Below are 57,671 nucleotides of genomic sequence, written 5' to 3' on the forward strand. Positions count from 1 at the left end.
CATCCAAACTACCGCGAGCCACGAAAAACGATAAGATAAACAGGGAGCATCCAATGACAACCCCAAGTAACCGTATAGGCAAGTAGTTCTGCAGTTTAATCAATCGGTAAAACTCCCACTGAGCGAGTAAGGAGATGGTGAGGAACACGATGAAGTAGCTCCATTCTCCCACAATGAGAGAGGAGATGATAATGGCTGCACCTGCCGCTGCAGAGATAATACGCTGGTATAGTTCGGAGAATTTATTCAAATTGGATTTCGTCGTTTATTAGTTTAATGGCTTTGATCACATGATCAGGGGCTACAAGTATTTCAAAATGTCCTAGTTGATAAGCAGAGTCTTTTTTGTTCAGCAATACGGGGTTCATGTCATGGTCGTCGAGGACTGCTTTGACTATCTCCGCCCGGTATTCAAACTGATCGCGATACACACTCTGCCAATCACGCATCTTTGGTCTTGCTAAAGTAATTTCTGAATAAATATAGCAATACAGATCCCCCGACAAAAAATATTAATATCACATAGGTGGGAGGAGATGTCTCAGCGTCAGTTGGATCAAAGTCCAAAATGGCCAACTGAGAAAGGTACAGCAAGATCAGTGTCAACCCATTGTTGATAAAATGCCCGAGAATAGCCAATGAAAGTGAGCCAGACCAATAGTAGAGGTAGCCAAACAGAGCCCCGAGAAGTATCCTTGGTACTACTCCGTAAAACTGCAAGTGAAAAGCCCCAAAGATGATGGCTGACAACCAGATCCCAACATGATAATTCTTAAAAGCTTTAGCAAACAGGTTCTGAATGAGGCCTCTGAAGAGCAATTCTTCTCCCACAGCCGGGATAATGCCAATGACCAATATGGCAATCAGAAATTGATCGATACTCACAAATGAAGTGAGGTATTCGGTCAGCTCCTCCAGACGTAGCTCTTTTTCCTGCGCCCAGTTTTCAAACCAGGACAGAAACTCCGGCATTTGGATGGACTGGTTCCACTCGATGACAATGCTATTGGAAATAATGAAACAGAACATGATCAGAATGGTCATGAAAATGGGTCTCATCGGTTCTGCTGGTCCAGAGATAAAGTCGGATAACTTCAGCTTGAGATTGGTATAGATAAAGAATATCGGAGCGACTATGAATGCGCCAATTGATGAGATTCCCTGGATAAGCATAATAGGTGCTCTGCCATCTTCAAACGCTGCAGGATTTAACAAAAGGCTCGAAATTTCATTCACACCATAGCCATAAAGTGCGCCGACCATTAATTGAGCTAGAATGGTAAAGGCAAATAAAGAAGCAACAACGTATCCGATTAGTATCAGGAGCAACAACCAGGGAGCTAAACTGCTTTGCCCTCCCGTGGCATTTTTAAGGATATTCAGCATAATTGGCCTAAATTTACGGCAAATTTAAAGATTAGGCTGTGGTCAAAATAGGAAACTTGGAAATTGCGGAATTCCCGCTACTGTTGGCTCCGATGGAGGATGTGAGTGACCCTCCGTTTCGTGCGGTGTGCAAGGAGAATGGTGCTGATTTGATGTATACTGAATTCATTTCTTCAGAAGGTCTCATACGTGATGCCGCCAAAAGTGTGGAGAAATTGGATATCTACGATTACGAGCGTCCAATTGGTATTCAAATTTTTGGAGATAAGATTGAATCCATGCGGCAGGCAGCAGCAATTGCTGAGGAGGCAAATCCAGAGATCATCGATATCAACTATGGCTGCCCGGTGAAGAAAGTGGCCTGTAAAGGTGCTGGGGCTGGAATTCTTCTGGACATCCCCAAGATGCAAGAGATGACGGGAGAAATTGTGAAGGCGGTAAATAAGCCTGTGACTGTAAAAACTCGCTTGGGCTGGGATGATAGCACCATCCGCATTGTGGAAGTAGCGAAACGGTTACAGGATGTTGGTATCCAGGCATTGACCATTCACGGCCGTACGCGTAAGCAGATGTACAAGGGAGTGGCCGACTGGACCAGGATTGCTGAGGTTAAAAATCATCCTGACATCCACATCCCGATCTTTGGGAATGGAGACATAGATAGTCCCGAGAAGGCCCTTGAGTACAAAGAAAAATATGGAGTGGATGGGATCATGATCGGTAGAGCAGCCATTGGCTATCCCTGGATCTTCAACGAGATCAAACACTATATGGCGACAGGTGAGCACCTTCCTAAACCCTTACTGGAAGAGCGAGTGAAAGTGGCGAAGCAGCACCTTGATTTTTCTGTGGAATGGAAAGGTGAGCTGAAAGGCATTTTTGAAATGCGCAGACACTATACCAACTACTTCCGTGGAATACCCAACTTCAAACCGTTCAGGACTCGTCTGGTGGAATCCGAATCTTACGAGGAGCTGAAAACAATTTTGGATGAAATCGCTTCTGTTTTCTCGGAAGTAGAATTTGTAGCATAACATACCTGAATGACCCAAAAAACACCCTTGAAGGCATGGGGCCTTCTGATTACCCTGTCGCTCATTTGGGGTAGTTCATTTATCCTGATCAAAAAAGGATTGCTAGGTCTGGAGCCAATGGAAGTTGGATCTATACGCATATTGTCAGCTTCCTTGTTCTTACTGCCTTTTGCACTCCGCAAGTATCGAAAGATTCGAAGGGAGCACATCAAGTATTTGATTTCTGTTGGGCTTGTGGGGAGTTTCATCCCGGCCTTTTTATTTGCAATAGCCCAAACCAGACTGGAGAGTTCGATTACCGGTGTGCTCAATGCGCTTACCCCTATTTTCACCATTTTGGTAGGGTTGATCTTTTACCATCAAAAGCAACGACCACAGGTATTTGTGGGAGTAGTGGTGGGATTTATCGGTACCACCGTATTGGTACTCGCGGGTTCAGGGGGTGATATGAATAACTTTAACTTTTACGCATTGTTTGTGGTGGCCGCTACTGTGATGTATGCGCTCAATACGAACATCATAAAATACCATTTGTCAGACCTCAAAGCGCTGACAATAACCAGCGTTTCCTTGTCTTTTGTAGGACCTCTAGCTGCTATTCAGTTATTGCTGTTTACGGATTACCCCACAAAACTCATGCATGTGGAAGGTACCCTGTTGGCTACCTCCTTTATTTTGATTTTGGGAGTAGTGGGTACGGCTATAGCACTACTGATCTTCAATCGACTTGTAAGCCTCACAGATCCTGTATTCACCTCCTCAGTGACGTACATCATTCCGGTAGTAGCTATATGTTGGGGGCTTTTCGATGGAGAAGTATTGCTTCTTTCACATGTTTTGGGTATTGGGGGGATTTTGATCGGCGTATACATCGCCAATACCTCCAGGCGCAAATAAGAAACGCCATACGGTAAGGCATGGCGTTTCTTGTATTTTTGCATTTTGCGCTACATTTCTTCTTTGAGCTTGTCGAAATCAAACTCTTTCAGGAAATTTTGAGCTTGTTTCAAATTCTGGAATTCGAAGAGCTTTTTCTCTCCATTGGTACCCTGAATCTCTATCTTGATTAGGTCCAAACGATTGTCATGAGAAAGCGGATCGGCGATAAGCTTTCCTGTACTCAAATCTCTTTCTTTATCCACGTTGGTAGACAGGTTTTGAGTTTTACGCTTGATACGTCCACAGTAGGAGCACTTGTACTCTTTTAGGATTTCGCCATCCTGTGTATTGGTTGGCTGCCTCAAGATCTCCTCTCGTTGCAGTTTCAACGTTTGGAATCCACAACGATCGCATTCGAGGGCGTTGAGATGTCCTTTGTACTTTTCAATTTTGGTCTCACCAGTGGCCTCATCGATCCACACATCGTAATCCACCGAGAAGGCATCCTCTTCTGCTTGCATACCTTCATCCAGGTAGGCATCCTCCTCATCCTCGCTCAGGAGCTTCATGGTATTGCCATTGGAAGGGTTGATTCGGGGTGTGTAACGTAGCCTTTTGAGCTTTTTGTCTAGTGGGCCAGGATAGTAATACTTGAAAATCAAGTAAGCTATGTATCCATGCAGTGTACCAAAACAGAGTCCTATAAACACTCTGATGAATACCCACATTGGACTAAGTGAAATCACATCCTGATAGGTAGTGTTCACTATAAATACGATGCCTGCAGCGATTACGTAATTAGCATTAAGGTATGTCTTCGTCTCACTTCGGCTGGCTAAATCAAATTTAGCCTTTAAGGAACCTGCAGAGGCGTAGCGTATCCAATAGGATAGAACCAAAATTACTGTAAGGGCGGCAGCACCGAGAAATAGGTACCACATGGCCTGGTGCCATATGTCTAGAAAAGCTAAATATGCACTGTTCTCTTCCATAAGGGTTTTTCAATAAGCTGAATAATAATTATTTCTCGTATTCCGCTAAAATAACCTTATTTACGCAACATCAAAGTATTTCTGTTGCTCAAAATCCATATCAATTGATACAATTATTAATGGTCGGAGGAATCAGTAGAAAGGTTAGACGATTCTTGAGCCATGAAATTGGATGAGAAGTGAGCGGATACAGTAGTGGAGTCTGGGGACAAATGAAGGACACTTAAAGATGATTCTTTTAGCGAGGAGAAGTATGGTTTGATATTCTTCTCTGCTTCCATCAGAAAAGCGAAAAAACTCATCAGTAGTATCAACGATATGATTCGATTTTTTCTCATGATCACTTATTAGATGCATGCATTTACTGGATTGTTGCATCCTCATCAAAAAAAATACTTTGGTCAATGCAGATAGTTACTCGATCTCATGAAATACTTGATTGCTATCCTTAAAAAACCCAGAATAATTGTTTTTCTTTATTAACAAAGAGAATTACGATTTTATGGCCAAATCATCAACTACCAAGCGTTTGACCAAAACTCAAACGTCCAATGCATTATTAGTGGAAATCGCCTGGGAGGTACTCAACCAGGTGGGAGGTATCTACACTGTGATCCGCTCTAAGGTGCCCACCGTGGTGCCCAAGTGGGGCAGTCATTACTGCTTATTGGGGCCGTACATGCCAGGAAATGTAGCTGCTGAATTTGAGCCAATAGACGTTTCTTCATCCGATCCCTATGGACGTGCGGTCAAAAAAATGCGTGATGCTGGCTATGTAGTTCATTATGGAGTATGGCTGGTTTCGGGTAGACCAAAAGCGGTTCTTTTTGATCTGGGCAGCGTGATGCACCGCCTGGGAGACATAAAATACTTGCTATGGGAGCACCATGGTATTTCTACACCGAGTGATGATCACCTACTCAACGATGTGTTGGCATTTGGTGAAATGGTAAAAATCTTCCTGTCAGAGCTGGCAGAGGTGAATGCAGGTAATAAGGAAATAATCGCTCATTTTCATGAGTGGATGGCCGCAACAGGTCTACCAGGTCTCAGAAGAGACAAGGTGCCGGTAAAGACGGTATTTACTACTCATGCCACACTGTTGGGAAGGTATTTGGCGATGAATGATCCGCAGTTTTATGACCATCTGCCGTTTATGGACTGGCAGAAAGAAGCCAGGCATTTCAATATTGAGTCCAATGTGATGATCGAGCGTGCGGCGGCTCATGGAGCACATATTTTCAGCACGGTCAGTGAGGTGACGGCTGCCGAATGTAGGCAGCTCCTGGGAAGAAATCCTGATATCATTTTGCCTAATGGTATCAATAATCAGCGATTCGAGGCATTGCATGAGTTTCAAAACCTGCATCTGGAGAATAAGAATAAGATTCACTCATTTACCATGTCTCATTTCTTTTCGAATTATACATTTGATCTGGATAAGACTCTTTACTTCTTTACATCGGGTAGGTATGAGTATCTGAATAAAGGATATGACTTGACGCTGGAAGCTTTAGCCAGGCTTAACCACCGACTACAGACGGAGAAGTCTGATATCACGGTGGTCATGTTTTTCATTACCAAGAGACCTTATTACAGCATTAACCCGGAGATCCTTCAGAGTAGGGCGCTGCTCGAAGAGTTTCGGCATACCATTGGTGCCATTCAAAAGCAGGTTAGTGAACGTCTGCTTTTCGATGCAGTCAATCACAAGGATACCAAGCTGCCAGAGCTCAACAAGTTTGTAGATGACTACTGGAAGCTGCGATTCCGTAGGACGCTCCAGAGCTGGAAAAGTGACAGCCTACCACCAATCATCACACACAATCTGCAGGATGACTCTACAGATGAAATCCTGAATTTCCTAAGATCCAGTAACCTGGTCAATAACAAGCATGACAGAGTGAAGGTGGTTTACCATCCGGATTTCATCAACTACACCAACCCATTATTCTCCATGGAGTATGGCCAGTTTGTGAGAGGCTGTCATCTCGGAGTATTCCCAAGTTATTACGAGCCGTGGGGCTACACGCCGCTGGAGTGTATTGCCTCCGGTGTACCGACTGTCACCAGTGATCTGGCTGGTTTTGGAGATTACGTACAGGAAAACGTGCCAGATCACGACAGAAGAGGAATCTATCTCGTCAAAAGAAATCAGAAATCATTCGATGAGGCTGCTGGCCAGTTGGCCAACAGGATGTACAACTATGTCCGTCTGAGCAGACGTGATCGTATTGATTTGAGAAACCGTACCGAGAGTTCTTCCACACTTTTTGACTGGAGCAACCTGGTCAAGTACTACGAGCAAGCTTACAAGCTGACAATAGATATGAAAGACTAGTTAGGCTTATACGCCTCCCACCATTGACCTTTGGGTAAGTCCTCTTGCTGTAAGCTGAATCCCTTGCCAATTTTAGGCGTGATCAACTCGATAGACTTAGCAGCTGCGGCTTTAGCCACACGATCTGCAGGGTCATACCACTCATGTGGAGCAAGAGAGAAGCCACCCCAGTGAATCGGCATCATTTTTTTGGCCTTGAGGTCAAGAGCAGCCTGCACTGTTTGCTCGGGCATCATGTGGATGTTGGCCCACTTGTCATTATACTGGCCGCACTCCATAAAGGCAAAATCAAATGGCCCCATCCGCTTCCCGATTTCTTGGAAGTGAGGACCGTATCCACTATCTCCGGAGAAATAGATTTTATTCGAATGTCCCTCAATGACCCAGGAAGCCCACTGGGTTTTGTTGCGGTCTCCTGTGCCTCTTCCCGAGAAATGCCTGGCCGGAGTAGCCGTAAACGTAAAGTGACCAAACTGAGCGGAATCCCACCAGTCTAGTTCGGTGATCTTAGAAGCCGGTACTCCCCAGGCCTGGAGGTGAGAACCCAAACCCAACGGCGTATAAAAGTGGCCAACCTGTTCTTTGATTCGCTTAATGGTGTAGTAATCCAGGTGATCGTAATGATCGTGTGAAAAGATCACCGCATCCAGTTGCCCCAATTTATCCAGATCAAATGGAGGCTTGTTTTTGAATCGCTTACCAAAGAAAGAAACAGGGGAGGAGTGCGGCCCCAGCATAGGATCCAGGAAGATGCGTTTGCCTTCTATTTCTAATAAGATGGCGGAATGACCATACCACGTTACGACTACATTGGAGTCACTTGGAGTGGGCTTTTCTGTGCCAAAATAGGTTTCAAAAGCTTCCTTCGGTGAGGTGTTTTTAGCTGAAATGGATTCTTTGAGAGCAGCCCACATATTGGAGAAGCTCATGTCCTGAATAGTCTCGATCTGATTGACAAATTGGTCTTCACCGTAGTTGGGGGAGGAGGAAATTTGCTGAAGGTGTTCACCACTTGGCTTAGCGCCAAACTGCGGTGCGAAATTGATAAATGCCATAACGCCGATGATGAAAAGGAAAATGATCGATAATACAATGGCCAGTATTTTAACTGGCCTGCTTTTTAGTAAGGTCATTTGATTTGTTGGAATGCTTTCAATCAGAAACGGATGAAGGAACAAAATGATTTGTACATGCACCAGTTGTCATTCTCGTAGGACGAATGAAGACGATGGATATTTTTAACATTCCAGGAAATTAGTGAATCACTGTAGAAGTTGGAAAAAAGTGATGACGTATCCACTTGTCGTTTTCCGGTTAGATGAAGAGAGACATCACTGGCAATTGATTCCTTTCTGCAAAAAGAATACTCCCAACCCAAACGGAAATTGAGCGTATGTTTTACTTATGGTTGAAATTGGGTTCTTAGGAGTGTTCGCTGGGATAGCAGTAGCTATTGCCTGCTTTTTGGCTTACTACCTGGTGACCCAGCTGCAGTCTAAAAACCCCGCGCTACTCTGGTTGGGACTCGCTATTCTGGCTGTAGGTCTTAGGGTGGCCAAGTCCATCGTCTTCTTCATTTTCTTTGGGATCTCACCCATTGGGCTCGCCCTCGGCTTCTTCGCACTGGCTAGTATTGGTCCTCTTTTTCTGACTTACGTCAAAATGGTCACGGACAAAGCATTTCGACTCACAAGCTCTTGGTATTTACATTTTTTAGTGCCGGTACTTGGTGCTGTCACATGCTTTGTCATCACGCCAAACCACTTAGAAACGACCCTGTATCAATCCGCTACTGCCTTGCTTTCTGGTTATCTGATCTGGAGTTTGGCAATTCATCTTAGAAAACACTACACTACTACTGAAGAGAGACAGTGGATGACTCAAGCCAGCATTCTCATGTGGGGTGCGTGGGCATCATTCGTACTGCAGCATGCCGCGGGCACAATTGTTTATTATGCTTATGGCTCCATCGTGACGGCCGGGTTTATCTTCTATTTCTTCACTCGCGTGCTGAAGCAGCCACCTGTTTTTGCCAAAGCTAAAAAGCAAGGGGTGACGAAGGAGGTGCTGGAAAAAGTAAGAGCCAGTTTTGAGGAGGAGCATGTCTACCATGAGAATGGTATGTCTGTGAATGTGCTGGCAAGCGAGATCAGCGTGCCGGCTTACCAGGTCACTCGAGCCGTACGAGAGCTGTATGACAAGACCTTCCCTGAGGCGTTGATCCATTTTAGAGTGAAGGCCTTTCAGGAGTTGATTACCAATCCGGATAATGCCAACCTCACTATCGAGTACCTGGCCGAAGTTGCTGGATTTAAGACCACTTCTTCTTTCTACAGCGCTTTCAAAAAGGAAACAGGTATGACCCCAACGGCATACCTGCATTCTGTTCGGTTGAAAACGGCCTGAAATGGCTGTCTCTCCAACTAAGCACCCGGGATTTTGTAGGTGCCGTCTTTGATCTCATTTTCGATTTCTTGCATTCGCTGCGCGAAGAACTCCGGTGCTTTCACCTCGCTGAAGAGTTTTAGTGCCGTTTTCTTTTTACCTAAAAAGTAATACCCAATGCTCTTGTTGAGTTGGAGATACCAGGTATCCGGGTAAGTACTTAAGGTTTTATCCAGTAGAGTTACCGCTTCTTGATACTTCTCAGATTTCAATAGAAAAATGCTGAAGTAGTTAGTTTGATCCGGGTTCATATCCATAACGATGGCTTCAGCGATCGTTTGGTCCAGTGCCGCTTGCCTGTTCAGTTTTTGCAACAGCTCTGCTTTGGTCTGCAGGTTGGAGGCGTTCTTGTTGGCGGCAAACCCATGATATCCACCGTTGATAGATCGCTCGGCCCAGGCAAGTGCTTCTTCTAAATTCGTGTCATGGTTTAAACACCATCTTGCTGCATCGTTCCATGCTTCCCAGCGGTAGGTGTTGATGCCTCGCAGCTCACTTCTGAGGCTGGTCACCACGGTTTCATTCAGGTCCACTGAGACCGTAAACGGAATTCGCCGATTGCCCCATTCCAGTCCGACTTTGACAGCATCTTCTTGCCAATCCAGAAATTCATAATCTAGCTTTTCCGAATATGGAATGGAATCTGCTGTGACGGACACTTTCAACGTTACGTCCTTATCCACATCCAAATAATAGCTGCCCCATTGCTGTGATGCATGCGCAAACAATAGCTGATAGGTGTCTCCTCTCGGGATGATGTGAAAACCATAGGTTCCTGATGCCAGTGGCTGCCCTTCAATTTGAACATCGGTAGAGAAGGTGATGGTGGTGTTCATGTTGGCACCTGCCCGCCAGGCGATCGGGTCACCATTCTGTGGGATGATGTTCGGGTTGTTCCAGATGTCTCTACCGCGGGTAGCAGGACTGTGGTAGGTGAGTGTAATGTCGGTCACTCCCAGCGTTTGTGTTTCGCTCACATAATTGCTCGCTTTAGGAATCTTCAGGGTGTGAAACTGTGCTTGCAAAGTAAGCTGACCACATAGCACAAGTGCAGTGATCAACAAGAGGTGTTTGAGTCTTTGATTCATAATTATAGTTTTGGTTTTTGATTACTGTTTAGAAAGCATAAAAGACGTTGACTTTCGTGTCAATGCCATTGTTGGTGTCCGGTAGTGCATCCATACTCGTACCGATCTGGAAGCGCGTGGACCACTGGTTACCAAAGCGGTTTTCATAGCCTAGCCCGACCCGACCGAAGTTTTCAAAATCGGTCTGCTTGAACTGGCTGCCATCCGGCATGGTGATGTCGATGTGAAAGCGGGTCTGGTTGAAGGCGAAGTAGCCCAGCAGCAGATGTTTATTTTCCTCACCAAGTGCTTTCCCCAATTGAAACTGCAAGCCAGACTGAGGCTTGATCAGGTAGTTGACAATGGCTTTGGCAGGATCGGTGGTGTTTTGGAAAGAGCCAAAGGGTTGGTTAAGCTGGGCCTCTATACCAAAAACCAGGTCATTGGCAAAGTGCCAGCGGTAGCCTCCGGTCACACCGAGTGCAGCACGCAGCCCGTCACCGATGGTTTCTTGTCCTTCTACTTGTGCCCCACCAAATAGGTAGTGGTAGTTAATGTCCAGTCCAATAAAGAATCCCTGAAATTCCTTTTGGGCTTGGGCTGCTATTCCTGCCAGAATGAGTAGCCCAATTAGTCCGTACTTCATAGGTCATGCGAGTGTTGATCTTCTCTGCAAGCTTACGGGCTATCTGTATGCAGGATGGGCTGGATTTGTCCAGATTTGGGGAATTCGGAGAAGGTTGAGGGACTGCCTGATCAGTTTATAGAATAGCATAAGTGCTATTGAGCGATCAGGCATAACATCATAGAAGTGACTCAGCTGATTCAAGCAAGTGACTCAATTGACTTACTCGAGTGACTCAGCTGATCTACTGGAGTGACTCAGCCGTGTCACTTTGCACTCTTGAATGGAGCTTGAAACACACGTGATTGAAGGCCAAACATGTGTTTGGTTTGGTCTCCATTGATGATCTCATTTTAAGGAGGAAATCGGCCTACTCCGTCCAGCTCATGGGATATTTCTCATCCACGTAGTTGAGGCCTTCTTCGGTCACATATATCGGTCCGAAGGTGTCCAACATGACGGCTATTTCCTCAGTTTCTTTGGCGCCGATGCTTTTCTCTACGGTGCCAGGATGTGGTCCATGTGGCAAGCCGCCAGGATGCAGTGTGAATGATCCTCTGTCGATTCCCTTTCTGCTCATGAAGTTTCCTTCCACATAGTAGAGCACCTCATCACTATCGATGTTGGAGTGATTGTAGGGAGCTGGAATCGCTTTTGGATGGTAATCAAACAGCCTTGGTACGAAAGAACAAATCACATAACCATGTGACTGAAAAGTTTGATGCACGGGTGGCGGCTGGTGGATGCGACCGGTAATCGGCTCGAAATCATGAATGGACAAGGCATATGGATACAGGTAACCATCCCATCCCACGATATCAAATGGGGACTGATCGTACTCGTACTGGTGGAGCATGTCGCCTTTTTTGATCTGCATCAGGTAATGGCCTTTCTCAGATTCTGTCACTAGCTCTGATGGTGGACGGATATCGCGTTCGCAGTATGGCGAGTGTTCTAGTAGCTGCCCCAATTCATTGCGGTAACGCTTCACCGTCTCAACCGGTGCTGCTGACTCAATGATCAATAATCTTAACGGACCTTCATCCCACTCAAACTTGTAAATGGTCGTTCGTGGGATGACCACATAATCGCCTGGCTTCACGCGCAGTTTTCCAAACTGCGAATACAACCATCCACTTCCATCGTGTACGAAAACGACCTCATCAGCATCAGCATTTTTGTAATAGTAATCCATGGTTCGGCTAGATGGATTGCACAGTGCCATGCTCACATCTTTGTTTTTGAGCAGGACTTTACGTGCTCCCAAGTAATCTTCACCAGTCACGCCTACACCATTCGTATTGAGGTGTGTCTGTTTCAATCCATACCCCTCAGCAATTTTCGACCCGAACGGGATAGGGTCTTTGATCCCTTTGATCCGAGTCGGAGGGGTGATGTGATACAGGTTCGAGTAGATACCAGAGAACCCTTTGGAGGACACTAGTTCTTCTGCATACAGACTTCCGTCTGGTTGTCTAAACTGGGTGTGTCGCTTAGGTGGGATTTCTCCAAGTCGATGATAGTAGGTCATGTTGTTTTCTCGGGGTTAATTTTTGTGTGCCAATCTATTGGCTTCATCCATCAATGTCAACGCTTTCTGGAAAATCTCATTTTGCTGGTTAAAGATTGGGTAGAAGCCGTCGTTGTTCCAGATATTTCTGGCGATAAATGCTTTCAGGTAGATTTGAAGGAGTTCCTTGCTCTTCTTGAACTGCGTGTCATTGTAGGTGACTTTATTTTGCTCTCCTACTTCGATCAGTCCCTGGAACATTTTGTCTGTGATATTAAAGTTGTCAATGTATTGTTGGAGAGACATTTTCTCTAGCTCACTTCGATGCTCATCCGCATAAATCAGGCTGTACTCGGCTACTGAATTGGAGTTGAACAGACGCGTCATATATGTGGAGTTGGCTGCAGTGTCCAAAGCCACAAAGTAGTCTGGCATGATTCCGCCACCGCCATAGACCTCACGGCCATTGTCTGTTTTGAATATGAGGCTATCGTTCACTTTGATGCTGTCTGCTGAGTACACTTCACCACTTTCGAAGCGTTCGTAAAATTCCATGTGGTAATCTTCCAATGAGCCGTCATATGGCTTTTGAATGCATCGCCCACTCGGTGTGTAGTATCTAGAAATGGTCAATCGCATGGCTGAGCCATCGTTTAGCTGGATTGGCATCTGTACCAGGCCTTTTCCAAACGAACGTCGACCTACAATCAATGCGCGATCATGATCCTGTAGGGCTCCAGAAACAATCTCAGATGCAGAAGCTGAACCTTCATCTAGCAGGACAATAACCGGACCGGATTCAAAATCACCTGTTCTTTCGGAAACATACTGTGAATTATGGCGAGCATCTTTTCCTTTAGTGTAAACGATCATTTGGTTTCCAGCGAGTAGTTCGTCTACCATTTTCACTGCCGGATCCATGTAGCCACCTGGGTTTCCGGACAGGTCCAGGATCAGTTTTTTCATCCCTGCTTTTTCTAGTTTATTGAGGGCTTCTTTGAATTCCATATAAGTGGTGGCAGCAAATCGGCTCACTTTGATGTAGCCGATCTCATCATCTACCATGTAGGATACATCCACAGAATACTGCGGAATTACATCTCTGGTAATCGTGTATTCTAGCAACTCACTGCTTCCCTTTCTTTTGATCTCTACCACCACTTCAGATCCTTTTTCTCCACGCAGGGCTTTGACCACATCCTGATTGGTAATGCCGATCCCGGCAAAGGTTTTTCCATCGACGGTAATGATCTGGTCTCCGGGCATGATGCCAAGCTTTTCGGATGGCCCTCCACTCAAAGGCGTGACTACACTGATGGTGTCTTTGAAGATGTTGAATTCTATTCCGATACCTTCAAAATTGCCCTCTAGCTGTGCCTGGGAGATTTTGAGGTCTTCGGCGGGAATATATACCGAGTGCGGATCTAGCTTGGTGAGCATTTCTTCTATAGCGGTTTCTACCAGCTCATCGGTACTTACATCATCCACATAGTCATTTTGGATGTGAGAGACCACCTGTCTGAATTTGTATATGCTTTGATAGAGTCCTTCAGAGTTGTTGCTTCCACCATCTGCCATGTTGGCTCCAATGAAGATGCCAATTGAAATAGCCGCCGCAATAAAGAGTGGAAGTCTAATTGCGCTTTTTGAATTTTTAGTCTCGCTCACCGTTTCTCGTCTTTTTAGAAAATTTAAATTTAGTCCCTTTATGGTCATTTGTAAACGAGTAACGATTGAAAAACGTTTCTAATCTAAATGACACTGGCACTTTCGGATCATATTGGTATCTTTGAAGATCATGCGGGTATTTGATTTAACCATAAGATCACTAGTGGATGAGAACTACATCTACGCCCGGGCACTGAGCTACCTCGGTGTGGAGTTCTACCTACACCCAGACAGAAAGCTGAAGGAAATCTGCGCTGAAAGAGGGTTGACCAAAAGCCAGGTACTCAATGCATTTTATTTGTTTGATCGGTCGCATCGATTCTCGTTTCAGGAGTTGAAAAAATATCCACTGGAGATTGTCATTGAATACCTGAAGCATACACATCATTCATTTATCAAGCATCGACTTCCCTACATTGCCCGGTTGGTTAACCAATATCCTGATCAGGATGATTTACAACTCATTTTCCCAGAATTTATTGAAGAGTTTATCAGCCATATCTACGAGGAGGAAGACACCATTTTTGAGTATATATCTACGCTGCTAGAGTTTCAAAAAGGCAAGCATGTCAACCCACAGTTTTTTCAATTGGAGTATGGAGACATTTGCTTGAAGACTATTCATAAGGATCACAAGGAAGAAGATGAGTTGGCGGGAATCCGTGCGCTGGTGGAGGAAACACCACATAGCGACTTGCATCGGCAGGTGATTGCCAAGGAGATCAAGGCTTTTGATCGGGAAATGTGGTACCATGCCGAGATTGAAAATAAAATCTTGTTTCCGAAGGCCATCGCTCTGGAAGCGGTGGTCAAAGAAAAAATCAACAACTTTTCTAAACTGAATTAATGCCGCGAATACTGGCTATTGATTATGGAGCAAAGCGAACGGGCCTTGCGGTGACTGACCCATTAGGAATGATCGCTTCTCCGTTGGAGACGGTGCGCTCTCATGATCTGTTTGACTTTCTTAAATCCTATTTTGAAAAGGAAGATGTATCCGAGGTGGTGATTGGCATGCCCAAAAACACTGATGGTTCGCCGACCAATGCTACACCGCTGGTGGAGGCAGCTGTCAACAGATTTCGTAAACTATTTCCTGGCAAGAAACTATTTTTGCACGACGAACGGTTTACTTCCCGAATGGCGATGGATGCGATGATTGCTGGAGGGATGAAGAAGAAGGACCGTCAAGATAAAGGCAACGTTGACAAAGTCAGTGCAGCCATCATTTTACAATCTTATTTAGAGACAAAAATATGATTTATCCAATAGTGCTCTTTGGAGACCCGGTATTGAAGAAGAAGGCAAAGGACATCCCACAGGGAGAGGATGTGAAAGAGTTGGTGCAGGATATGTTTGATACCATGTACTCTGCGTCTGGAGTGGGACTTGCAGCTCCGCAGATTGGAAAGTCTATCCGCTTGTTTGTGGTGGATGACAACCCAATGATGGAAGAGGGTGAAACAGGTATTAAAAAAGCATTTATCAATCCGGAAATCATTGAAGAGGATGGGGAAGACTGGGCATTTGAAGAGGGCTGTCTGAGCATACCCGGTATCCGAGCAGATGTGGATCGCCCGGAGGTTGTAAAGATCAAGTACTTCGATGAGGACTGGAATGAGCACGTTGAGGAGTTTGACGATATCCACGCACGAGTGATTCAGCATGAGTATGATCACATAGAAGGAGTATTGTTTACCGACTATCTCACACCGTTTAAGAAAAGATTGCTGAAAGGAAAACTAGCCAATATCAGCAAAGGCAAAGTGGATGCTGACTATCGCGTAAAGGTGCCGTCTAAGAAATGAGTGCTGAGCTAAAGATAGCGCTGATTCAGTCAGATCTTCACTGGGAAAACATAGATGCGAACCTGGCCATGTTTGAAGAGAAGATATGGACCATTCGGGAGTCGGTGGATTTGATTGTCCTTCCAGAGATGTTTACCACCGGCTTTTCCATGAACCCACAGAATCTTGCCGAGGTGCACAATACCAAAACCTTCAAATGGATGCAGCAGCAAGCTGCGCAAACCAAGGCGGTGATTATGGGAAGTATGATTGTCAAAGAAGGCACCAGTTACTATAATCGGTTTTACGCGGTGTATCCAGACGGGACTTTCAAAAAGTACGATAAAAAACATCGCTTTGGCCTGGCGGGAGAAGACAAAGATTACACTGCGGGAGAGGAACGAGTGATCCTAGAAGTAAACGGCTGGAAAATTTTTCCACTGGTTTGCTACGATCTTCGGTTCCCGGTGTGGGCTCGTTCCCGTAAGCAGCCGGACTCCTTATACGAATACGACTTGCTCATCTATGTGGCTAACTGGCCAGAGCCAAGAGTAAACGCATGGGACACTTTATTAGCTGCAAGAGCGATTGAAAACACGGCTTATTGCGTGGGTGTCAACCGAGTGGGTGAGGATGGCGTGGGTGCCAATTACGTTGGGCATTCGGCGGTGTATGACTACAAAGGAAATGCGATGGCCTTTTCTGAGAAAGAAGAAATTCTAACTGCCACCATCACCAAAGACGACTTAGTAAGTTTTCGGGAACGCTTTCCATTCCAGGCGGATGCCGATGAGTTTGAGCTTTCTTGACCACAGAGGAAGGGAGGGATCAGAGCTATAGTTTGTGCAATTTGGTCGTCATAAGTGAATGACAGGCTGAGGTTTTCGAAGCCTTTCTGTAATGTACATGTAACATTTCGAGTGCCTCAATGTGACATGCAACCATAATTATTTCATGTAGATTAGATGTCTGCCCGTCTACTAAGGAATGACGTTATCTTTTAAGCACATCCAATAATTCACTTTTTTCAACAAGCCTTCCCTCATGTCTTATCAAAAATGGTTTAATGCACTTAATGTCACTGAGCGTCAGCAGCGTAACCTGTTGATGCCTGATAGTTTGATTGAGAAACGAACCAGTTTTGCCCAGTGGGGAATCAGGCTCACCAGCAGCAATAATCCATAGCTGATCGGCTTTTATCAGTTTTGAAGCGTAGTTGAGAGTTATTGGATCGGAGAAATTATCCAACTCAAAAAAATCCATGTCTTCCGGCAACATAGACCGAATTTCAGTGCCAAGCTGATTTTCAAAGTCATACTTATGCAGATCATTTAGAAAATGAATCAATATCAACGCCTTGCTTTCTCCTTTCATGCCACGGATGGGGATATATTTGCAAGTCTATGCAAAGCTTCATCGAATTCCTCTACTCCCGGTTCCTTTTAAGTGATGGGGTATCCATCGATACCCGTACCATAACAAAGGATAATCTGTTTTTTGCGCTGAAAGGGCCCAATTTCAATGCCAATAAGTATGCTGAAAAAGCGCTGGAACTTGGAGCGGCCTATTCCGTGGTGGACGAGGAGGAATATGTTACCAATGACCGGATTATTCTGGCAGAAAATTCAGAAAAAGCGTTACAGGATTTGGCCATCTTTCATAGAAGCCGATTCAAGCGACCTGTTTTTGCCCTGACTGGGTCCAATGGAAAAACTACCACCAAGGAGTTGATCAATCTCGTCCTTTCTAAAAAGTACATCACTCATGCCACTCCCGGCAATTACAACAATCACCTGGGCGTTCCACTGACCATCCTTCACATCCATCCTCAGGTGGAGGTAGCGATCATTGAGATGGGTGCCAATCATGTGGGTGAAATTGCGCAGCTGTGCAGCTATGCGAACCCGACTCATGGACTGATCACCAACATTGGGCAGGCGCATACCGAGACTTTTGGAGGGATAGAAGGAGTCCTCCGTGGTAAGAGTGAGCTATTCGATCACTTGCGCCAAACAGGAGGTAAGGCATTCATCAACACGGATGATTTTCGATTGGAGAACATGGTCAAGCGGTTTGATGATCCGGTGTTGTTTCCACCGAAAGACCTGGAGTTGATCGAGGCGAATCCGTACATCATCATCAGGCTAGGAGATCAGGAGGTGACTACTAATCTGGTCGGACGCTACAACTATGGCAACATCGCCGCTGCGGTGGCGGTGGGTCGAGAGTTTGGTGTTTCCGATAATCAAATTTTAGAGGCTGTGGTGTCCTACACGCCATCCAACCAGCGGTCACAGGTGATCAAAAAAGGAACCACGATCATCATTAACGATTGCTACAATGCTAACCCAACCTCCATGAAAGCCGCTCTGGACAATCTAGAGTCCATGACGGGCAAAAAGGCAGTAATACTGGGAGAAATGAAGGAGCTCCAGGATGCAGTAGACAGGCATCTGGATGTTGGTCGATGGATCAAGCAAGCCGGATTTGATCAGGTGATTCTCATCGGGCGACACATGATAGCAGCAGAGCAATTGCTAGAGAATGTGTTTTGGTTCGAAACGGTGGAGGCTGCAAGGCCTTATATCGGAAAATGTGATTTTGCTGGTCATACCGTTCTGATCAAAGGGTCTCGAAGCGTTGGACTGCAAAAAGTGGCGGAGATGGTGGGGTGATATTGAGCCAACCTTCAGAATTTCCTCAGACTTATTCAGGAATTGTATTTGTTCTAGAATAAATTTCATTTATCCTTGCGGTTACAGCTATAATTGTTTTAACATAACGCCAACCGCTATGATTAACAACCCTCCTTAGAATTCAAGGGGTGGAGGTATTTTGTCCTTCACCATCGTGTTGCCACCGTCCATATCCTAAAATCCAGTATAAACACTAATTCACATTATTCTTATGGGAAGATCTGTACCCAACCAGAGATTTTCTGCACTTCTATTGTGCTTATTTATTTCTACTTATTCATTTGCTCAAATCACTCTGCCCTATTTCGAAGACTTTGAATCGGACAATGGTGGATGGACCACCGGCGGTACCAACAGCAGCTGGGAATATGGTCTGACCACAAGCGGCTCAAAGGGATGGGCTACTAACCTCGATGGAGACTATAACAACAGTGAAACTTCTTACATTGAGTCGCCTGTATTGGACTTTTCTGGTTTAAGTGAGGATCCATTTCTACACTTTGACCTTTCCTATGATATTGAACGTGGATGGGATGACGCCTGGTTAGAAGTAAGTGTTGACGGAGGGAGTACTTACACAAAAATCTCCAGTTCAGAGCTTGGATACTACAGTGCTGATGGATGGTCAGATGACGGGGAATTGACTGGTTTAAGGCTAACATTGGATACTCTGGCTGGAAAATCGCAGGTAAGTTTTCGAATATCATTCAAATCTGATGGTTCTGTATTTGCCTCTGGAATCATCTTTGACAATTTTGAGATCTTCGGTCAGCCAGAATCAGATATTGCATTGGTTGCACTGCCAATGACAGATTATTCTGCAAGCATTAGTGAGGAATACCTCAGTATAGATATAGCTAACTATGGAACTTCTAGTGTTAGCTCAGTGCCATTGTCTATAACTATTTTTCATCCAGATAGTACCACTACACAATTTAGCGAGACTGCTAGTATAACGATCAGTCCTGATGATACAGTAAGCTATGTATTGACACAAGCTATTCAATTCTCAGATGTTGGTTACTACAGTGTTACGGTGGACTTGTCTAATTCGGATGATTATAACTCAAACAATAGTGCAGTAGCTGTTACCAAAAAAATTGACACCTATACTGGATCACTACCATACACCGCTGATTTTGAAAGTGTGACTTTAGGTGATTATCAACCAACTCTTGATACAATAGAAGGGGCTAAAGGGTTTGGTTATATAGCCTCTTCCAGCAACGGAAGATTGGGTATTTTCCAGAGTCTCTCATCTTATGAAGGCAATTCTCTGAAGTTGTCCAGAGCAGGAACCGGTACAACCACCAATGAATTGATCTGGACATTTGATGGATCTTCGTATTCAGTAGCATCAGATGTGATATTACTGGACTTTGCCTTTTCGGCCTTCAACCCATCCTATGGCACTGATGATGTCATTATGATCCGTGGAAGTGAGTCAGATGAATGGGTATCCATTTACAACTGGTATGATAACCGTCCACCTACTTCGAAATGGAAAAGAGTAAGTTATTTCAATCTCAGCCAGGCGCTGGCGGATGCCAGTCAGGATTTCTCTGCACATACTCAAATCAGATTTACTGAAAAGGATGATTATGCTGGGGATTACTTTGGGTTAGATGATTTTAAGGTGTTTGTACAAGCCGCCAATGATGTTGCCATTTCAAATGTGACAGTGCCAGATATATCTTCCTCTCTTGGAGCTACAGAGGACATTACCCTGGAGGTGACTAATTATGGTAAGAACCAACAGACGAGTATTCCAGTAGTAGTTGCGGTAGATGGGCCTGATGGCATTCAAGAGGAAACTGGCACACTGACTACTGCATTAGACAGTGGACAAAGCGCTGAGATTACTCTTTCCGGGTTATTTGATTTTACCAAAAAGGGTGATTATGCGGTTACCGCCTACACTTCATTGGCTACTGACACCAAACATGATATTGATACCATGACTGATGTGCCAGTATACAGTCAATGGGTATATGATGGAAGCCTTCCCTATGAACTAAATTTCGATGCGGAGAGCAGTCAAACAGTTTTTGAAGGTAGTGGAAAAGTCGGTTCTCAATCAGGTTTGAGTTTTTTAGCAGATGGCTATAATGGTACAGCACAGATTGATGATTATAGTGGCATTTCTTACAGTGGAAAATCGATGTTCCTATCCAGCTCTAATAGTTCGCTATATGTGGTTGGTAACCTTTACATCAATCTAGATTTATCATCAAAGACTGTAGCATCTGATCAGATTATAATGGATTTTAAGTTCAGAAGCCGATACGTGTCTTCAGCAGATTCGCCAGGTGTCTATGTGCGCGGTAATGAAGCAGACGAGTGGTTGTTGCTTTATGATTGGTATGCCAACAAGGTGGATCAAGAATGGGTATCTGCGGACTTCTTAAATATTACCGATACGCTGGCTGCTCATGGTCAGGAGTTTTCTTCGGAGACTCAAATTAGATTCAGGTCAAGGACGTCTTCCGTTTATCCCAATGGACTGGCTTTAGACGAAATCAACATTTATGAAAGACCAGCCTTGGACCTCAGGGTATTGGCTATTGAAACACCGCAGAATCAAGTGGAGCTAGGTTCGGCTGAAAACATATCCGTTCAGATATTGAATCGTGGATTATCGGGAGTGGCAGATATTCCAGTGAACATCGAGATAACTGGACCTGGAGGCACTGTAGAAGCATCTGAGACTATAGCAGGAACTTTAGCTTCAAGCGATACGGTCGACTATACCTTCAATCAAACTGTTGACTTTTCTACACCAGGAGTATATCAGGTAAAGGTATTCACCAGCCTGGATGGTGATGCTGATTTGGACACAGATACACTTTCCGTGAATAAAGAGAGATTATCAGTGGCCACCGCTCTTCCATTTACAGTAAACTTCAACAACATTTCGGATACGACCTATACCGAAAATCAGCAACAGCTTGGAGGTATCGAAGGGCTTGCCTATCAAAAAAGTGAGGAATGGGCTTTTGCCGAAGTTTCCAGCACTTATGCCTACAACGGTCAGTCCTTAAAAATGTCACGTGACGACTATCAGGCCGCTAGCAATGCATTGATTGTTACCCTAGATATGAGTGCTTATGATGTGTCCACTAATGACTTTTTGTTGGACTATCGATATACACAGTATGGTGAAGAGGTGCATTCCGAGGATCAGGTTTTTGTTCGTGGAAGTGAATCTGACGAATGGATCGTTATTCATAATTGGTCAGATAATCTGCCATCATCCAGGTCTTGGGTGACGGTTACTGGTTTAAGCATTAGTGATACACTATCCGCCAATGGTCAGTCCTATTCTGCTTCTACACAGATCAAATTTGGTGAGTATGATACCTATCCAGATGAGGATCTTTATCTGGATGATATTCGTATCTATGAGTCTGCAGCCACTGATATCAATCTATTCACAAGTAATTTGACTGGTATCACCACCACAAGAGAAAGTACGATTGATTTGAATGTATCAATCGCCAATAGAGGATCCCAAGCTCAAACGTCTATTCCAATGGGGATTCAGATCAACGGCCCGAATGGGAGCGAAATACTAAATGAAACACTAACTGTCTCATTAAATGCTGATGACACAGTAGATGTGGATCTGACGAATTCATTGGATGTATCTGAGATTGGTTCCTATGATGTTGTTCTATATACCGCTTTGGCTGGTGACGAATATCAAGATAATGACACGCTGCGTTACACCTTCAATAAACTGCCTAGGTATGATGGAGGACTTCCATATTTGGAAGATTTTGAAGCTACCAGTGAAGCGATATACGAAGGCTCAACGAATTCACTTCCATTTGCTGGATGGACCTTTGAGACGGATAGTGATGATAGAGGTAGATTGGAAGTAGGTCAGCATGTAGATTCCACCTCCCAATCCGTATTTATGTCCATCGGATCAAGTGGCTATACACAGGACAACCTGATACTCACTGCTGATTTGAGTGCCAATGTAGGCAATGATATCATTCTTGGATTTGACTTCTCGCACATCAGTGGAAGTGATTACTTCTCATATACTCGTGTGTATGTCCGAGGAAGTGAAGACGATAGTTGGTTAACCTTGTACAACTGGTATGCGAACCGGCCATCTCAAGGTGAGTGGGAATATGTAAGAAGTCTTGCTGTTTCTGATTTGCTTACCGCCAATGGTCAATCGCTTACAGAATCGTTTCAGGTGCGATTTAGGATGATGGACTATAGTTCAGGAGAGGGATTCGTACTAGATAATATTACTTTAGATGTTCGACCTGATAATGACGTTCAGGTGCTTTCGGCAGAACTGCCAGATGTCACAGCCAATTTGACCGCAACTGAATCCATCAGTGTTGATTTGTTTAACAATGGTGCCATCGAGACGACAGAAGTTCCATTGACAATAGAAGTTGATGGGCCAAATGGTTCACAAACGGTGACTGAAACCGCCGCAATTGCTATCGCTAGATTAGATACAGGCACCTACACCTTTACTGAACAATTTGACTTTACTACAGCGGGTACTTACACACTAAAAATTTATGACGGGTTAGTGGATGATCCTGAGAATAGAAATGATACGATTAGCTATTCCATGTATCGTAAATATTTTTATGCTGGTGATTATCCGTACTTCGAAGATTTTGAATCGGATTCAGCAGGATTCAGAGCTTACGGTACCAATTCGTCTTGGGTCTATGACACACTAGACACCGGTGACCAGAAAGGATGGGTGACCAGAAATGAATCTGGTGAGCACAATAACAGTGAGCTATCTTACCTGGAGACTCCAGTGTTCGATTTGACTGGCATGAATAGTCAGCCTCTGGTATCTTTTGATCTAAAGGTAAATCTGGAATCATGCTGTGATGAGTTGTGGCTAGAGTATTCATTGGATGGAGGGGAAACATATACCAAAGTTTTGAGTGAACAACTTGCCTATAATCGAGGGGATGATTTTTGGAATGGCAATCGGGAAGTGAAGGTTACTCTTCTAAACCTGCCGGAATTACTTGATCAATCAAAAGTGGTCTTCAGGTTTGTATTAGATACCGATGGGAGTGTTACCAAAACGGGTGTGCAAGTGGACAATTTCCACTTACTAGAAACGCCAGCCAATGAACTGGCGATGGTTTCCACTGGTGGTGTGATAAGCCCTACATTTGGTACGGCGGAGCATCCAACCATCACCATCACCAATTTTGGGACGGATGCTATCACCTCAGTAGATTTTGGAATGAGAATCATCAGTCCTGCAGGAGATACTGTGAATATTGCTGAAACGGTTTCAGTGAGTCTTGCTTCAGGAGATACACTTACTCACGCATTGTCTACGGATGTTGACCTTTCAGCAAAAGGTGATCACGACTTGAAAGCATATGCCAAGATTACCGGTGATCAGTTTGCTGAGAACGATACGGTTCGCGGAAAAATGATTCACCAAGGTGTGTATGCAGAAAGTTTGCCCTATGTTCAGGATTTTAATCAAAGTGGATTTGGTTCATTCAACACGACCACTGCAGAGCTTAGTACTTTTTCTGAGTTGAGCTTTATTGCTGATAAAGGTGTTTTGAATTTTTCATATAGCGGTTCGAGTTACTACAGCCATATTTATTCAGATGGTAAATCTCAGGACCAGATGGTAGCGACTCTCAATCTGTCAGACTACACAGTAGCTGATAATGAGCTTTTGTTGAATACGGACATAGTTCATTCTGATTCTCAAGCAGACACCATGAGAGCAATTTATGTTCGTGGGTCTAGTGAGGACGTGTGGTTGCTTTTGGAAGATTTAGGTGAACACCAACATGGAGGATCTACATTAGAAGAACTCAGGGGGCTGAATATTAGCTCTCTATTGAGTGCCAACGGGCAAGACTTTTCTGAGACCTTCCAAATTTCATTTAGCAGCAATGATACGTACATCTATAGCAGTTATACCTATCTGAATGTTTACAAAATTGAAGTCTTTGAAAGACCTGGACATGATATTGATGTGAGTGCACTCGCCGTTCCAGAATCAGGGTTTGAAGTAAACACATCACAAGAAGTCACAGCTACCTTGATCAACCAGGGAGGCTCTTCCGAATCGGACATTCCGTTGACATTCTATGTACAAGACTCAGAAGGTGTTCAGGAATTCAGCCGTACAGTATCTGGTCCCATGGCTACAGGGGATACACTGGTTGTTAATGCTAATCTGGACTATGATTTTTCAGAAGATGGTACCTACATTATCTCAGCAGTTGCTCGGATCGCCTCAGATACAACAGCACTAAATGATTCATTGACGTCTGTCCTGGTAAATCAGTCTATTTACAATAGTGAACTACCTTTAACAATGACATTTGAGTCATTATCAGATACTGCTTATACCACATCCCGTGGAGTAGTTGGAGGAGTCCAGGGATTGGACTACAAGAAAGGAAATGGACAATTGATGGTTCAGACAGGTGAAGATACCTACTTAAGGTTAGGTAGATCAAGCTATCAGTCTGACCTAATAGAGAATGCACTGGTGCTGACGATGGATTTGTCGGATTTGGATACAGCGACCAATGATCTGGTATTTGATTTGGATTTTAAATTCAGAACTTACAACAATTCACGGTCTAGTATTTTTGTTCGAGGGGACACTAGCGCGCAATGGATGCCGTTTTATGACTTTAGCTCAGAACAGTCCAATACTTTGATTCATAAAGAATTTCTTCCATTGCGAGATTCATTGAGATCCTATGGGCAAAACTTCTCCACCACTACTCAGATTAAGTTCATGGAGAGGAATACCAGTACTAGCTATTATTTTGATCTCCACGGACTGGAGATTTATGAGCGCTCACCACAGGATGTAGCCCCATCAAATATAGCTACTACCCTCATTGCGTATGATCACACCGGCTCATCACTGAGTGTGGACCTGATCAATAAGGGTAGTGCGGATGTATCAGCGATTCCGATTACAGCAAAGGCAGTAGCCGAAGATGGAACTGAGCAGACGCTGACTGGGGCTTATACAGCTACTCTAGCCGTTTTGGATACTGCCACTTTCACGTTTGATAGCTACTTTGATCTGACTGATGCAGGTAGGTATGAAGTGATGGTTTATGCCGGCCTTGCGGAAGACGGTAGAAGGTCCAACGATACCTTAAGGACTGAAGTTTACACGCGTTCAAATAGCACGCTGGACCTACCTTATTATCAGAGCTTCGATACAATGGCTCTTGGGACGTTTGATGGAATTTCTTATGAAATACCGGGCTTGAGTGGATGGAGCTACCAAAACATGGGAACTACTTATCTAGCCATTGATACAGCGAAAAATGAACCAACAGGTAAAAGTTTATTAGTTAAAAACGCCCAAGATCAAGTATCAAATACAGAGTTAGTTTTCACACAGGATTTGTCTGACTATTCAGTTGCCAATCAGGACGAGCTGATTTTGGAAATGCAGGTGAATACCTACACTTCCTATAGAGATGATTTAACGCTTTACATCCGTGGAGATGTCAATAGTGAGTGGATTGCTATGGGAAGTGATATCGAATACTTTGATGAGTATCATCTATCGGATTCCCTTTCTGCGAATGGACAGGACTTTTCAGCAACCACACAGTTTAAAATGGAGTTTTTACTTCATTATAACTACTCTACCTTCTGGATAGACAATTTCTGGTTGTACAATTTGTCAGATAATGTAGCTCCACAAACCTTGACACTCTCATCAGATACAGTCCAGGAGGAAAGCTCAACAGATCAATTCGTTGGAGTGTTGTCTGCAGACGATCCAGATGAACCACTCGATTTACAGTATTCTTTGACTTTTGTAGATGGAGATGATGACAGAGATAACTTTAAGTTCCACTTGAAGGAGGACTCATTATTCTTGGATTATGTAGTTGATTTTGAGACTGATTCCATTCTAAATGTGAACATTAGGGTGACCGATTCCCATGAGGCATTCTTGGATCAGGCTTTTGAAATCAGAGTACTGGATGTCAACGAGCCATTGACGGGACTCACACTATCCAACTCCTGGGTATATGAAGCCAACGAAGACACGGTACTTGTTGGGGAGCTCATCCCGACCGATGAGGATCTCCATGATTCTTACAACTTTGAGTTAGTAAATGATGACCTGGGGCCAGACAATGATCGACTAATTCTGGATGGAGCGATGCTGTATGTGAAGCAGCCTGATTACGAAAGTAAAAATACGTTTGATTTCCATGTTCAGGTGACGGAAGCTTCAGGCACATCTGTGGATTTATCTTCCACTATCAATGTAAACAATGTGAATGAGCCTCCAACGGCAGTTGATATCCAACTAGAAACCATCAATGAGGATGCTTATTTAGGGCAGCTTGTAGCTACATTCTCCGCAACCGATCTAGATGAAGGAGACAATACATTCACCTACTTTATAGATGACACGAATAGGTTTGCTGTTTCTGGTAATACCATGATTACTGCCACTACTTTTGATATTGATGAGGAGCTCACCATACCGGTGGAGTTAACTGTTAAAGATCAGGTAGGAGATAGTTTGACGGTTGGCTTTGATGTGGTCATTATCGATCTGATAGAACTTGGCGTGGAGGATGAGCAGCTTATGGTCTATCCAAACCCAGTAATGAATGAACTGCACATTCAGAACTCGAAAGTGACCAGAGTACAGGTGTATAGCCTTTCGGGAATTGAGATTGACGACAAGTCTCTTATCAATACGAAGACACTTGATACTTCAGACTGGCAGTCTGGTGTCTACTTGCTTCGAGTGTGGGTAGATGATCAGTATAAAGATCTCAAGATCATTAAGAAGTAAATAAAAGGAGTAGTCTCAAAAGCCTAGACTCTCAGTCATTCTGAACCTGCCTGTCGGCAGACAGGTTAATTTCAGAATCTAAAGTGCTGAATTCATTGCATTAAAGATCCTGAAACTAGTTCAGGATGACTCATTATCGGCTTTTGAGACTGCCTCTTTTTTTATCTGCCTCTTTTTTTATCTGTCTCTGTTCCCTATCTGGAAAGCTCTGGAAATATTGAATCCAAAATGGATATCCCCATTGAAGAAGTCATTGGTCGTTTCTCCAATGAATCCTTTCTCGATCATGGCTGTGGCATTGGTCAGTTGTAGCTGGAAGACATGACCTCCTGTCTCTATATCTACACCTATAGCAAAGGCGTCCAGGTATTGACTTCCTTTATCCACCAGCTGTGGAAAGTATTCCGCATTGATGGTCACTCGTTTGCTCACTTTCATTCGTCCACCCACACCCAGTGCCCAAACGTGATCAGAGGTTTCATTCTCTTCTACCAGCTCATAGAATGTGTAGGATGGAGTAATCTGCAACGACAATGCGGGTGTAATTTTTCTGGCTATTAAGGCCTGATGCGTGACTGCCATGCGATCCGTAAAGTCAATCGGGTAGCCATCAAAGCGCTTGAGCGTTTTAATGGTAGCTGAGGAAAACCAGGTAATGCTGACTGGTACTTTTTTAACTCCCGTTTGCTGTTGTAGTACTCTATACTTGACAAACCCATCAAATGTCTTTTCAAACGAACTCCTGCCCAATCCTGCCATTAATCGGTCCGTGAGCGCATACTCCAGAGCCAGGCGGATATTGGACTGATCCAACCCCCAGAATTGGTAGGCGCCAGAGTTAACCGTCCCAAATCGGTGCGAAATGATAAACTCTAACGTACCCTGATCTCGAGTCTCAATACTATGTCCATTGATGATTCGTGTTCCTTTGAAAGTAGCTGTAGTGATGTTTTGAGTCGGTTCTTCTTCTGCCTGCAAGTCAGCTAAAAGATCATCCTGAGCTGTCAATACATGGATTAATAGCAAAAGGATGCAGGTAAATAAAGTTCTTATCATTGATCTGTGGGTTTATAATCGAAGCGAAACACGCTCGTTACTAATACTTCTTCAGCGATGTTTTTAATCAGCATGGTTGGTACCTCAATATCATAGTCCTCTACGCGAACCAGAAACTCAGTTTGAGCGATTAGCTTGTCACCATTTCTCTTAAAGACCACTGGCACATTGATTTCATGGGTCACTCCATGGATAGTGAGCTTCCCGGAAGCCATCTGAACCAGTGAATCGGTTAAGTTATTGAATTTTGAGGCGTCAAAAGCATCGATCGTACCGGAGAAGGTGGCTTTTGGATACTTCTCAGACTCCACGTAGTTTTCATTGAAGTGTTCTTCCATCAGTGATTTGTCAAAATGGAAGTCCTTCATTTTCATGGAAACAGCCACGCGCCCACTACCAAGATCCAAAGCACTAAGTGCTGATTCATTGATGGCCTCAATGTCTTCCAAAGGTGCTTCAGAAAAGAATCTGATGTAGGATTCTGTATCCATTAGCCGCTGTGCAAATAACAAGCAAGGTGCAACGAAGATGAATACGGCTAGCGTAAAATTTTTATAAGTCATGATATTAGTTATTTGGTGCGCCATCATTTACCCAGCAGGTGATCAAATCAATCTCCGCATCGGGCAATTTGCCGGAAGGCGGCATAGTCCCAGCAGAAGTACGAGATTGAATGCGCGACGCATTTGTTCGGATGTTTTCCAGCGAACTTAGGTTAGGAGACTGACTATTGGCATGGCAGCCTGATAGGGCACAGTTTTGTTCTATAATTGGTGCAATGTCTGAAGCGAGAGAAACTCCCGAAAGGACCTCTACGGATTGAGATGAGGAACATCCGGCATCATCTGTAATGGTGAGCTCGTAGGTGCCAGCAGCAATGGCATCAAATACTCCATCAGCTGACGTGCCATGGTCTGACAACATGTAGGTATAGGGTGATGTGCCACCTACTGCATTGGCTGACACACTGCCCTGTGAAGTTCCACAACCTGCTTCGGTTACAGTTACCGCATCAATATTCACACCATCGGCATTAGCTACTTGCACTGTTTGTGAGGTGCTGCATCCATTTGCATCTGTTACTTTGGCGGTATAAGAGCCTCCATTTAGGGAGTTGAATTCTCCATTGTCATTAGTCTGAGCACCCACTTCAAAAGTATAAGGGCCTTGTCCTCCTGATACTGACAGGGTGATGCTGCCATCTGCTGCGTTGCAAGAGGCATCAGTAGTGCTGACTTCAAGTTGCAAGTTGGTCGCTGAGCAGTCTACAACTTTTTCTACTTTTTCAGATTCGCATCCCCACAAAAGAAATACGATGAGAAGTGGTTGCCAGAAGTATTTGGTGTTCGAAAGGAGATTTGTTAAATGCATGATGAAAATAGATTTCTACGGTTTGTTTGGTATTAATTTCTGTTTGATTGTGAACAGCACCCCGTATCCATAAAGTGATACATTGCCCCAGCCTACTTCTCTGAGAGGTGCTTGCAAAAACGGCTCTATACGGACTATGGTACCTGGCAGCAAGTGATATTCACCACTGACGGAAACATTGGCTATTGACCATCGGAGTGTACTGTTCTCATCTGTCACCCAACTGGTTGCTGCCCCAGGGTTGGGCTGTTCGTATTCGTAGTAATATTGTTCATCAAGTAAGATGTAGGTGCTCAGGCCACCACTGACGCTCCAGGTCCACTTGGGTCTCTGGAGAATGTCATATCCTACAGTAATAGGTATATCAATGACCGAGCATGATCCATTGATCAGTGAAGGTTTGACGCCATTGGTCTGATAGTCCCAGTAGCTATCTGACAGGTTGTATGACTCCCCTGAGGACGTATATTTTTTTTGATTATAGAATACTCCGGTTTGTAATTCTAGTCTACTAAGAGGTTTCCAAAAAAGCCGCAATCCTACTTTGTTCGTTGGGGTAGGTTTTTCACTTAGACCTAGGCTGTTGAAATCAGGAGCCCATGACAGACCAATAGCAAATTGTTTCCAATCAAATCGTTTTTTATCCAGGCAAGTCGTTTTTCCTTGAAGTGTGCTAATGTTCGGAGCTTGATTGAGCTGGAAGGCTCTCTGTTCCACTAGCATGAAAGGAGGAATGCTTGATACAGGGTGTTCTGGAATCGTAGCTTTGGATACATTTAGATCCTTTCCAGTGGGTCTGTCTTCTCTTGTGTCTACACTTACTCGGGTTGATGTTATAGAACCGGGGGTCTCGTTTCGTTTTATATCGATTGGGTTCATTGATCGATTGCTTCCAACAGAGTGTGATGGTTCTTCCAGCGCGATTGATTCATTTTTGGAGGTCTGAGGTGTGGGTGCATTCTCAGCTTGCTCTCCTGTGTAAGTCAGTGTTTCGGCAGTTTGATCAGCCGGGGAGAGGGAAGTCTTACCCACAGGTCGAAGGTACCAGCCTAAAATAAAAGCAAGACCTGTTGCCAAAATCAGTATAATGATTCCTTTAGTCAAACCAACTCCATGGCTTGAGGCAGAAGGAATCGCCAGTGGTGAGCTGTTTAATTTCGCTTCCATTTTGGCCCAGTCCTCTTCCATGAATGGACTCTGCTCCACATCCAGGTGCTTTTTGAAATACCGCTCAATATGGTTTTGATCGTCACTCATTGATTTCCAGGTAATCTTTCAGCAATAGCTGCAACTTCTTTTTGGCCTTGTGGTAATTGCTTTTGGATGTTCCAGCAGAGATATTCAGCATGGAGGCTATTTCTTCATGTTTATATCCTTCAATGGCATATAGGTTAAACACCGTGCGGTAGGCCATGGGCAGTCTTCGAATGAGTTCCAGTAATTCATCATAGTGCAGTGTGTCCAGTTGGGTTTCCTTGACAAGTTCACGCAGACCAGCTTCCATCTCCAGATGTTCCATCTTCATTTGATATTTCTTCAGATGATCCAATGCACTGTTGATCATGATTCTCCTTATCCAAGGTTTGAAAGGTTGCTGTTGGTCAAAACTCCTGATATAGGTAAATACTTTTAGGAAACCATCATTCATTACCTCCACGGCATCCTCTCTTGTTTCACTGTATCGCATGCAGATACTCAAACAGTATCCGTGAAATTCACGGTAGAGCTCTTTCTGTGCGCTGCGCTTGTTGCGGGCGCACCCTTTGATCATGCCTGAGATGTTTGCGTTCACCTGATGCATCTACGGTTGCTACAAGTCACTTAGATGTTTTTTACCTATACCTCCGTTGAACTGAAAATGGTTGCTTGTGCATAGGAATTTATTTAAAAATACCCTGAAATATCCGATAGAGGGATATTGAACCTGTTTGAGCTTTTCATAATGAATTAATAAACACCAGTTCTTTAAGTCTTTCTAAGAAAAGTTAAATTGCATATGCTTCGGTAAAATGGGGCGTAATTTAACCACCTACTAAAACTCGCTATGTTTCGATTACTCGCCGCCTGCCTGTTGATCTTTTGTATCAGGCCAGCATTTACACAGGATGGGGATTTTCCTATCACACATCATACATCCAATATAAAGGGGCTGGAGTTTACTACTTATGACCTGACATTTGATCAATTCGGCCTCATGTATGTAGCCACCAACTCTGGAATATTGAGATATGATGGTGTTTACTGGGATTTTATAACAACACCGGCAGCTACATTCTCAGTGCTGGTCGATGAAAACAACCATACATTCATAGGTGCTATGGGCGGATTCGGGGAACTGCAACTATCGGATTCCGGACTGCAATACGTCACCATCAGCCCAGATTCTCTGAAAGAGCATCAATTCAGGTCCATAGTGGATGTAGGTGATAGTTTATTGTTTGTCAGTGATCAGTTGATCTGCAGTTATCAGCCCAGCACTGGCGATATTTTCTATTTTAATTCGCCAGATAAGTGGCCTATTGAAGCAGTAGTGAAGTATAATGGTGATCTGTTCATTACTACCCGAATTGCGACTTATTTCTGGAAAGGAAATGAAATGCGTGAGGCGGAGTTGTTTGACGGTGAGTTGCCAGTGAAAGTAATAGAGCGATCTGGAAATCTATTAATGCTGTCTCATGCTGGCAAGCTTTTTACCATGCGGTCCGATAAGTTGACCCCAATTCAACAAATCGGGTTTGAAATTGAGGATTTTAAATGGGTCAATGACAGTGTCTATGTGGTGAGCTCCAGAAATGAAGGTAGCCGCCTACTCAACTACAACACGCAAAAAGTAATCGGAACGATTAACTACAAATCAGGTCTACCAGACAATGAGATCAGTGCTATCGAGGTGGACTGGAATGATGGCATCTGGATTGCTCACCAGTTTGGTTTCAGCAGGGTAGATCCTAATTCGCCTATTGAGTGTTTGAGCAACGAAGAAGGATTGGAAGGAAATCTCATTGCGTCCACTGTTTACCAGGGCAAAGTGCTTTTGGGTACCAGTTCTGGATTATTCCGACCCGTGGTGGATAGTGTATATGAGATGAAAGAAACCGCAACTCGGCTTCAGGCCAAAGGTCAGAAGAAGACGTCCTCCAAACCAATATTAAAGGAAGTCCGCTGGGTATATCAGCGAATACCAGGTATCAGCAACAAGGTGAACGCCTTGCAAAAACATGCCGGCAAACTACTGGTAGGCACCAACGAAGGACTCTTTTCATACGATGGAGATGAACTAGTGAAGATTGTTAGCGATCCGGTATCTAAGATCAATTCCCTGCCTCGAACCAATGAGTTTTTGGTAGTGGATGATTTTAAAGTCAGCCGATATACGTACTCGGAAGGAGAGTATACCGAGTTGCCTTTCGGCCTGGAAGACCAATTAGTGGTCTCAGTCTTTGGGGATCGTAAATCTCTGGTTTGGCTGGTTGGGACAGATAAGCTGCAGGCAGCTGGACTTACCTATCAAGGAGCATCAGTTCTATCGGAAGTTTCTTTTCCGAATAAGTTTATGGAGACTCCAACCATCTGTGAGCTCGACAAAGGGCTCTATTTCATTACCAGTCAGGGCTTTTTTAAATATGATTATCAGCAGAAGTCTCTAAAAGCTGACTCTGTAATGGAATCTCAGTTGGGTAAACCTGTTCAGCACCTAATAGATCCTGAAGGGGGTTTTTGGATGTACGATGGCAAGCTGTGGAAGCATATCAACCGACAGGGTGAGTCGTTCACCTATCCGTACCTTAGTTTATTCCCGGATCTCCGATACATTCATCAGGATGGTGACGCACATGTTTACTTTATCAATAGCGACAACAAGTTCTACCATTATACGCCTGAGGAAAAAGGAGCTAGACTTTATAGCAGCAATATTTTCTATAAGCACCTATTTGCCAAATCAGCTTATACACCCTATTTGCAGCAGGTAAGTCTGGATTATGACCAGAACTACTTGCGTGCGGAAGTAACACAACCTGACTACCTGGGCTTGTTAAAAGTCGAATATCAATACCAACTGGAGGGTATGGATGATGGCTGGTCAGAGTGGAGTGATAATAACCGCATCAACCTGAACTTCCTACCAGAGGGTAAGTACACACTACAGGTTCGCTCACGCGATGTGTTTGGACGGATGCAGACCATTGATCCAATCACACTGGTGGTAGATCCTCCTTACTGGCAGACTACCTGGTTTTACTTTTTAGAGGTGGTCTTTTTTGCCTCGCTGGTGCTGATCTCCACGCGACTGAATCAGGGCAAAGCATCCAACCGATTCCTGACCGAAGGCTTGACGGTGTTGACGATTGTCGTGATCATCGAGACGCTGCAATCTGCTGCAGGTTCGTACATACAATTTGCCACTTCACCATTTATTGATTTCCTCATCAATCTGTGTATTGCACTGGTGATTTTCCCATTGGAGCTGCTCTTGAAAAAGATCATCAAAAGTGGTAAGGTGCCGGTGAAGCTGAAGGGGGTGAAGAACAACGGTGATTAGGTCCAATAGTTATTGCAATCGGTTGTCTTTTTTGTGTCAGCGGTAAATAATTGATAGATGCGGTCATTTTGATGAATCACTGGGAAAAATCCACAGGATTGTATTTGTTTTAGAAAAAATTTCAATTATTCTTGCAAATACCAGCTTTTATAAGTGACGGAATAAGCTATTAATAAGCTTAGTTGTTGACGTCCAACCAAGCCGCCTGATGACTAACCTAACCAAGAGTCCTAACATAAGAACACCGGATCCATTGGCGAGTAACGACGTTATTAGTAAGTTACTGCTTCTATTGATCCTATCTGTTTGTGCGAGTTTTGAAGTTTTCGCACAAGCACCATCCTATGTTTTTGTGAGGAATGCTCCTGCATCAACACGATCAAACCCAGTCATACAAGTCAAATGGTTTTCGGAAGATATTCTGAATCCGGAAGGGTTCAATCTATACAGACGGGAATTAGGGGAGTCCAATTGGACCAGACTCAATTCAGTGCCTTTGACCAAGGGAGTGATGCCTGCAGCTATAAAAGCCGCTGATGAAGAGCTAGACTTTTTAGTAGACGTGGTGAATCAAGCTCCTGAAGACTTGAAGGAAGAATTTCTTTTCATGAATCTGTTGCTGAAGTCTTTTGAGAGTAACCAACTGGCAAACTTTTTAGGCATTTTTTACAATGACACGGGAGTTCGGTATGGAACTTCTTACCAGTATCGTGTTGGGGTGATTCGGGGTGCAGATGAAACGTATCTTACCCCATCCCGATCGATTGAATCCGCAGATTATGGCCCTCTGGCACCAATCGAGGGAATAGAGGTATTTCAGGAAAAGAAGACCATTGTTCTCAATTGGGAACAAAATGAACAGTCCTTCTATGCTGTCAATATCTATGCGGTGGCTGGAACGGGGGATACGCTTTTCCTCAATAAGGAACCTGTTATTTTGAGTATGGTACCTGATAGTACGGGCAATTACGATTATCCTGATCCAATGTTCAAGGCTTCTGGATTTGAAGAACTAGAAACTTATTCCTTTTACCTCAAAGGGGTTGATTATTTTGGAGAACTAACAGAGCCTTCCAAGTCAGTTTCCATACAGTTTGATGACACCACTCCACCACCATTGCCATCTAACGTGCGAGGCAGAGCGGATTCACTTCGTGTAAGACTTATCTGGAATCAGGAAATGGTTCCTGACTTCAAAGGATTTAATATATTCAGATCCACCAAAAGTACGGGTCCTTTTGAAAAGGTGAATAGCAATATTTTAGCCGCAGAAACTCGGGAGTTTCGGGAGAAACTGGAAATTCCGGGACCTTACTACTATGCTGTAGAGGCGGTGGACCATTCCAACAATCAAATCCGGTCGGTGCCTGCATTTGTTGAAGCCCAGGATGTGTTTCCTCCAGCAAAGCCACAAGGACTGACCATAAAAGCGGATACTGGAAAGATGGTTCTGACCTGGAAAATGAACCAGGAGAAGGATTTGTTGGGGTATTATATCTACCGTACAGTAGATAGTGACAACAGGAAAAACTATGTGCTGATGAATGGCGACCCCATTGATACCAATGCATACATTCAGGTATTACCCAAGGTTGTCAAGAATGATTTTTTCTACTACGTAGTTGCAGTAGATACTTCGTTCAATCGGAGCCCAGATTCAGACTTTGCCACGGCGGTTCTGCCAGACGTCACTCCACCGGAGCAGCCGTTTATTGAGAGTGTAGATTACACGGAAGAAGGGATACAACTGACCTGGACTGGAAATGTTGAAACAGATCTGGCTGGCTATCATATCCTGCGAAGTGATAGTACGGGAGGTAGAGGACAACAGGTAAACGTAGATGCTCTTCCTATTTTCTCAACCAGATATCTGGATCGATCGGCTAGCCCGAATCAGGAGTACTTTTATTCGGTAGTAGCATTTGACAAAGCTGGCAATATCTCTTCCAATCTCAACCCAACCCAAGCTTATTGGTACCAAAACTTTGAGGTAACAGAAGAACTAGAACTCAAAATCAAGTCTAAACGCAGAAATAAAACCAATAAGCTGGAATGGGATCCCTTGGAGTCCAACATGGTGAAAGGTTACATCGTGTTTCGTGGACCAAGTGAGCGAGTGGTTAAGCCATTGACAGGAGTACTTCGGGAAAAATTCACTTTTACCGACAAGGTAGAGCGGGATCAGGATTATTTCTATCAGGTAAGGGCCTACACTCAAACGGGTCAGGTGATTGCATCGGATATCATTGAAACCAGAATAAACTAACATGAATCCATTCTATATACATAGCGCATGATCAGGAGAGTAGTTTACATAGCGATATTAAGCTGCTTTTTTACCCAGGCAATGGCTCAGACTCTGCTGTATAATAAAAATACGGAGATTAAAGTAGATGCTAATGCAACGCTTTATGTATCAGGCAACTATGTTGATTCCACAGATGCCTCAACATTGATGGTTTTCCTTCAAGGAGAGTTATTGCTCGGGGGGAATTTCAATAATTATGGGACCACAGCCGTAATCGATAGCTCAGCTGTTACATTGGGTACAGTTCACCTCAACTCATCCTCTCAGATAAACGGAGGTTCCGTGTATTTACCGAATTTAAGAGTATCTGGATCTTCCACAACCACTCTAAATACCAACCTCAGAGTCAATGACTATATTGATCTAACCACGGGTTCAATCAATTTGAACGAGCGAACTATTTCATTTAAAAAAGACAGTACAGATCACCTATTAGGTGAAACTGAATCGACAACTTTTACTGGTGAAGGAATATTGGATTTTCCTATTGCTCAGATTGAGACAAGCAATAACTGGGAGAATATGGGCCTTGGTTTTGATTTAGGAAGTGGTTCTTTAGTAGGTACTAAGATTCGGAGGAGATACCGAGATCAATCCTTCACTGTAGCTGGAAGTGACAACACTTCAGCACGTTATTTTGAGTTCAGTTATGATAATAATGCTACAGATTCTGATACTCTGTACACATTGAATTTCCATTATTTTGATAGTGAAATCCCAGCAGCGCTCTCTGGAGAAAACCTGGCCATTTATGCCAGAATAGACTCTTTAGATAATTCATGGGTGAAGATTGGAGATGATATCTCAACAAGTAATGTGGTTAAGGCGGTTGATGTACCGGTTAACACAACTACACCTTATGTATTCACGCTCGGACGAGCTGTTTGTGAAACAATTCCAACTGATCCACCATCCGTAGTGGGAGGAACGATCAATGAAGACTCCATAGACGTTTGTGAGGCTGGCTCTTTGACACTCACGTCTAATGCCTTTTATTCCGAATGGCGGGATGGTACCGGAACAGTACTTAGCGTTGACTGGGGTGCGAGTGCGTCTAATCAATTGTCCATACCGGATATTGAATTAACGAATAATAATGATGAATACATACTTTATGAACGAACACGTGATGGCTGTGAAAATACCCGAAGGTATATCATTAATGTCATTCCATTGCCGATTCCTAGCTTCAGCGTTGCAAACGAGAATCAAATTTGCAAGGGTGATGTAGTTGATTTTACGAATACCACTGATCTGGTTGAGTCGAACATAACAGTAAACTCCTATCAATGGAACTTTGATGATGCTGCCTCAGGATCGGTTAATACTAGCACTTCAGAGAACCCCTCACATCAATTCAATTCTACTAGAGCTTCAGGTTTTGATGTCACTTTAACAGTGACGAATAATTATGGTTGTGTTGACTCTGTTACGAATAATGTGACTATTCAGACACTTCCCCACGCCTCATTTACGGTGGATGCTGAAGTTTGTGAGGGGACAATGATTAGTACAACTAATGCGAGTACATCAACTCTGTATGACGGAGTGACTGATGGTGATTTATCTTACATATGGGTCTTTAATGATTCTTTAGTAGTCAATGATTCTGCGTTTACGACAGATGCTTCTTACACTTATTATGAGTGGGGTAATAGAGATATCTATTTGCTCGCAACTGAAACAAACTCTACCTGTCAAGACGATACCACCATATCCATCTTTGTGAACCCACTTCCTGATCCGAATTTTAATTTTCAGGTAGATGGAGGGGATATTGATGGACTTACAGATGGCGTCTGTGAGGGAACGGTAATTGACATGGATAACCTTTCAATTATACCTAATGGTACGATTACTGATCATGACTGGAGTTTCGGTAATGGTGAATCCTCTATAGAAATTAACCCGAGTTTGAGCTATTCACCTGCAAACACTTATGATGTGCACTTGACATTAACTTCTGATGAATTGTGTGTTGACGACCTAACCAAATCAATTGTCATCCATCCGGTACCCGATGGAGATCAGCTTTATATATTTGGTGAAGATAATATTGATGAGAATTTGGCCTGCTTGAATGAGGATCTCGAATTCCAAAGTAATGTATCAATCTCATCCGGGTCAATTACTTCTTATTCATGGGTTTTTGGGGACGGTGATACATTAACATCTACTCAGCCAAACCAAATTCATGCCTACTCAGAGGCCCTTAATTATGACATTGAGCTCACGGTCACTTCAGACCAGGGTTGTGTCCATACTGTAGAGAATGACTCCATATTTAGGGTGCTCCCTGATCCGGTAGCCAGTTTCACCTATGATCAGGTTTGTGCCGGGGATACCGTTTGGTTTTATGCCCAGGCACCAGACTTCACCGATAATGTACAGTACAACTGGACCTTTGGGTCGACCGGGTCCTCCACACTTCAGAACCCCTACTATGTGACCACTGATGACGTGACTTCTTATCAAGTAAGCCTTTCCGTATCCATTGATAACGGATGTTCAGATGATACCACGGTAACAGTAGACCTTTATCAAATCCCGGACATACAGGTAGATGATTTTGTGATCTCAGTGGATGGCTCGGTTACTTATAATCCAGTTCAACCGGGTGACTTTCCGCAAGCAAGTGAAGGAAGTTTTCTTTGGGCACGAAATGGTGCGACACTATCGACAACACCTGTCTTGACAACCACGGAAACGGGAAATTACAAACTAAGTGTATCTACAAATGATGGCTCCTGCGAGTTGGAGGATAATTTATTGGTATTAATCGTAGAACCTTCCACGATCCCTACAGAATTGCAGGGTTGTGGGTCACTGTCGATTGATGCTACACCGGACGACTACCCGGAATATGGTACGCTAACTTATTCATGGACAAAGGATGGCATCCCTTATGCCACATCAGCAGAGATAACGCCAACTGTCAGTGGAGAGTTCACAGTAGTGGTTACTTATGCTTACGGTGGAGCAAGTGACTCGTATAGTCATACAATCGATGTGGTGGTGGATCAGCCATTAGTATTGGATTTGGGTGATGATCAGGTTATTTGTGAATCCGAGTCGGTCAGGTTAGAAAGCAACATCTCTGTTGATAGTGCATTCTGGACCAATTCTGCAGGAGATACGGTAAGTACAGCTTCTTTTTATGACGCATCAGATGCTGATACCTACAAACTGGTCGTTTATCAGTCTACCTGTACTGCGGATGCGACAGTAAAGGTTACAACAGTTCCTAAACCGGAGGCTGGCTTTCAAGTTTCCAGCAATGAGATTTGTGTTGGCGAGCCGGTTAACTTAAGTTCCATTGTGCAATCCGCACCTGGTGATGCCATTGAGAGTTTTGATTGGTCGTTTGGAGACGGTACTTCTTCAACACTTCAAAACCCATCGAAAAGCTATTCAAGCTCTGGGACCTACACGATTTCATTAACCGTTGCCTCTTCAGAAGGTTGTTCTGATTCTTACAGCGAGGTGGTTACTGTAAATCCCCTTCCATTTGTGAGTTTTTCAGTAACCAGTACCTGTCAGGGGCAAGAAATAGCGCTGATCAATAATACCACCCTGGCTGATGCTTCTGGCCTTACCTATTACTGGGATTTTGGGGATGGAAAAAACGCTACTGATGTCACTCCCTCTCAGACGTACACCAGCCCAGGAGACTATACCATCACTTTAACGGCTACTTCTGGTAACGGATGTTCAGCTTCAAGTAGTCAGGTAGTGACAATTAGTCCTCGTCCTCAAGGCAATTTTCAGTTGAAAAATGATGTGGATGAAGTCATCACGGCAGCCTGTAGTCAACAGGAGGTGTTTTTCGATAACAATACAATAGATCCAAATGGAGATCCCATAAGCTATTCCTGGGACTTTGGGGATGGAAGTACCAGCACGTTGTCTGACCCTTCGCATACCTATAGTGCATCGGGTACCTACACCATAGTTCTTGAGATGACAACAGTGTCCTCCTGTGTGTATATCCAGGAAAGAACACTCACCATCAATCCTTTAGTGGATGTTGATTTTAGCTTTAGCAATGTCTGCGATGGTGAAGAAGTTTCTTTTGTGAATAACAGTACGATTTCATCAGGTTCCAATATTAGCTATTTGTGGGATTTCGGAGATGGAACCTCTTCTAGTCAGGTGAATCCAGATCATACCTATTCCACTTATGGAGAATACTCCGTTAGCCTAACTGCTGAGTCTAATCGTGGATGCGAAACAGTGCTAACACAAAATGTAGATGTCTATAGGAAACCATCTTTTGACCTGGGAGATTACAAAATTTCAGTTACAGGATCAGCATTACTTGACCCTTCTGATGACCCTTCTGCCTATCTGCCTGTAGGTAGCAGTTACGATTGGAGTAAGGGGAGCTCACTGGCTTCAACCCCAACTTATGAAGCCACAACTTCAGGTGTTTATTCAGTGATGGTTGCAAGCCCTGCTCCCCAAAACTGTATTTTCGAGACAGCTATTCCTGTTTACATTCTTGATCCGAATGAGTTTGGAAATGATTTAACCGCATGTGAAGAGTATCTATTGGACGCAGAACCGCTGAATTATCCAGGGCAGTCAGCCACGGTAAGTTATAAATGGTTCAAGGATGGTATAGATATCGATGTTGCCGATTCAGAATATTTGGTTACAGAATCAGGCTCATACGAAGTAGAAGTTACTTTCACTGTTACAGCAATTGCCGGTAACCCTTCACTGTCATATACGGATCAAATTGATCTAACCATACAAGACGCAGCTGAAGCAGTGGATCTTGGAGATACGGTTACCTTATGCCGAAATGGTTCAATCATCCTCAATAGCAATGTGGTTGCGGATAGCTACCAATGGAAGAATCTTTCAACCAACACAGATCTAGGTACTTCAGCTTCACAAGAGATTACAGAAGTTGGCTATTACCAGTTAGCTATTACTTCAGGATCCTGCAATTCAGTGGGTACTGTAGAAGTTATCGAAGCCTCCACTCCTGTGGCAGGATTTATTGCAGAAAACTCCTATTGTGTGAACTCGACGGTTCACTTTGAGGAGGTTTCTTTTTCTGATGATCCTGAGAATGACATCATTGATTATTCATGGGATTTTGGTGATGGCAGTTCGTCATCCATGCCTGATCCTGATAAGCTATTTGCCACCTCAGGAACCTATGAAATCACACTTACTGTAGAAACTGAAAATGGATGCACGGATAGCTTCAGCAAGGAAATAACGATTCAGGATAATCCTCAACCGGACTTTAATACGAGTAACATTTGTCTTGGTGAGGCAGCCACTTTTACTGATGCCTCTACTTTAGTTGGGAATGCTTCCTATACCTGGAATTTTGGTGACGGAGACTATTCCAATGAAAAGGAGCCAACGCATGTCTATAAAGAGTCGGGGACATATGACGTGTCGCTAATGCTTGAAAATTCTTGTGAAGCAACCTTTACCACTCAAATAGAAGTGTACGAAAACCCAACCATTTTTAATTCTGATGTGCTGACAACTTGTGGGCCATCACTTGATCTGGACGCAGGTATGGGAATGACTTCTTATCGATGGTATGATGCCTCCACCAATTCTACACTTGCTACCAGTCAGACTTATACAGCCAGTTCAAATCAGAGTTTAGGAATTGAAGTAGTGACGGGTGCAGGATGCACTTACTCAGAGGAGGTGGATGTTATTTTGAATTCAACAATTAGTGTTGACCTGGGTGCAGATAGAACCATCTGTGATAGCGAGGTGCTAAATCCTGGAGCTTTTCCTGGAGCTTCGTTTGTGTGGTCAACGGGAGCAACGAGCGCTACTCTTGAAGTCACGTCTTCTGGAACCTACTCCGTTGATATCACGGATCAAAATGGTTGCACCACTTCGGATGAAGTAATCATCACTGTTGCTTCAGCTCCTGTTTTGGAGTTGGGAGAAGATCAAACCATTTGTTTTGGAGAAGAATTAATTCTTGATGCTCAAAATTCAGGAGCGCAATATCTGTGGTCTGATGGATCTACTGCTCAAACCATAAGTATTACGGAATCGGGTGAATACGCTGTGGAGGTTACAAGAGGAAATTGCTCTGTGGTGGATACTATTTCTGTAGTGGTACTTGATGAATTATCAGTGGATTTTGATTACTCCGGATCATGCTCTGGTAGTGCTACACTATTTGAGTATACAGGAAGTGAAACGAATATTAGCTACTTGTGGGAGTTTGATGATGGAAGCCAATCGGTACAAGATTCACCGTCCAAATATTTCAATAGTGGCACTCACAATGTGACATTGACAATCACCGGAGAAGATGGGTGTTCGGCTAGCACAACCAAAGTTGTAGAAGTATCCCCAGTAATAGATCCTGATTTTACCATGACCAATGCATGTGCCAATGCAGACTTGCAGTTTACGAATGCTAGCACTTATTTGGGTACAGATGACTTGACCTTCGATTGGAATTTTGGAGATGGTACTACCAGTACAGAGGAAAACCCTACAAATCAATACGCTTCGCCTGGTGAGTATACCGTTCGTTTGCAAGTGACTAATTCATTTGGGTGCTCTTCAGTCATCACGCAATCGGTAGAAGTACTATCTTCTCCATCAGTTACACTCAATGATGTTGCTTCGTGTGATAATACGGTATTCCTGGATGCTGGCAGTGGAGCTACCAGTTACCGATGGTCAGACCTTAGTACCTCCCAGATATTGGAAGTTACGTCAAGTGGGACCTATGCTGTCGAAGTAACTGCCGCTAATGGGTGTGTTGCATCAGATACTGCTGAGGTGATTTTGTACGAATATGATCAACCAAATCTGGGAGAAGACCTGGAGTCCTGTGGCAGTGTATCACTTGACCCTGCAGCCACCGCAGACTCCTATGAGTGGTCAACTGGTGCAACTACTTCTGCTATCACCACATCTATAAGTGGGACTTATTGGGTAAGAACAATTAGTGCAGACTTATGTCAAAGTACTGATACCATTGAGGTAGTAATCAATTCAGAGCCTGCATTCGATTTGGGGAGCAATCTGGAGATCTGTGCGGGAGATACCATTTCATTAGCTCCTGCAACATCCGAATCTGTTGCAAGCTATGATTGGAACAATGGTTCCAGTGCTTCTTCTTTGGAGGTATTTGAAACTGGTACATATTCCGTTACACTTACCACCATTGAAGGTTGTGAATTCACTGATAGCCTGGAAGTAGAGGTCAAGGACTTACCTGCAAGCCCACTAAATGATGCCTACACCACATGTGAAAGTCAAATTCTTGATGCTCAAAACAGTGGTAGTACTTACGTTTGGTCTACAGGGGCATTGTCCTCATCTATCGAAGTGACCAACTCTGGTACTTACTGGGTTCAAATTACCAATGCCGATGGTTGTGCTCTAATAGATAGTACTGAAGTGACCATCACTCCTACACCTTCTCTCGAATTAGGGTTTGACCAAACGATCTGTACGGATGAAACAATCACTTTAGACGCTGAAAACATAGGAGCAAACTACTTATGGTCAACCGGAGCGACAACTCAAACCATAGAGGTGGATCAGTCTGGTGATTATGGGGTGGAAGTGAGCTATGGTGGATGTAGTGTTAGTGATACTATTTCCATCACGGTACTAGAAGAGTTGTCTATTGATTTCAGCTTTTCTGAAGGCTGTGCTGGAACTGCTACCAGTTTAGAGTACACCGGAACATCGACTCCTCAATCCTACCTGTGGAGTTTTGGAGATGGGACTCAATCAGTTGTTGCTTCACCGAATAAGGTATTCGCGTCATCCGGTAATTATGAAGTCACACTCACAGTCACTACTAGTGCTGGTTGTTCTGCTAGCGTTGTAAAATCCATAGTGGTCTCGCCAAGGATTCAGCCTAATTTCGCATTCAATAATGTTTGTCAAAATGCACAGGTTCAGTTTACCAACGGTACTGTATACACCGGCGATGACGAACTGAGCTATGACTGGTACTTTGGAGATGGTCAAACATCGACGGAGCAAACGCCAAGCCATCAATACTCAGAGGCAGGAACCTATGTGGTAAGGCTGGAGGTGTCAAATGATAACTCTTGCTCAGAATTCATCTCCAAAACATTGATAGTTGGTGCTGCTCCGGTTGTTTCAATTGGGGATTCATTGTCAAGTTGTAATTCCTCAATTGTTCTTAATGCTGGTAATACGGGAAGCACCTTTAGATGGTCTGACAACAGCTCACAACAGACCTTTGAAGTAACCCGAAGTGGAACTTATGCTGTGGAGGTAACAGGTTCAAACGGGTGTACTGCCTCGGACACAGTTTTCGTCGAGCTGTATGAGTATGAAACGCCTGATTTGGGTGCGGATGATGAAGTATGTGGTAACCTCGTATTAGAAGCTGGAGCTGCTGCTGATTCCTATCAATGGTCAACAGGTGAGAATACGGCTTCAATTAATGTATCACAAACAGGTACTTACTGGGTACAGACCATCAGCACCGATCTTTGTATCAGTTATGACACCATTGATGTAATTGTCAATCCGTTGCCAGAGTTTGATCTGGGAGCTGATGCTCAGTTGTGTGAGGGTGATACGTTGGTGCTGACAGCCTCCAGTACCGAGGTAGTAACGTCTTATCTTTGGACTGATGGATCAACGGATTCTGACCTGGAAGTCTATGCTTCAGGCACTTATGGTGCCACTTTATACACAGCAGAAGGTTGTACCTATTCCGATGAGATTGAGGTCACATTTGACGAGTTACCTGAATCCCTTTTGGATGAAAGCTATTTGGGTTGTGACCAGCTGACTTTAGAAGTATCTAGTCCTGGTAGCGCAATCAGATGGTCCAATGGCGATATCAGGCCTTATCTGGAGATTACAGAATCAGGTACCTATTGGGTAGAAATTACCACAAGAAATGGCTGCTCATTTAGAGACTCTGCCTTCGTCGAAATCATTAAAATGACTCCACCTGATCTTGGTACAGACATTGAGTTGTGCTACGATGAGGAAGTCACATTAGATGCAGGTGCGTACGAATCGTATGAATGGAACGGGATAGCTGGAGGAAGATATCTGGATGTTGGAGTTTCTGGTGTTTATCAGTTAATCGTGACCAATGAATATGGATGTACACGTACTGATGAGATAGAAGTGACTATACGGGAGCCTCTAGGATTAGACCTGGAGGATGAGCGCATCGTCTGTGAAGGTTCAGAATTTACGATAGATGCAGGAGTTACTGGTGATGGACTGACCTATGAGTGGGGTTCTGATGCAGGAATAACTGGTACAGAACAATTTATTGATGCAGTGGAACCTGGACTTTATTGGGTGACTGTCACAGACGAGTTCGGATGTAGCCACACTGATGCCATCAATATCACAACCACCACACAGAGTATTGAAGGAAGCTTTTTGATGCCGAGTCAGGTTAGTGTGGGTGAGCGAGTCAATTTTGTTCAATTGACAGAACCAGCTCCAGAGTGGTTCTTTTGGGAATTTGGAGATGGCAGAACGAACGACAAAGTGTTCAATCCAACTTATCGTTACATTCAGCCGGGTACTTATGATGTTCGACTCACTGTAAGCAATGGTATCTGTGAGCATATTCTTACCAAGCAGATAGAGGTTAGAGAGGGTCGAACGGCAGATTTAGGCGATGAGAAAATCCAATTCATTGATTTTGAGAAACTAAGCATTTATCCTAACCCCGCTTCAGAATACGTTACCATAGATTTTGATTTAACAACCACTGCCACAGTTAACCTGCAGGTCTATGATTTCAGCGGTATGAAGGTGGCCCATCACCAATTCGATGAAGAACTTGGTTCTTACCAACTGGATATTTCCACTTTGCCATCGGGAACCTACATCGTGTTGATGCAGGCGGGTTCCAGTATTAAAAAACTCAGGTTTGTCAAAATGAAATGATGGATCGCAAGTTACATATCGCCCTTTCCATCATGGCTATACATGGTATTCTTGTAGCAAACGCTCAGGCAAAAATATGTGCCAATAAATCGTTCCGTAATCAACCAATCGAGCGTCTCCAGGTAGCGAACGATGAAAAGTTATACATTCCGATTGTCGTTCATGTTGTCTATCAAAATGACGAGCAAAACATTTCATCAGATCAAATCAAGAGCCAGATTAAGGTTATCAACGATGATTTCAATGCACAGAATGCCAACTATGGCTCGACAGTGGATGAGTTTTCTGAGATAAAGACGAAAGCAGATATTGCGTTTTATCTGAGTAGTCCCATAGGGTTGGACTTAGATGAAATAGGGGTCATCCGTGTATCTACAGGTCATTCCGCATTTGTCAATCAAGACATTCATTATAGCGAACTAGGTGGAAGTGATGCTATAGAGCCGGAAAGTCACCTGAATATTTGGGTGACTGATTTGGGTGGTGAAGTATATGGGTACAGCCAATCCTATCCTGACTACACTATCGGTGAGTCTGGAATAGTCATCGATTACCAATACTTCGGTACGGTAGGGACTGCTCAATCCCCATATGATGGCGGCAGAACATTAACTCATGAAATTGGCCATTTTCTTGGATTAGCCCATCCCTGGGGAGTTGAGGTCTGTGCAGATGGAGATGGTATTTCGGATACACCGGAGCAAGATGGTCCGATTTACCAGTGCGACCTTGAATGGAATTCTTGTGGGACATTGGCAGCCACACAAAATTTTATGAACCTCGCACCAGACGCTTGCATGACATTCTTTACCGCAGGTCAGGTAAGCTACATGCGATCGGTTTTGCTGTCACAGAAAAGTGACCTGGTGCATGAAAGACCGGTGCTAGGTACCAGGCTCACAAAGCAACCAAGAATATACCCGGTACCTGCAAAAGATCACTTCTTTATCAATGGCAGTAAAAGTGAGTATTCACTCAGAATATGGGACTCTAATGGGATAGAAGTGCCATTCCAAACAGAACGATCGATAGGAAATGAGTTTCGGATAATTCCGACAAAGCGTATTGCCGGATTATACATTGTTCAACTTGAACATGATGGTTTGGTATTTAGAGAAAAAATGATTTTGAAAAACTAATGAAGCAATTGGTAAATCGGGTTGGAGTCTTTTTGTTTTCTGCATTGCTAATTATGCTGACGACTACTGTGATTGCACAGCCCAATGTTTCTTTTTCAACCACACCAACATGCGTTGGAGAGGTAGTTTCATTTAGCAATACATCCAGTGCAAATGGATCACCACTTGCTAGTTACTCATGGGATTTTGGAGATGGCGAAGGTTCTTCTGTGCGCAATCCAGTACATACATTTACTACCCCCGGGACGAAAAATGTCACCTTGACGGTCATAGATGACAATGGTGATCGTGCTGAGGTGACTAATTCCGTTACCATTTACCCAAAGGCTTCCACAGCATTCAACATTACGACCACTGATAGGTGTGTAGGAGTTACTCAATCATTTAGTAACACCAGTTCCATTTCCTCGGGGACCTATTCCTCTAGCTGGACTTTTGGGGACGGAGGTAGTTCAACAGCTAATAATCCAAGTTACACTTACTCCACCCCAGGAACGTATACTGTTACATTGACTACTTCTTCGAACAATTCATGTACCGAAACAGCCTCACGACAAATTACCATTTACCCGGAACCGACTGCTGATTTTACCTTTTCCGGAGACGTATGCCTGGGTGAAGCTATTTCGTTTACCAATAACAGTGCTATCGAATCAGGTAACCTTACCTACAGCTGGGATTTTGATGATTTGTCAACGTCCACTGAGATCAACCCTCAGCACACTTTTAGCACTGTTGGAGCTTACGATGTAGCCCTAACAGTCACTTCTGAAGATGGATCGTGTGAAGATGTCGTCACTAAGACGGTGAATGTATATGCGAAACCATCAGTCAATTTCACCTTCTCAGATATTTGTCTGGATGGGACAGCCACGTTCACGAATACGAGTTCTATTACTGCTGGAACCATGACTTATGACTGGAGCTTTGGAGATGGTAACACATCAACAGCGACTAGCCCAACTCACTCTTTCTCCAATCCAGGTAGTTACACAGTACAGCTGACGGCTACTTCAAATAATGGCTGTATAGAGGTCATTAGCAAGGAGATCAATGTGTATCCATTGCCAGAATCAACTTTTGAATCAGTTGCTGAAGTGTGTCTTGGAGATGCCGTTTCTTTTACCTCCAATGCGACAGTTACTTCTGGAAGTTTATCTCATGCTTGGAATTTTGGCGATGGCAATAATTCTACTGCGACCAATCCAAGTCATACCTTTCTTTCCGCAGGATTGTATACGGTGCAGCTGACAGTTCAGTCTGATTTCAACTGTACAGATTCTTATTCCAAACAAATCAGAGTTTTCCCAGTCAGTGCAGGCGGCAGTGTATCAGGAGCCACTACCCGCTGTGCAGATGACAATGCGGCTTACACCTTGACCCTTTCAGGACATACCGGCGATGTGATACGTTGGGAGCGATCACTAACTGGGACAGATCAGTGGATTAGCATTGATGAGACCAGCACGACGTTGACTTACAGCGATCTACAGGAGACGACCTGGTTTCGAGCGGTTGTAAAAAGTGGAGTTTGTGATGAGGAACCCTCTGCCAGTTCACGAATCCAAATCGACGAATTGAGTGAAGGCGGAGAAATAACCGGAAGTGCAGAAGTCTGCAGCGGCACCAATTCTACGGAGTTGGAGGTGACTGGCTATACTGGTACTATCCTGGACTGGGAGCAGTCAAGCAGTGCGAGTGGCCCCTGGACCAGTGTAGGAGTAACCAATACTACCTATACCGCTACGAACCTAACGGCTACTACCTACTACCGTGCAGAAGTGCAAAATGGTGTTTGTGGCTCAGATTATTCGAGCATAGCTACCGTCACTGTGATACCAGAAACGGTAGGCGGCAGTGTATCAGGAGCCACTACCCGCTGTGCAGATGACAATGCGGCCTACACCTTGACCCTTTCAGGACATACCGGCGATGTGATACGTTGGGAGCGATCACTAACTGGGACAGATCAGTGGATTAGCATTGATGAGACCAGCACGACGTTGACTTACAGCGATCTTCAAGAGACGACCTGGTTTCGAGCGGTTGTAAAAAGTGGAGTTTGTGATGAGGAAGCCTCTGCCAGTTCACGAATCCAAATCGACGAATTGAGTGAAGGCGGAGAAATAACTGGAAGTGCAGAAGTCTGCAGCGGCACCAATTCTACGGAGTTGGAGGTGACTGGCTATACTGGTACTATCCTGGACTGGGAGCAGTCAAGTAGTGCGAGTGGCCCCTGGACCAGTGTAGGAGTAACCAATACTACCTATACTGCTACGAACCTAACGGCTACTACTTACTACCGTGCAGAAGTGCAAAATGGTGTTTGTGGCTCAGATTATTCGAGCATAGCTACCGTCACTGTGATACCAGAAACGGTAGGTGGTAGTGTATCAGGGGCTACGACCCGCTGTGCAGATGACAATGCGGCCTACACCTTGACCCTTTCAGGACATACCGGCGATGTGATACGTTGGGAGCGATCACTAACTGGGACAGATCAGTGGATTAGCATTGATGAGACCAGCACGACGTTGACTTACAGCGATCTACAGGAGACGACCTGGTTTCGAGCGGTTGTAAAAAGTGGAGTTTGTGATGAGGAACCCTCTGCCAGTTCACGAATCCAAATCGACGAATTGAGTGAAGGCGGAGAAATAACCGGAAGTGCAGAAGTCTGCAGAGGCACCAATTCTACGGAGTTGGAGGTGACTGGCTATACTGGTACTATCCTGGACTGGGAGCAGTCAAGCAGTGCGAGTGGCCCCTGGACCAGTGTAGGAGTAACCAATACTACCTATACCGCTACGAACCTAACGGCTACTACCTACTACCGTGCAGAAGTGCAAAATGGTGTTTGTGGCTCAGATTATTCGAGCATAGCTACCGTCACTGTGATACCAGAAACGGTAGGCGGCAGTGTATCAGGAGCCACTACCCGCTGTGCAGATGACAATGCGGCCTACACCTTGACCCTTTCAGGACATACCGGCGATGTGATACGTTGGGAGCGATCACTAACTGGGACAGATCAGTGGATTAGCATTGATGAGACCAGCACGACGTTGACTTACAGCGATCTTCAAGAGACGACCTGGTTTCGAGCGGTTGTAAAAAGTGGAGTTTGTGATGAGGAAGCCTCTGCCAGTTCACGAATCCAAATCGACGAATTGAGTGAAGGCGGAGAAATAACTGGAAGTGCAGAAGTCTGCAGCGGCACCAATTCTACGGAGTTGGAGGTGACTGGCTATACTGGTACTATCCTGGACTGGGAGCAGTCAAGTAGTGCGAGTGGCCCCTGGACCAGTGTAGGAGTAACCAATACTACCTATACTGCTACGAACCTAACGGCTACTACTTACTACCGTGCAGAAGTGCAAAATGGTGTTTGTGGCTCAGATTATTCGAGCGTAGCTACCGTCACTGTGATACCAGAAACGGATGCCGGGATATTATCTGGAAATAGCACCCAGTGCCAGGGGGACAATAATGGTCAAATTAGTTTAACTGGTCATGTCGGTAATATCCAGCGATGGGAGTATTCCTTGACTGGAGAACAGCCTTGGACCCCAATCAATAATACTACTTCTACTTTAGATTACGACAATCTAGACCAGTCGACCTGGTATCGTGTAGTTGTAAAAAGTGGAGTTTGTGATGAACAGATCAGCAATGTGGTTGAAATCACTATTGATACACCCACCGAAGCTGGAAGCATCACTGGGATTGAAGAAGTGTGCTCAGATCTTAATTCTGGCACATTAACCCTTGTGGACTACAATGGTGCAATTGTAAAATGGCAACAGTCTGTAGATCAATCCACATGGACGGATATTTCCAATACCACTGCCCAACAATCATTTAATAACCTTACGTCATCAAGATACTATCGGGTTCAGGTCAAAAATGGCGAGTGTACTCTAGAGACCACCCAGGCACACTTGGTCACAGTCTATTCTCTGCCAAATGTTGCATTTACTGCTGCTGAAGTATGTGAAACAGCTCGAACAAATTTTGTCAATACATCTTCGGTCACTTCTGGTTCTGTCGATGGCTTTGAGTGGAATTTTGCAGATGGAGAGTCATCGACCTTGGCTAATCCCACACATATTTATGATTCTTATGGTACCTATGCTGTCAAATTAATTGTGGAATCCACCAAAGGCTGCATTGATTCGCTAACAAGAGATGTGACAGTGAATCCAAATCCAGCTGCTGACTTCAGCCAAGACAATGTTTGCCTTGAGGAGGGCATGGACTTTTCTGACTTGTCCACAGTGGCTTTGGGAAGTATTACCACCTACAGCTGGGACATGGGCGATGGTAATACTCAGTCAGATGCTGATTTTTCTTATGTATATGATGATTATGGCTCATTCGATGTAACACTGGAAGTAGAAACGAACAAGGGGTGTACCAATGAAGTAACCAGGCAAATAGAGATATATCCTCTTCCAAATACATCATTCAGTGGAACTGACGTTTGTTTGGGAGAGTCCACAAGTTTTGCCAATAATTCCTCCATTGTCGACGGATCAATTACCTACACTTGGGATTTTGGAGATGGAAACACTGCTATTGCTATCAACCCTACCCACCAATATGATGCCGCGGGTACTTATAATGTCAATTTGGTTGCTACAAGTGCTAAAGGTTGTGATACAGACACCACAGTCACTGTACAGGTATTTGAACAGCCTACGGCAGATTTTACATTCGAAAATATTTGCCTTAATGAAGTGGCAGCTTTTACCAATACTTCTACGGGATCGGAGCTAAGCTATACCTGGGCATTTGGTGATGGAACGAGTTCCACTGAGCAAAGCCCAACACACTCATACGAAGGCCCTGGCTTGTATCAGGTAGAACTATCTATTGAGAATCCTAATGGATGTAACAGCTTCAAACGTCAGGTGATTCGGGTGTCTCCAATGCCTGTAGTTAGCTTTGAGATGAGGGATGTTTGTTTAGAGGAAACGGTTAACTATTCCAACTACAGCACCATAACTTCTGGCTCTATGACCTATGAATGGTCATTTGGTGATGGTAATGCTTCGACAGTAATGGAACCATCCCATTCGTATCAAAATGATGGTACTTATCTCGTATCACTCACGGCAAGTTCAAATTATGGATGTGTTGTAGAAGAATCGAAGAATGTAACAGTGCATCCTTTGCCTGAACCGGATTTCATGGCAGAATCTGTTTGTGATGGTGCATTGACTTATTTTCAAGACGAAAGCGCAATCAACACGGGGACCATATCAGAATACCTGTGGGATTTTGGGGATCAAACCAATTCGATTTTAGCTAACCCTCAAAAACAGTACCTGAACCCAGGCACTTATGAGGTAACTCTCAGACTTACCTCAGATCAAAACTGCAAAGCTGACACAGCAAAAGAAGTGGTTGTCCATGACTTCCCAATTGCGAATTTCTCTGTTGAGAATGTGTGCTTTGGCTTTGCGATTCAGCCAGAAAACCAATCAGAAATAGCCTCAGGTACCATGACCTATTTATGGGATTTTGGAGATGGCAATACGGCTACATCCAGAAACCCATCTCACCTATATCAAGAGCCTGGCATCTATGAGGTCACGCTCACTGCCACATCTGGCAATAATTGTGCTGATGTCATTACCCGCGAGGTAGAAATGTACCCAATCCCTGAAGTCAGTGCTGGTCAAGATACTTCTGTGAGTAAGGGGTATTCCGTGCAACTGCAGGCCGAAGGTGGTGTGAGGTATAGCTGGTTTCCTCTAGATGGATTGAATAACTCAAATGTCAGCAACCCAATTGCTACACCGCTATCGTCTACGAATTACGAAGTGACCGTTACCAACGAATTTGGTTGCCGAAACAAAGATACGGTGTTTGTAAATGTGATGGAGGACTTCAGATTGGTCGCAAATAATGTATTCACACCAGATGACAATGGTCAGAATGATACCTGGGTCATTCAGAATGTGGAAACCTTCGGAGATGTAAATGTCAGAGTATATGACCGATATGGCGCTCTGGTATACCAGTCAAAAGCCTATCAAAATGATTGGAGTGGAACCTACGGAAATGATATACTGCCTGATGGTACTTATTTCTACGTCATCACATTCTCCGAGTCGGATCAAAAATACAATGGAGCTTTGACCATCATAAGAAACAGATAGCATGAGTGGACAAAAGAAACATATTGCATCAATTATTAGAGGGACTTTGATTGTACTTTTCATTACAGTGACCGTCTCACTAAGAGCTCAGCAGACATCTTTGTATGCTCACTATTATCTCAACCCCTACCTCTACAACCCAGCTATGGCCGGTTATGGAGATCAGTCTTCGGCCTATTTCCTATATCGACGACAATGGGCTGGAGTAGATGGTGCTCCAGAAACACAGGTTTTTACTCTGGATGGCAACCTGAAAAATCATCCGGTAGGCTTAGGAGTTACATTTATGAATGATGTGACCAATATCTTGGGTAGGACTGGTGGAGCCATTACAGGTTCCTATGAAGCTGGAATTACCTCCACACAGAGCCTCCGGTTCGGGCTGAGTTTTCAGGCCTTACGCAACAGAGTATTCTTTGATCGAATTAGAGCGGAGGACGTTTCTGATCCAAACTTGCTTCAGAATGTGGACTCCAAGACTATTTTTGAGGGTAGCGTCGGGGTTTCATATAATGTCAAAAATTTAAGAATTGGTTTTTCTGGTGAACAACTCTTTCAAAACACATTCAAGCACGACGAACAAGCAGCTTTCAGGTCTTTGAATTATACGCTGGTTCGTCACTTTTACACTGCTGCAGAATATTTATTTGAAATTAATGACAAGGTCACCATCAAGCCTCAGCTATTTGTTAGGACAGTTCAGGGCTTGCGTTCTCAATTTGATGGATACGTTCAGGTGACCTATCGGGATTTTGTCTGGGCCAATCTTATCTATAGACATGATATTGGTGGAGGTGCTTCATTCGGATTCAAACTGGATGACCAGTATGTTGTCAGTTATGCCTATGAGTTTCCAACATCTGATCTGAATATTATCGGCAGTTCTACCCATGAATTCGTATTGGGTATCAAAATTCATCGACCTCATCAGTCCAAAACCATTACGACTGCAGAAGGGCGTGAGCTCATCGAAAATACGGCCCATCAGGAGAAAATCGATGCACTCGTCCAGCACAACGAGCACGTCAGTGGCAAGCTAAACCGGACAGAGCGACAAATTGAAACTCAAAACCAGGAGCTCGATCGCCTCCGAGAAGTAGTGGAGAGTTACCAAAAAGAGTTGAATCAGGCTATACAAAAACTGGAAGCCAGTGCTGCAGATACCACTTCAAAGGCTAGTAGTTTTTATGTGGTAGTAGGAGCATTGAGAGAATTTGATAATGCAAAGGCGTTTCAGAGAATTCTCAAAAGAGAAGCAGACCTGGACACCCGTGTAATCCAAAATGCTGGAAAAACGTGGTATTTCATTTACTCTCATGATACGGACTCTGTCAGTGAAGCCCTGAAGCAATTGGATAAGATTAAATCCGGACCCGCAATGCCTTACATCATAGAGCAACCCTGGATTTATAAGAAGGAAGAATGAGCGGTATTATCTTACGATATCGCCTCTTAGCCTCTTGCCTGTTTGTATGGGTAGCAAGTGTATCGCTTCATGCCCAGGATATTGAGAGTATTCAGAAGGAGGATCTCTTCAAATACAGTGGTGGTATTTCAGTAACTAATACTTTTTACCACTCTGTTGGGACGCCTAGCCAGAGAGATCCCTATTTCTGGCAGTTGAATGCCAACCTAAACCTTTCATTTCTGGATATTATTAATGCTCCGTTTTCGTTGACAATCTCCCAGCAGAATAAAAACTTTTCTCAACCCCAGCCTTTCAACCGATTTGGGATCAGCCCTACTTACAAAGGCCTCACGCTGCACCTTGGTCATCGGTCCATAACCTTTTCAGACTACACGTTGGCCGGTAATCTGTTTTTTGGAGTGGGACTGGAATATAAACCCGACCATCATCCACTAAGGGTGAGTGCCATGTATGGGCGCTTCGCTAAGCCGGTGGAAAAATTTTCTCAACAAGGACAGGTCTTTGCACAACCAACATATCGCAGAATTGGATTTGGTGCAAAAGTAGGGTTTGAGACCCGGGAGCACAATGCCGCCGTGATGTTCTTCAAAGCCGCCGATGATATCAATTCCATCACCTTGTCTGACTCTCTGTCAACAGAAACCACACCTACTCCCGAGGAGAACCTGGTGCTGGGTGTTGAAGCCGGATTCAAACTGTTTGACCGATTCAAGATTGAAGGGGAGTATGCTTATAGCCTTTTCACCAGAGACACTCGGATACCGGAGCTATTTATCAACGATTATTCTTTTATCAACAACCTTGCGGGACTCTATACACCCAACGCTTCATCGGTTTTCACCAATGCTTTCAAAACAGATTTGGTCTATTCGGGCATGCAGTTTCAAGCCAATCTACGCTATCGACGAGTAGATCCCGGATATACTACTCACGGGTCGTCATTCCTGAACAACGATATGGAAGACATTACCCTGGGGGTTTCATTGCCCTTGTTTAGAAATAAGTTAAATCTGAATCTTAGCGGAGGGTTACAGCACAACAATCTGGAGAACCAAAATGCGGCAAGAGTCCAGCGTTTTATCTTCAGCAGTTCGGCAAATATTTCAGCCACCGAACAATTGAACATTGGATTGAATTTTTCCAACTTCAGTACGAGTACACGCCAGGTGCTGATCCGAACAGATATCCTGTCAGATACTTTGGAGTTTTTTCAGGTGACAAAATCAGCCATGGTTTCTGTTAACTATCAGCTGAGTAAAAAGAGTCGAAAGGCACTTTTCCTTACCACAAATTTTCAGGATGCCAGTGATAATCAGGGCAATGCGTCCAATTTCCAAAGTGCCAATGCTGGTTACTCCTTTTCGGTTGGCAAGCAAATCCAGTTCAACACATCCATGTCTTTCAATCAGTCTGAGTCCAGCGGATTTACCAACATGACTTACGGACCGGTAATTGGAGCATCCAGACCTTTTTTCCAAAACAAAGTTCGAAGCAACTTGTCCTTGAGCTTTTTAAATAGCCACTTGAATGGATCACTGGAAAGCAATATCAACAACCTCCGTTGGTCAGCTAGTTATCAGCCTGGCAAGCGTCACAATATCTCATTAAATACTTTTTACATCTACAAAGTATCGAAAGGCGAGGATGGCAACACCATTCAGGAATTTCGAGCCACTTTGAATTACAGTTTTAGAATCTAATTACTATGAAAAACCTAACCACAATTCTTTTATGCGGTCTTGTTCACTTTTCATCTTTTGCTCAGGTGCAAACGCCTGACTGGGATGTCAACTTACCTAGCAAAGTCAAGTGGTTACAGGTTAATGACTGGGGAGTGTTGATTGCTGCATGTGATAATGGCATGTATGGTATAGACCCAAGAGATGGTTCGAAAATATGGGAAAATGCCTCCCTGACGAATATCAATGAAGATTTTTATAACAGTATTGAGGGTACTCCCTTGGTACTTATCGCCGATAAGGGATCTGATGCTAAAACAGTGGTGATCAATGGTTTGACAGGAGAAGTCATTTTTGATTCTTCAAAAGAGGGATTTGAAAAAATAGTCAACAGACAAATACTTCCTGAAATTGAAGGGCTACTGGTCGCTTTTAAGGATGCCAATGGTGATGGGATTGCCTTGTACAATTATGTGGATGGCACACAGAAGTGGGTAACATCTGTGGAGAAATCCAAATCAAATTTGGTCCAACCCGAGCCTTTTTTGGATGTAAATAAGAATATAGTATTCGCCAATGGATCCTACTTGTACAGTATCAATGCCACTAGCGGTGAAATCCTCTGGACGTTTGAGACAAAAAAGGATTTCATCGATGTATTTGCTGATCCTGAAGGAACCAAAGTGTTTGCCGTGAGTGGAGCACCTTCCGATCGCTTTCGCAATACCAATTCCGAGTCGTCATTAACAATCAGTGGCGGAACGGGTAAGTTCATCATCGATTGCCTAAACCTGGGTACGGGAG

General features: G+C 44.0%; 34 protein-coding genes (2 of these 34 only partly in view). 18 read left to right on the forward strand and 16 right to left on the reverse strand.

Annotated features, from left to right (window positions below):
• The 3 genes in view from ACO067_RS14125 to ACO067_RS14135 are tightly spaced (each overlapping or abutting the next) and all read right to left on the reverse strand, a layout consistent with a single transcriptional unit that may run on beyond the window.
• Window positions 1-250, reverse strand: the beginning of a protein-coding gene (locus ACO067_RS14125; protein WP_421875036.1) for a phosphatidate cytidylyltransferase. Its footprint begins 569 nt before the window's first position; only the first 250 of its 819 coding nucleotides appear in the window; its start codon is at window positions 248-250; its stop codon lies beyond the left edge, outside the window.
• On the reverse strand, window positions 243-449 hold the full coding sequence (locus tag ACO067_RS14130; RefSeq protein ID WP_421875038.1) for a hypothetical protein: 207 nt from the start codon (window positions 447-449) through the stop codon (window positions 243-245). Before ACO067_RS14130 ends, ACO067_RS14125 begins: the two co-directional genes overlap by 8 nt.
• Window positions 442-1,386: a CPBP family intramembrane glutamic endopeptidase gene (locus tag ACO067_RS14135; RefSeq protein ID WP_421875040.1), complete on the reverse strand. Its 945-nt coding sequence runs from the start codon at window positions 1,384-1,386 to the stop codon at window positions 442-444. Before ACO067_RS14135 ends, ACO067_RS14130 begins: the two co-directional genes overlap by 8 nt.
• A gap of 38 nt (window positions 1,387-1,424) precedes the next feature.
• On the opposite strand from ACO067_RS14135, the gene dusB reads away from it, so the two are divergent.
• The gene (dusB, locus tag ACO067_RS14140; RefSeq protein WP_421875042.1) at window positions 1,425-2,420 is read left to right on the forward strand and encodes a tRNA dihydrouridine synthase DusB; all 996 of its coding nucleotides are present in this window, start codon (window positions 1,425-1,427) and stop codon (window positions 2,418-2,420) included.
• A 9-nt stretch (window positions 2,421-2,429) separates the two neighbouring features.
• Entirely contained in the window at window positions 2,430-3,317 is an 888-nt protein-coding gene (locus ACO067_RS14145) for a DMT family transporter (protein ID WP_421875044.1), read from the forward strand.
• 50 nt (window positions 3,318-3,367) lie between these two features.
• Here the strand turns inward: ACO067_RS14145 and ACO067_RS14150 are convergent, their stop codons facing one another.
• Window positions 3,368-4,291 (reverse strand): hypothetical protein, encoded by a 924-nt coding sequence (locus ACO067_RS14150; protein ID WP_421875046.1) that lies wholly within the window; start codon window positions 4,289-4,291, stop codon window positions 3,368-3,370.
• Between the two features lie 116 nt (window positions 4,292-4,407).
• The gene (locus ACO067_RS14155) at window positions 4,408-4,629 is read right to left on the reverse strand and encodes a hypothetical protein (protein ID WP_421875048.1); all 222 of its coding nucleotides are present in this window, start codon (window positions 4,627-4,629) and stop codon (window positions 4,408-4,410) included.
• A gap of 164 nt (window positions 4,630-4,793) precedes the next feature.
• On the opposite strand from ACO067_RS14155, the gene ACO067_RS14160 reads away from it, so the two are divergent.
• Window positions 4,794-6,632 carry a glycosyltransferase gene (locus ACO067_RS14160; protein WP_421875050.1) on the forward strand — a complete coding sequence of 613 codons (1,839 nt, stop codon included), beginning with the start codon at window positions 4,794-4,796 and terminating at the stop codon, window positions 6,630-6,632.
• Here the strand turns inward: ACO067_RS14160 and ACO067_RS14165 are convergent.
• Window positions 6,629-7,765, reverse strand: coding sequence for an MBL fold metallo-hydrolase (locus tag ACO067_RS14165; RefSeq protein WP_421875052.1), 1,137 nt, complete (start codon window positions 7,763-7,765; stop codon window positions 6,629-6,631). The genes ACO067_RS14160 and ACO067_RS14165 overlap by 4 nt on opposite strands.
• Before the next feature lie 271 nt (window positions 7,766-8,036).
• Between ACO067_RS14165 and ACO067_RS14170 the strand changes: the two genes are divergently transcribed.
• Window positions 8,037-9,038: a helix-turn-helix domain-containing protein gene (locus ACO067_RS14170; RefSeq protein WP_421875054.1), complete on the forward strand. Its 1,002-nt coding sequence runs from the start codon at window positions 8,037-8,039 to the stop codon at window positions 9,036-9,038.
• Window positions 9,039-9,055: 17 nt separating this feature from the next.
• Here ACO067_RS14170 and ACO067_RS14175 read toward each other — a convergent pair whose 3' ends face one another.
• The 4 genes from ACO067_RS14175 to ACO067_RS14190 form a co-directional block, all read right to left on the reverse strand.
• Window positions 9,056-10,165 (reverse strand): DUF2911 domain-containing protein, encoded by a 1,110-nt coding sequence (locus ACO067_RS14175; RefSeq protein WP_421875056.1) that lies wholly within the window; start codon window positions 10,163-10,165, stop codon window positions 9,056-9,058.
• Window positions 10,166-10,193: 28 nt separating this feature from the next.
• On the reverse strand, window positions 10,194-10,790 hold the full coding sequence (locus ACO067_RS14180; protein WP_421875058.1) for an outer membrane beta-barrel protein: 597 nt from the start codon (window positions 10,788-10,790) through the stop codon (window positions 10,194-10,196).
• Window positions 10,791-11,139: 349 nt separating this feature from the next.
• The gene (locus ACO067_RS14185; protein WP_421875060.1) at window positions 11,140-12,300 is read right to left on the reverse strand and encodes a homogentisate 1,2-dioxygenase; all 1,161 of its coding nucleotides are present in this window, start codon (window positions 12,298-12,300) and stop codon (window positions 11,140-11,142) included.
• A 15-nt stretch (window positions 12,301-12,315) separates the two neighbouring features.
• On the reverse strand, window positions 12,316-13,947 hold the full coding sequence (locus tag ACO067_RS14190; RefSeq protein ID WP_421875062.1) for a S41 family peptidase: 1,632 nt from the start codon (window positions 13,945-13,947) through the stop codon (window positions 12,316-12,318).
• A 130-nt stretch (window positions 13,948-14,077) separates the two neighbouring features.
• Between ACO067_RS14190 and ACO067_RS14195 the strand changes: the two genes are divergently transcribed.
• Genes ACO067_RS14195 through ACO067_RS14210 form a run of 4 tightly spaced genes read left to right on the forward strand, consistent with a single transcriptional unit; the run spans window position 14,078 to window position 16,543 of the window.
• Window positions 14,078-14,794: a hypothetical protein gene (locus ACO067_RS14195; RefSeq protein WP_421875064.1), complete on the forward strand. Its 717-nt coding sequence runs from the start codon at window positions 14,078-14,080 to the stop codon at window positions 14,792-14,794.
• Window positions 14,794-15,207, forward strand: a complete 414-nt coding sequence (gene ruvX / locus ACO067_RS14200; protein ID WP_421875066.1) for a Holliday junction resolvase RuvX — start codon at window positions 14,794-14,796, stop codon at window positions 15,205-15,207. The genes ACO067_RS14195 and ruvX overlap by 1 nt, the downstream gene beginning before the upstream one ends.
• The gene (gene def, locus ACO067_RS14205; RefSeq protein ID WP_421875068.1) at window positions 15,204-15,755 is read left to right on the forward strand and encodes a peptide deformylase; all 552 of its coding nucleotides are present in this window, start codon (window positions 15,204-15,206) and stop codon (window positions 15,753-15,755) included. Before ruvX ends, def begins: the two co-directional genes overlap by 4 nt.
• Window positions 15,752-16,543 carry an amidohydrolase gene (locus ACO067_RS14210; protein ID WP_421875070.1) on the forward strand — a complete coding sequence of 264 codons (792 nt, stop codon included), beginning with the start codon at window positions 15,752-15,754 and terminating at the stop codon, window positions 16,541-16,543. The genes def and ACO067_RS14210 overlap by 4 nt, the downstream gene beginning before the upstream one ends.
• 184 nt (window positions 16,544-16,727) lie before the next feature.
• Here the strand turns inward: ACO067_RS14210 and ACO067_RS14215 are convergent, their stop codons facing one another.
• Window positions 16,728-17,108, reverse strand: coding sequence for a hypothetical protein (locus ACO067_RS14215; RefSeq protein ID WP_421875072.1), 381 nt, complete (start codon window positions 17,106-17,108; stop codon window positions 16,728-16,730).
• Between the two features lie 29 nt (window positions 17,109-17,137).
• Here ACO067_RS14215 and ACO067_RS14220 point away from each other — a divergent pair, with 29 nt between their 5' ends.
• Entirely contained in the window at window positions 17,138-18,409 is a 1,272-nt protein-coding gene (locus ACO067_RS14220; protein WP_421875075.1) for a UDP-N-acetylmuramoyl-tripeptide--D-alanyl-D-alanine ligase, read from the forward strand.
• 232 nt (window positions 18,410-18,641) lie between these two features.
• Window positions 18,642-27,260 carry a T9SS type A sorting domain-containing protein gene (locus ACO067_RS14225; RefSeq protein ID WP_421875077.1) on the forward strand — a complete coding sequence of 2,873 codons (8,619 nt, stop codon included), beginning with the start codon at window positions 18,642-18,644 and terminating at the stop codon, window positions 27,258-27,260.
• 177 nt (window positions 27,261-27,437) lie between these two features.
• Here ACO067_RS14225 and ACO067_RS14230 read toward each other — a convergent pair whose 3' ends face one another.
• Genes ACO067_RS14230 through ACO067_RS14250 form a run of 5 tightly spaced genes read right to left on the reverse strand, consistent with a single transcriptional unit; the run spans window position 27,438 to window position 31,458 of the window.
• Window positions 27,438-28,316 (reverse strand): DUF5777 family beta-barrel protein, encoded by an 879-nt coding sequence (locus ACO067_RS14230; RefSeq protein WP_421875079.1) that lies wholly within the window; start codon window positions 28,314-28,316, stop codon window positions 27,438-27,440.
• Entirely contained in the window at window positions 28,313-28,879 is a 567-nt protein-coding gene (locus ACO067_RS14235) for a YceI family protein (RefSeq protein ID WP_421875081.1), read from the reverse strand. The genes ACO067_RS14230 and ACO067_RS14235 overlap by 4 nt, the downstream gene beginning before the upstream one ends.
• Window positions 28,880-28,883: 4 nt before the next feature.
• Window positions 28,884-29,687 carry a SprB repeat-containing protein gene (locus tag ACO067_RS14240; protein ID WP_421875083.1) on the reverse strand — a complete coding sequence of 268 codons (804 nt, stop codon included), beginning with the start codon at window positions 29,685-29,687 and terminating at the stop codon, window positions 28,884-28,886.
• Between the two features lie 15 nt (window positions 29,688-29,702).
• Window positions 29,703-30,944 (reverse strand): hypothetical protein, encoded by a 1,242-nt coding sequence (locus ACO067_RS14245; protein WP_421875085.1) that lies wholly within the window; start codon window positions 30,942-30,944, stop codon window positions 29,703-29,705.
• Window positions 30,937-31,458 carry an RNA polymerase sigma factor gene (locus ACO067_RS14250; RefSeq protein WP_421875087.1) on the reverse strand — a complete coding sequence of 174 codons (522 nt, stop codon included), beginning with the start codon at window positions 31,456-31,458 and terminating at the stop codon, window positions 30,937-30,939. The genes ACO067_RS14245 and ACO067_RS14250 overlap by 8 nt, the downstream gene beginning before the upstream one ends.
• A gap of 273 nt (window positions 31,459-31,731) precedes the next feature.
• Here ACO067_RS14250 and ACO067_RS14255 point away from each other — a divergent pair, with 273 nt between their 5' ends.
• The 8 genes from ACO067_RS14255 to ACO067_RS14290 form a co-directional block, all read left to right on the forward strand.
• Window positions 31,732-34,227 (forward strand): triple tyrosine motif-containing protein, encoded by a 2,496-nt coding sequence (locus ACO067_RS14255; RefSeq protein ID WP_421875089.1) that lies wholly within the window; start codon window positions 31,732-31,734, stop codon window positions 34,225-34,227.
• Window positions 34,228-34,435: 208 nt separating this feature from the next.
• Complete coding sequence (locus ACO067_RS14260; RefSeq protein ID WP_421875091.1) at window positions 34,436-36,493, forward strand: fibronectin type III domain-containing protein; 2,058 nt, start codon at window positions 34,436-34,438, stop codon at window positions 36,491-36,493.
• 27 nt (window positions 36,494-36,520) lie between these two features.
• On the forward strand, window positions 36,521-46,453 hold the full coding sequence (locus ACO067_RS14265) for a PKD domain-containing protein (RefSeq protein WP_421875093.1): 9,933 nt from the start codon (window positions 36,521-36,523) through the stop codon (window positions 46,451-46,453).
• Entirely contained in the window at window positions 46,450-47,592 is a 1,143-nt protein-coding gene (locus ACO067_RS14270; RefSeq protein WP_421875095.1) for a M43 family zinc metalloprotease, read from the forward strand. The genes ACO067_RS14265 and ACO067_RS14270 overlap by 4 nt, the downstream gene beginning before the upstream one ends.
• Complete coding sequence (locus ACO067_RS14275; RefSeq protein WP_421875097.1) at window positions 47,592-53,759, forward strand: PKD domain-containing protein; 6,168 nt, start codon at window positions 47,592-47,594, stop codon at window positions 53,757-53,759. The genes ACO067_RS14270 and ACO067_RS14275 overlap by 1 nt, the downstream gene beginning before the upstream one ends.
• A 1-nt stretch (window position 53,760) precedes the next feature.
• Window positions 53,761-55,185, forward strand: a complete 1,425-nt coding sequence (locus ACO067_RS14280; RefSeq protein ID WP_421875099.1) for a PorP/SprF family type IX secretion system membrane protein — start codon at window positions 53,761-53,763, stop codon at window positions 55,183-55,185.
• Window positions 55,182-56,888: a hypothetical protein gene (locus ACO067_RS14285; RefSeq protein WP_421875101.1), complete on the forward strand. Its 1,707-nt coding sequence runs from the start codon at window positions 55,182-55,184 to the stop codon at window positions 56,886-56,888. The genes ACO067_RS14280 and ACO067_RS14285 overlap by 4 nt, the downstream gene beginning before the upstream one ends.
• A gap of 5 nt (window positions 56,889-56,893) precedes the next feature.
• On the forward strand, window positions 56,894-57,671 hold the beginning of the coding sequence (locus tag ACO067_RS14290) for a PQQ-binding-like beta-propeller repeat protein (protein WP_421875103.1). It continues 1,085 nt past the right edge of the window; only the first 778 of its 1,863 coding nucleotides appear in the window; its start codon is at window positions 56,894-56,896; its stop codon lies off the right edge, out of view.

Source organism: Marinoscillum sp., assembly GCF_965229915.1.
Classification (GTDB): domain Bacteria; phylum Bacteroidota; class Bacteroidia; order Cytophagales; family Cyclobacteriaceae; genus Marinoscillum.

Coding starts and splice junctions, on each gene's coding strand:
- ACO067_RS14130 (WP_421875038.1), bottom strand. CDS start 449: ATGCGTGATTGGCAGAGTGTGTATCGCGATCAGTTTGAATACCGGGCG.
- ACO067_RS14135 (WP_421875040.1), bottom strand. CDS start 1,386: ATGCTGAATATCCTTAAAAATGCCACGGGAGGGCAAAGCAGTTTAGCT.
- ACO067_RS14145 (WP_421875044.1), top strand. CDS start 2,430: ATGACCCAAAAAACACCCTTGAAGGCATGGGGCCTTCTGATTACCCTG.
- ACO067_RS14150 (WP_421875046.1), bottom strand. CDS start 4,291: ATGGAAGAGAACAGTGCATATTTAGCTTTTCTAGACATATGGCACCAG.
- ACO067_RS14155 (WP_421875048.1), bottom strand. CDS start 4,629: ATGAGAAAAAATCGAATCATATCGTTGATACTACTGATGAGTTTTTTC.
- ACO067_RS14160 (WP_421875050.1), top strand. CDS start 4,794: ATGGCCAAATCATCAACTACCAAGCGTTTGACCAAAACTCAAACGTCC.
- ACO067_RS14165 (WP_421875052.1), bottom strand. CDS start 7,765: ATGACCTTACTAAAAAGCAGGCCAGTTAAAATACTGGCCATTGTATTA.
- ACO067_RS14170 (WP_421875054.1), top strand. CDS start 8,037: ATGGTTGAAATTGGGTTCTTAGGAGTGTTCGCTGGGATAGCAGTAGCT.
- ACO067_RS14175 (WP_421875056.1), bottom strand. CDS start 10,165: ATGAATCAAAGACTCAAACACCTCTTGTTGATCACTGCACTTGTGCTA.
- ACO067_RS14180 (WP_421875058.1), bottom strand. CDS start 10,790: ATGAAGTACGGACTAATTGGGCTACTCATTCTGGCAGGAATAGCAGCC.
- ACO067_RS14185 (WP_421875060.1), bottom strand. CDS start 12,300: ATGACCTACTATCATCGACTTGGAGAAATCCCACCTAAGCGACACACC.
- ACO067_RS14195 (WP_421875064.1), top strand. CDS start 14,078: ATGCGGGTATTTGATTTAACCATAAGATCACTAGTGGATGAGAACTAC.
- ruvX (WP_421875066.1), top strand. CDS start 14,794: ATGCCGCGAATACTGGCTATTGATTATGGAGCAAAGCGAACGGGCCTT.
- def (WP_421875068.1), top strand. CDS start 15,204: ATGATTTATCCAATAGTGCTCTTTGGAGACCCGGTATTGAAGAAGAAG.
- ACO067_RS14210 (WP_421875070.1), top strand. CDS start 15,752: ATGAGTGCTGAGCTAAAGATAGCGCTGATTCAGTCAGATCTTCACTGG.
- ACO067_RS14215 (WP_421875072.1), bottom strand. CDS start 17,108: ATGAAAGGAGAAAGCAAGGCGTTGATATTGATTCATTTTCTAAATGAT.
- ACO067_RS14220 (WP_421875075.1), top strand. CDS start 17,138: ATGCAAAGCTTCATCGAATTCCTCTACTCCCGGTTCCTTTTAAGTGAT.
- ACO067_RS14225 (WP_421875077.1), top strand. CDS start 18,642: ATGGGAAGATCTGTACCCAACCAGAGATTTTCTGCACTTCTATTGTGC.
- ACO067_RS14230 (WP_421875079.1), bottom strand. CDS start 28,316: ATGATAAGAACTTTATTTACCTGCATCCTTTTGCTATTAATCCATGTA.
- ACO067_RS14235 (WP_421875081.1), bottom strand. CDS start 28,879: ATGACTTATAAAAATTTTACGCTAGCCGTATTCATCTTCGTTGCACCT.
- ACO067_RS14240 (WP_421875083.1), bottom strand. CDS start 29,687: ATGCATTTAACAAATCTCCTTTCGAACACCAAATACTTCTGGCAACCA.
- ACO067_RS14245 (WP_421875085.1), bottom strand. CDS start 30,944: ATGAGTGACGATCAAAACCATATTGAGCGGTATTTCAAAAAGCACCTG.
- ACO067_RS14250 (WP_421875087.1), bottom strand. CDS start 31,458: ATGATCAAAGGGTGCGCCCGCAACAAGCGCAGCGCACAGAAAGAGCTC.
- ACO067_RS14255 (WP_421875089.1), top strand. CDS start 31,732: ATGTTTCGATTACTCGCCGCCTGCCTGTTGATCTTTTGTATCAGGCCA.
- ACO067_RS14260 (WP_421875091.1), top strand. CDS start 34,436: ATGACTAACCTAACCAAGAGTCCTAACATAAGAACACCGGATCCATTG.
- ACO067_RS14265 (WP_421875093.1), top strand. CDS start 36,521: ATGATCAGGAGAGTAGTTTACATAGCGATATTAAGCTGCTTTTTTACC.
- ACO067_RS14270 (WP_421875095.1), top strand. CDS start 46,450: ATGATGGATCGCAAGTTACATATCGCCCTTTCCATCATGGCTATACAT.
- ACO067_RS14275 (WP_421875097.1), top strand. CDS start 47,592: ATGAAGCAATTGGTAAATCGGGTTGGAGTCTTTTTGTTTTCTGCATTG.
- ACO067_RS14280 (WP_421875099.1), top strand. CDS start 53,761: ATGAGTGGACAAAAGAAACATATTGCATCAATTATTAGAGGGACTTTG.
- ACO067_RS14285 (WP_421875101.1), top strand. CDS start 55,182: ATGAGCGGTATTATCTTACGATATCGCCTCTTAGCCTCTTGCCTGTTT.